The sequence below is a fragment of the Mycobacterium lehmannii genome (assembly GCF_002245535.1).
Taxonomy (GTDB): domain Bacteria; phylum Actinomycetota; class Actinomycetes; order Mycobacteriales; family Mycobacteriaceae; genus Mycobacterium; species Mycobacterium lehmannii.
Map to the genome: position 1 here is coordinate 1 of NZ_NKCN01000008.1, position 57,671 is coordinate 57,671.

Sequence of the window (57,671 nt, forward strand, 5' to 3'; positions counted from 1 at the left end):
AGAGGTGTAGAAGAGACAGACCCAAGCCGCCCAAGCCGCCGAAGAAGGGCGGCCCGGGCAATGGCAACGGACGGGGCAACGGCAACGGTAAAAAGGGTGACTGACGGGTTTGAGCTGGGCGCCGCGCGGCTACTCACCGTCGACGATTGAGCCGGCTGGCGTCCCCGCCGCACTGTTGCGGTCGGGCGGACCGCCACGGCGAGTGAGTTCGGAGCGATGGCGACAAGTCAACGACTGATTCCCGGCATGGCGATCGGGGGCCGTTACCGGCTGCTCGCCGCACACGGCAGCCGCCCGCTGCTGGATTTCTGGCAGGCGCTCGACATCGCCTCGGGGCAGCATGTCGCGCTGACCGTCGTCGACGCTGCAGAGGAATTGCCCGATGAGTTCGTCCACGAGATCCTTGCGCGCACGATCCGGCTTCGTGGCCTCGACACAGCTGGTATCGCGCCGGTGCTCGAGGTGATGCACACGGGAGCCTTCGGTGTCGTGGTGTCCGACTGGCTTCCCGGGCAGAGCCTCCGTGAGGTCGCTGACGAGGGGCAGGCGCCGGAGTCCGTCGCCGCCATGACGCGAGCGTTGGCCGCGGCCGCCGAGGCGGCACACCGTGCGGGCCTCGTGCTGTCGGTCGACGATCCCGCGCGGTTGCGGGTGGGTGCCGACGGACACGTGGCGCTGGCATTTCCCGCCATCCTTCCCGAGGCCACCGCGCAGACCGATCTCCGAGGGATCGGCTGCGTCCTGTACACGCTGCTGCTCGGCCAGTGGCCGGACGGTGCGGCCGAACCCGCGGAGCCGGCCGAAGCCGATCCCCGGATCCCCTTCCTGATCTCTACGACAGCCTCGGCGCTCCTGCGGGACAATGGTGGAATCAGTAGCGCCGCAACGCTTCTGACATTGCTGGAGCAGGCCGCGGCGTCCGATGCGGAGTCGACTCACCGAGTGATGCCGCCCCTGCCGACTGTCAAGTCCGGACGCTATGCCGAATTCCGCAACTTCGGACCCCAGGAGCAGAAGGAGGCGGCCCGCCGCACCGTCCTGCGCACGGGCCTCGGCGCCGCCGCGGCCATCGTTGCGGTGGGGATGCTGGCGCTGGGCTCCTCGCTCAACGGTCTGCTGGAGACCAACGACGACAATGTCGCGATGGACGCGGACAAGCTCGGGCTGGTGCCGACGACCGCGGCGCCCCCACCGCCCGAGCAGACCAAGACCGTGCGCGGACTGGCTCCCGGCGACCGCATCCCGTTGGAGGCGGCGACGGTCTTCTCCCCCGACGGATCTCCGGACAGCCCCGGCGATGCCGCATTGGCGATCGACGCCAAGCCCGAGACGGCATGGTCGACCGACCGCTACTACGACGCCGATCCGTTCCCGAAATTCAAACCCGGCGTGGGCTTGCTCCTCTCGTTGCGCGAACCCACGCCGATCACCGCGGTCACCGTCGACCAGAACAGCGCGGGCTCGCTGATCCAGGTACGCGGCACCGACAAGACCGAGGACCCGAAGGCGCTGAGCGACACCTTCGAGCTCACGCCCGCCACACCCGTGGAGCCCGGCGTGACGCGGATTCCCGTGACGGACCCGCGGCCCGTCGCGCGGGTGGTGGTGTGGATTACGAAGTTGGGCGCCGCAGACGGTCAGAACCGTGCGGCCATCGCCGAGATCGGCGTGCACGCGCCCGCAGCGCCCGCATGATCTCGTCCGCGGACCGTTACGATCAGCCGCGTGAGTGACAACACTGAACCCGTCGTACTTGTCGAACAGCGCGACCGCATCCTGATCATCACCATCAACCGCCCGCAGGCCCGCAACGCGGTGAACGCCGACGTCAGCCGCGGCCTTGCCGACGCCATGGACCGACTCGACGGCGATGCCGGCCTGTCGGTGGGCATCCTGACCGGAGCCGGCGGCTCGTTCAGCGCAGGCATGGACCTCAAGGCGTTCGCGCGCGGCGAGAACGTGGCCATCGAGGGCCGCGGACTGGGCTTCACCGAGCGCCCGCCCGCCAAGCCGCTCATCGCCGCGGTGGAGGGCTACTGTCTCGCCGGTGGCTGCGAGCTGGCGCTGGCCACCGACCTGATCGTGGCGTCAAAGGAATCCGCGTTCGGCATCCCCGAGGTCAAGCGCGGGCTGGTCGCCGGCGGCGGCGGACTGCTGCGGTTGCCGCAGCGGCTTCCCTACGGTCTCGCGATGGAACTGGCGTTGACCGGTGAGAGCCTGTCCGCGCAGCGCGCTCACGACCTCGGCATGGTCAACGTCCTCGCCGAACCGGGTCAGGCGTTGGAGGCGGCGATCGCCTTCGCAGAGAAGATCACCGCCAATGGTCCGCTCGCGGTGGCCGCGACCAAGCGGATCATCGTCGAGTCGCGCGACTGGAACTCCCAGGAGATGTGGAAGAAGCAGGTCGAAATCTTCGGACCGGTCTTCATGTCCAACGACGCCAAGGAAGGCGCGATCGCGTTCGCCGAGAAGCGGGCGCCGAAGTGGACGGGAACGTAACGGGTTTCATAACCGCCGCCCGGGGCAACCGTTAGACGTGGAAACGTTGTCCCGAGCGCGGAACGCGCAGAAGCGCATCTTCAAGGTGCAGCGACGAGTGTGGTTGGTGCAGGCCGCGATGTGGCCGACGCTGGCGCTCGCCGGTATCGGAGCGGTCGCCGCGGTGATCGCCCGCTATCGCGGACGCGCCGACGGGCCGGGGACAGCGATGCCCTCGCCGGCCGACGGCCTACCTCACCTGTAAGGAGACAGCGCATGGCGCAGAGCGACGACCTGCCGATCACCGACTACGACCAGCTGCCGCTAACCGAGTTGCGGCACCGCATCCGCGCGCTCGACGAGCCCGCGCTGCGCGCGGTGTTCGACCACGAGACCGCGCACGGCAACCGCATCCCGGTGCTCGAGGTGCTGCACGCGCGGCTCAAGGAGTTGACCCACGGTGCCGAGCCGTCGTCCGGTGACCCGAACAACGCGCCCGAGGTGAGCGGTACGGCGGGCGGTTCGCCCGTGCAGGAGTCGACGGCCGCGCAGGCCAACACCCCGCTTCGGCACGGCGTCGCCAACCAGACGCCGGCCCGCGGCAAGCCGTAGGTGCCCGCGCTGGCGCGCGTAGTCTCGCCGCCACGGGGCAATGGTTGACCTGAACGGCCGTTGAGGTCGCAAGATGTGGGCATGGCAACCGACGTGACGGCCGCGCTCGACGTGGCGGCCTACCTGGACCGGATCGGCTACACCGGCTCGACGGAACCGACGCTGTCCACCCTGCGCGCCCTGGTGGCGGCGCACAACCGGTCGATCCCGTTCGAGAACCTCGACCCGCTCCTGGGCATTCCCGTCGTCGATCTCAGTGCGGGCGCGCTGGCCCGCAAGCTCGTGCGCCGTCGCCGCGGCGGTTACTGCTACGAGCACAACGGCCTGATGGGTTACGTGCTCGAGGCGCTGGGCTACGGCGTGCAGCGGCTCGCGGGCCGGGTGGTGTGGATGAACCAGTCGGGCGCACTTCCCGCGCAGACGCATCAGGTGCTGTCGGTGCGTGTCCCGGCAGACGATGGACCGTGGTTGGTCGACGTCGGATTCGGCGGGCAGACGCTGACCTCGCCGATCCGGCTCGAAGCCGGGCCCGTGCAGGCGACGCGCCACGAGCCCTACCGGCTGCGTGAGCACGACGAGGGCTTCCTGTTGGAGGCCGAGATCCGCGGACAGTGGCAGCCGCTGTACACGTTCGAGACCCACCCGCGGCCGCAGATCGACCTGCAGGTCGGAAGTTGGTACGTGTCAACGTTTCCCGAGTCGGGATTCGTCACCGGTCTGTCGGTGGCGCTGGTCACCGATGACGCGCGGTGGAACCTGCGCGGTCGTAACCTGGCCATCCACAGCGGGGGAGACACCGAACGAGTGCGCCTCGACACCGCCGCCGACGTCCTCGCCGAACTGACCGGCCGCTTCGGGATCGACCTGACCGACCTCGGCGACCACCGCGACATCGAAGCCCGGGTCCACGAGGTTCTGGACAGCTGAACGCAGCAGGAATCGTCATGTTCTTACGCCCGCGGCGCGACCATACTCGGTGATCGTGACCACCGAATCGCGCCGCGACCGCCTGCGCGAACTGCTTGATGCGGTCGTCGCGGCCGACAACAGCGGTGTGGACCGCATGGCCCGTAGCACGCACGCCTCCGAATTCCACTTCTCGCGGGAAGTGCGCCGCCTGACCGGCGAGTCGCCCGCGGCGATGCGCCGCCGCATCATGCTCGAACGCGCAGCATGGCGACTGCAGCAGGGTGAGCGCGTGACTGCCGTCGCGGCCGACGAAGGATGGTCGTCGGTCGAGGTGTTCTCGCGCGCCTTCCGACGCACCTTCGGTGTGCCGCCGTCGAGGGCCGTCGACGTCGAGTTCCGGGTGACCGCGCCCAACGGCCTTCACTTCCACCCGCCGCACTCGCTGTGGCTCGACAACGCCGGGGATGCGAAGGAGCCCGACATCTCCCGACTGATGGTGGCGCACGACGTCGCCGACACCGCGTATCTGATCGACCGTGCGAGTGCCCTGACGAAAGAGCAATGGCGAGAGGAGATTTCGCCCGGCCAGGTGGTCCTCGACTGGGACGGTCCCGAACCCAGCGTCGGAGCGGTGCTCGGTGCGATCGTCTGGACCAAGCAGGTGTGGCTGGCCACGATCGAAGGACGCGACTTCCCGGACCGCTCGGCCACCCGAGGAGAAACCACCACCGCCGCGCAGCTGGCCCGACACCATGACGACATCGCAAAGCGCTGGACGACAATGGTTTCCGAGTACGCCGCCGACGGTCGGATGGGGGACATTGTCATCGACGCGCTGTGCGATCCGCCCGAATCGTTTCAGCTGTACGGCATCGTCGCCCACGTGTTGGAGTACGCAGCCCACCGGCGGGGGCTGGCCCGAACGATGCTGGCCCGCCACGGCATCGACGTCCGCATGGGCGATCCGTTGGAGTGGATGAGGGGCAACTGATTTGGCGACGGTCTATTACACGGCATCCAGTTTGGACGGGTTCATCGTCGACGAACACGAAAGCCTGGACTGGCTGACATCGCGCGACATCGACCGGAACGGACCGTTCCACTACGACGAGTTCATCGCCACGATCGGCGCCGTGGTGATGGGTTCGGCGACCTACGAATGGATCGTGCGCAACCATCCCGGTGACTGGATGTACGAGCAACCATCCTGGGTGTTGACGCGGCGATCGCACATCGTCGAGCGCGGACACGATGTGCACACGTTCGCCGGCGACGTCGCCGATCTGCATCCCGAACTGCTCGCCGCCGCGGCGGACCGGGACGTGTGGGTGGTCGGTGGCGGCGATGCCGCGCGACAGTTCGTCGAGGCGGATCTCATCGACGAGATGATCGTCAGCTACGCGCCGTGCTCGCTCGGCGCGGGTTCGCCGGTGCTGCCGATCCGTTCGGAATGGGAACTGGTCGACGCGGCGGTGAACAGAGACTTCGTCTGCGCGCGATGGCGCACGGCTCAGTTGCGGTCGGGCACGCCGTAGCGGCGGATGAAATCCCTTGACCTGATCAGGAATTCGACCTGCTGCGAGACATCGTGGAGCGGGTCGACCGAGCGGGTCGACCGGCACAGCACCACCGCGCCCTCCAGCGCCGCGATGCAGGTGATCGCAAGGGAGGCCGCGTCGGACTCGTCGAAACCGTCGGAGACGAACGCACGGGTCAGCGCGTCACGCCAGTGGCCGAAGATGCTGCCCGCCACGCTGGTCAACTGCGGTTCCTCGGTAGCCGAACCGATCGCCGCCGCCACCACCGGACAGCCGGCCACGAACTCGCTCTCGACGAGCAGTTCCTCCCAGAACGCCACGAAGTTGCGGACCAGATGCATTCCGCCCTTGGCGGCCGCTTCGTCGATCTCCTTGGTGATCGCGTCACCGGCGTAGCTCAGGGCCTCTCGCAGGATCTGGTTGCGGCCAGCGGGGAAGTGGTAGTACACCGACCCGCGTGGCGCGCCGCTGCGGGCGAGCACTTCGTCGATCGTGACGCCTGCCGCGCCGCGCTCCCGCAACACCTCGACCGCGGCGACCAGCATCTTGGTGCGCGTCGAACCGCGCTTGTTGGCGGTCTTCGTCCCGACGGAAGACAGGTCAACCTCCAATGGGGCGATCAGGCTGCGGGCGTGCGAGGCAGGTGCGCCGGACGCCAACCGAGCGTACGGGGGCCGAAACGGAAGACCCGGCGGTCGTGCATCCGATGGGTGAACCGGTATCCGGCGACGTTGACTTCAATGACCCACATCGGGTGCCTCCCTGGCTATGACGAACAGCATAAAACGGTCAACACCCAGGAGCAATCAATGTATTCCACATCACAGCTCTGGGATTAGATCGGCCCAGCTAGACAGGGTCGTCCAGCCGCGGCAGCCCAGCCGAGCCGCCAGGCGCGATTATGAGGTAGACCATAATTCGATCGGAGTCGGGCACCTGAGCTGAAGTGCAGGTCGCGGCGCCATCGGACGGCTACGCTCGGCTCCACGCGAACGAAAGGCGCTCGTGATGGGCCACTACAGAAGCAACGTGCGGGATCTCGAGTTCAACCTGTTCGAGGTGCTGGGTCTCGACAAGGCGCTGGCGACCGGCGAGTTCGGCGAGCTCGACGGCGATTCGGTGCGCCAGATGCTCGACGAAGCGGCCCGGCAGGCCGAGGGTCCGCTCGCCGAGTCGTTCGCCGAATCCGATCGGCGCCCGCCCACATTCGATACGGCCACCCATGAGGTGACGCTGCCCGAGCCGTTCAAGAAGTCGTTCAAGGCCTGGCAGCAAGGCGAGTGGTTCCGCGTCGGGATGGCCGAGGACATCGGCGGGGTCGCGGCACCGGCCGCCGTGGAGTGGGCGATCAACGAGTTCGTCCTCGGCGGCAATCCGGCGGTGTTCATCTACCAGGCCGGGTCGAAGATGGCGGACATCCTCTACGACATCGGCAACGAACAGCAGCGACACTGGGCCGGGCTGATGGTGGAGCGCGACTGGTGCGCGACGATGGTCCTCACAGAACCCGACGCCGGTTCTGACGTCGGCGCCGGCCGCACCAAGGCCGTTCAACAGCCCGACGGCACATGGCATCTCGATGGGGTGAAGAGGTTCATCACCAACGGCGACGCCGGCGACCTGTTCGAGAACATCGTGCATCTCGTGTTGGCCCGCCCCGAGGGCGCGGGACCTGGCACCAAGGGCCTCTCGCTGTTCTTCGTGCCGAAGTTCCACTTCGACCCCGAGACCGGTGAACTCGGCGAGCGCAACGGCGTTTTCGTCACCAACGTCGAGCACAAGATGGGGTTGAAGGTGTCGGCGACGTGCGAGCTGACCTTCGGTCAACACGGGGTGCCCGCCGTGGGCTGGCTGGTCAACGACTCGCACAACGGCATCGCCCAGATGTTCAAGGTCATCGAATACGCGCGAATGATGGTGGGCACCAAGGCGATCGCCACGTTGTCGACGGGTTATCTCAATGCGCTGGACTACGCCAAGACCCGGGTGCAGGGCGCGGACATGACCCAGATGACCGACAAGACCGCGCCGCGGGTGACGATCCTGCATCACCCGGATGTGCGCCGGGCGCTGCTGACGCAGAAGTCCTACGCCGAAGGGCTGCGCGCGCTCTACCTCTACACCGCCGCCCACCAGGATCCCCCCGTCGCGCAGATCGTCTCCGGAGCCGACGCCGAGATGGCAGGCCGCGTCAACGATCTATTGCTGCCGATCGTCAAAGGTGTGGGTTCGGAACGGGCATACCAGTGCCTGACCGAATCCCTACAGACGTTCGGCGGTTCGGGTTTCCTGCAGGACTATCCGATCGAGCAATACATCCGCGACGCCAAGATCGACTCCCTGTACGAGGGCACCACCGCCATCCAGGCGCAGGACTTCTTCTTCCGCAAGATCGCCCGCGACCAAGGTGCCGCGCTGGCGCACCTGGCCGGTCAGATCGAGGAGTTCGTCCGCAGTGACCTCGCGCGTGCAGAGCTCGCCGACGGTCGCGCCCGGCTGGCCACCGCGCTGCAGGACGTGCAGGCGATGGTCGCGGCCCTGACCGGATACCTGGTCTCGGCGCAGGAGAACCCGCGCGAGCTGTACCGCATCGGCCTGGCCTCGGTGCCGTTCCTGCTCGCCGTCGGCGACCTGGTGATCGGCTGGCTGTTGTTGCACCAGGCCGAGATCGCGTTGGCCGCGCTGGACGGCGACGTATCGGGCAGCGACCGCGCGTTCTACACCGGCAAGGTCGCAGCGGCGAACTTCTTCGCCGAGCACATGCTGCCGCTGTTGACCTCTGCGCGCGGCATCATCGAGACCATCGGCCTCGACGCGATGGACGTGCCCGAAGACGCGTTCTAGGTTCTAGTCCTCGGGGGTGTAGCCGAACGGCAGCAGCACGCTCTTGTGCTCGACGTATGCCTCGATGCCCTCCGGACCGTTCTCGCGGCCGATGCCGGAGTTCTTGTAGCCGCCGAACGGGGCGCCGGGATCGAACGCGTACATGTTGACCGCGTAGGTGCCGGTGCGGATCTTCGACGCGACCTCGAGCGCCTTCTTGTTGTCGGTGGTCCACACCGAGCCGGCCAAGCCGTACACCGAATCGTTGGCGATGCGGATCGCATCCTCTTCGGTCTCGTAGGGGATGACCGCCAGCACGGGTCCGAAGATCTCCTCCTGGGCGATCGTCATCGAGTTGTCGACGTCGGCGAACACGGTCGGCTCCACGAACCAGCCGTTGTCCAGACCCGCCGGGCGGCCACCGCCGGTGACGAGGCGCGCACCCTCGTCGACGCCCTTCTTGATGTAGGACTCGACGCGGTCGCGCTGCTTCTCAGAGATCAGCGGGCCGATTGCGGCGTTCGGGTCGTCGGGCAGGCCGACGGGCATCGCGCCGATGAAGTTGGCGATCTTTTCCACGACCTCGTCGTAGCGCGACCGGGGCGCCAGGATGCGCGTCTGCGCGACGCAGGCCTGCCCGCTGTTCATCACGCCCGAGAACCCGAGCATCGGCAGGGTGGAATCCAGGTCGGCGTCCTCGAGGATGATCGCGGCGGACTTACCGCCCAGCTCGAGCGTGCACGGCTTGAGCTTCTCGGCGGCGATCTTCGCGATCTCCTTGCCGACCGCGGAGCTACCGGTGAACGTGTACTTGTCGATCTGGTCGTTGGCGGTCAGCGCGCGACCGGTCTCGGGGCCACCGGGAACGATCGACAGCACCCCGTCGGGCAGACCGGCCTCGGCGAACATCTCGGCCATCGCGAACACCGACAGCGGCGTCTCGGCGGCCGGCTTGAGCACGACGGTGCAGCCGGCCAGCAGTGCGGGGCCGAGCTTGTTGGCGGCCAGGAAGAACGGCACGTTCCACGCGGTGACGGCGCCGACGACGCCGATCGGTTCGCGCACGACCATGGTCTGCCCATAGATGCCGTCGCGGATCTCCTTCCACGGGTACTTGTCGGCCGCGCCCGCGTAGTACTGGAACGACGACATCGCCGCGCCGTACTGCATCATGTCGACGATGGTCTGCGGCTGGCCGGTCTCGGCGGCCAGCAGGAACTTCAGCTCGTCGCCGCGTTCCTCCATCAGCTTGACCGCCGCCGCCAGCACCGCGGCCCGCTCCTGCGGCGACTTGTGCGGCCAAGGGCCCTCGTCGAACGCCTTGCGGGCGGCGGCGCAGGCCGCGTCGACATCGGCGGCCGACGCCAGCGGCACCTTGCCCACCAACTCGCCGGTGGCGGGCGAGTGCACCTCGATCACATCGGAGGTGGCCGGCTCGACCCACTTGCCGCCGATGAACAGCTGGTCCCATTCGGTGCGATACGCGGTGCTCTGTGTCATGACCGTCACACTACCTAGGAAGCCGCCGAAGTAGAACCTGTTGCAGTCGGCCGCTCACGGCGCCCGAAGAACCAGCACCAGGTTGCTCACCAGGAACTCCCTCACAACCGGTACCTTCGTCAGCGACCACGCCCATCTCGGGTGGTAGCGGGGGAAAGCGGCGACCAACGCACCCGTGCTCGCCGCCCACTGCAGGCCGTCGGCCGCCGACACCGCAAACAGTGACGAACCGTAGTTGTTCTTCGGCGGATGGCCCTGCCTGCGGGTGTATCGGCGCGCGGCGCGGGCGCCGCCGAGGTAGTGCCACAGCCCGGTCTCGTGCCCACCGAACGGGCCCAGCCACACCGTGTACGACAGCACCACCAGCCCGCCGGGCCGGGTCACCCGCAGCATCTCGGCGCCCATCCGCCACGGCTGCCGCACGTGCTCGGCCACGTTCGACGACAGGCAGATGTCGACGCTGGCGTCGGCGAACGGCAAAGCCGTCCCGGATGCTCGGACGTAGGTGCTCGCGGTCGCCGTCCCCGGGGCGGCATGCATCTCGGCCGGATCCGGTTCGACCCCTATATAGCGAAAACCCTTGTCGGCAAATGCTTCTGAGAAGTAACCGGGGCCGCCGCCGACGTCGAGCACCGTGCGCCCGGCCGGCGTCGATCCATCCGTGGCCAGCCATAGGTCGGAGACCATCTCGGCGGTGTCCTCGCCGAGAGCGCCGTAGAACCGTGCCGGGTCGCTCTGCTCGAAGCGGAACTGCGCGAGCAGGCGCAGCGACCGCGACAGTGTCGCCCGCTCGGCGAACCGGTCGGTGACTGGCATGGAACCGAAGACTACGCAGCACCGCGATCCGACTACGCTGTTGCCGATGTCTGCCCGTCCGCTCCGATCGGTGTTGCTGCTGTGCTGGCGCGACACCGGCCACCCACAGGGGGGCGGCAGCGAGGCCTACCTGCAGCGCATCGGCGCGCAGTTGGCCGCGTCGGGCATCGAGGTCACGCTGCGCACAGCGCGCTATCCGGGAGCCGCGCGTCGCGAAGTCGTCGACGGAGTCCGCGTTAGCCGCGGCGGCGGGCGCCACACCGTTTACATCTGGGCGGGGTTGGCGATGGTGTTGGCCCGCATCGGCCTCGGGCCGCTGCGGCGCGCGCGACCCGACGTGGTGATCGACACGCAGAACGGCATCCCGTTCATGGCGCGACTGGCCTACGGGCGGCGCGTCGCTGTGCTCGTGCACCACTGCCACCGCGAGCAGTGGCCGGTGGCCGGGCCGGTGAAGGGCCGGATCGGCTGGTTCGTCGAGTCGAGGCTCTCGCCGCGGGCGCACCGGCGCAACCAGTACGTCACGGTGTCGCTGCCGTCGTCGCGTGATTTGGCCGCGTTGGGCGTGCGTCCCGGACAGATCGCGGTGGTGCGCAACGGGCTCGACGAGGCGCCGGCCTCGACGTTGGCCCCCAGGCGCGCGCCGGCCCCGCGGGTCGTGGTGTTGTCACGTCTGGTGCCGCACAAGCAGATCGAGGACGCGCTGGAGGCCGTCGCTGCGCTGCGGCCGCGCTTGCCAGGGCTGACGCTCGACGTCGTGGGCGGCGGCTGGTGGGAGCAGCGGCTCGTCGAACACGCCGCCCTCCTCGGCATCTCCGATGCGGTGACGTTTCATGGCCACATCGATGACGAGGCCAAACACCGTGTGCTGCAAGAGGCGTGGGTGCACGTGCTGCCCTCGCGCAAAGAGGGCTGGGCGCTGGCGGTCATCGAGGCCGGTCAGCATTCGGTGCCCACGATCGGCTACCGGTCGTCCGGTGGGCTGACAGACTCCATCGTCGACGGCGTGACCGGCATGTTGGTCGACGACTTCGACGGTCTGGTCGACGGTTTGGCTGAACTGTTGTCCGATCATGTGCTGCGCGAGCAACTCGGAGCCAAGGCACATGTCCGCTGCGGTGAGTTCTCCTGGCAGCAGAGCGCCGAGGCGATGCGCACGTTGCTGGAAGCGGTGCACCGCGGCCAGTACGTCAGCGGCGTGGTCTAGCCTTCGCGACGCTCACCGTCATCGAACCGTGCCCCTCGGGTGCTAGAACGGTGGCGGATCGTCCAGCAGAACTCTCGGATCGGTCGGCGGACCCGTGCCCAGCGGGTAGAAGCTGCCGAAAGTCTGGGCGGCCGGCGCGGTGTTTTCCGCTCGGATCGTGGCGTTGAGAGCGCGTTCGCGTTGGATGCGCCGCTCGCGGTTCTGGCGGCGGGAGCGTCGGCGGGTGGGCATGCAGATCCCGCGTCCCGGTGTCGGTGCCGGCATCTCGGGCGGGTGAAGTGTGCCGGTGGAAGCGCCGAGTTGTGGAAACAGCATCGCTCCGAACGGAGTAGTGGTGTGTATGCGCCCGGTCGGGCTGGTGAATATGACGGCGCCGTCGGGTTGTTGGCGCACGATCCAGCCGCCGGGTCCGCAGTAGAACGTCTTCATCAGGTGGTGCAGCCGGCAGAAACAGGCGTTGTTGGACGGATGGGTGGGCCCGTGGGGCCAGGGCGCGGTGTGGTCGATGTCGGATCGCCAGGCGGGACGGTCGCAATTCATCCACCGGCAGGTCAGGTCGCGGGAGCGAACGAAATCGGCAAGCGCGGTCGAGGGACGGTACTGCGGTTCGGGTGCGGCGTCGTCGGGGATCTCAATGGGGCGCCGCTTGGCGTGGCGCGCCACCTCGGCGACGGTCGACGCCGGAACCGGACCCAATCCGGATACGTACCCCGGTGTCGTGCCGGCGCCTTCGACGGTGCCCCGCTCGGCGAGCATATGGACCAAAACGGTAGTTGCCGTCCTGCCTGCGGCGGGACAGTCAGGTCGTTCGCATAGGCACGCCATCGCGTCCTCATGGGCAAGCACCGCCGCGATCGCGTCCGCCCGGCGCTGGCGATGCGTTCGTGGATCCTCCCGGCAGACCGTGGCGGCCAGCGCGTCGAGTCGCTGACTCAAAGCCACCCCGTCGACCCCGCGTAGGCAGGCGACGATGTCGGCCATTCCGTACTGGCCAGGTATGACATCGAAATGGCGGTCGTCATCACGGGATTTGGCTCGGCGCACCGCGTCCGGGTCGATCTGAAGGACCAGCCAGTCGACGACCTCGACGAGCTTGTTGTACGACAGGTGGTTCCACTGGGCGGCCCGGTCGGCGAAGATCGCGTCGATCAGTGCGCAGGCGTCCTCGCTGACCATCAGGTCGGTGCGGTAGATCAGCATGTTGACCACCTGCCACTCGATCTCACCGGCCGCGAACACCTTCGCCACCTTGGGAAGCCGTTTGATCAGGGCCTGGCCCGAGCTCATCATGGAAGAGGCCCGTCCGCGGCTGATGCCGAGTTCGGCACCGATCTCGGCAGCCACGACCTCCCAGTCATCGACCACCTTGTCGTCGTTCTCGCCGTCGCATTCGGGAACGCGGCGCAGGCTGAAGTGCCCGATAGCCAACAGCTGACGCGCGATCTCGACCCGGCTGGCGCGCTGCGCCTGGCCCATCAGGTCGACCAACCCCGCGTCGCTCGCCGTATCGAACATATGTGCGAGTATGCCATCGCCCACCGACATTTCTGTTCCGCCGGCGACGGCGAGGTCATCGACGGTGAGGTGCTTTGACTCGCGGCGGCGACTTGCTCAACCGTCGCGCCACCAGGGCGCCCGCACCGCCGAGCAGCATCGCCAGCCAGGCACAATGTGCGGCCAGCACCAGGGTCCGACCGTCGGCCTGCGGCGACGATCCGCCAACCCGGTACAGGGTGAGGTTTTCGTCGGTGTAGGCCACGGGCAACGGCAAACGCTCTGTCGGAGCGCCGGATTCGACCACAACCCATCCGACGCCGGCGTCGGCGAGCAGGTCGCGATCGGCACTCTCGACGAGGATCTCCTGCACGTCGCGCGCGCGTTGCCCTTCCCCGTACACCGTCCGCTCGCCGATGTGCAGATCGCCGGTGGTCAACACGTCGGCACGCACCCACCGGGGCAGCGGGTCGAGCACCGGAGCCTCACCCGCCCACTCGAAGTGGCGCATGCTGCCCATCGGCATCACCGCGACCGTCCGCGGGTCGGCGTTGATGATCGCGGCCACCTTCGCCCATCCCGGCGGGTACTGCACGGCGGTGACGCGGCCACCCACGCCCCACGCCAAGTCCGGCAACGTCGCGATGAGCGCGACGCAGCAGAGTGCCGCGGTCGCCGCCGTCGGCAACCAGCGTCGGGCGAAGATCACCGCCGCCGCGCCGGCAACCACATAGCCCGGCATCGCCAACGCCACCCACTTCTGCGCGTCGCGGACCACCCCCAGGCCGGGCACGGCGCGGACGGCCGCCTCGACGAGGACGAGTCCGGGCCCGGTGGCCATCAGCGCGGGCACCACGACGGCGAACCCGGCCAGGACCATCAGCGGTACGGCCGTCGGTCGGCGCAGCGCGACCGGTAAGCCGAGAGCGACCACGCCGAGCAACACCGCCGTACCCACGATCGCCAAAAGCGTTGTGCGAGAGGGTGGTACGGCATCGGCATTCCAGATTCCGCCCAGCCCGGCCAGGCTGAGCAGTGTTCCGAGGCCCGGTTCGGCGCGCGCGGCGAACGCGAAGACGCCGTCGGCCTGCGACGACTCCAACGACCGCGACACCGTCGCCGCGACCAGCCACGGCAGCGCCGCGACGACCGTCATGGCCATCGTCACGCCCGCACACCGCCACCGGCCCCACCCTTCGCCGGGCGCGGCGACGCACACGAGCGCGACGGTCGCCGCGAGCATCAGCCCGGTGGGCGTCAACCCGGCCAGTGCCAACCAGAAGGCCAACGCCCACAACGGGGTCCACCGCGCCGACTCCCGCATCTGCAGCACCGTCGTGGCGACCCACGGCAGGCACCCGTAGCCAACGAGAAGGCTCCAGTGCCCTTGCAGCAGCCGCTCGGCGACGTACGGGTTCCATATCGCGACCGTCACCGCCACGCACTGACCGGCGAGCCCCGACTCGGGAACCACCGCGGCAGCCAACCGCGCCGCGCCCCAGCCCGCCAGCCACAGTCCCGCGACGAGCAGCGTCTTGGCCACCACCCCCCCGTCGACCACCGAGGACACGACGGCCATGAAGAAGTCCTGCGGAAGGGCCCGCGGTGCCGCCTCGGACAGCCCGAGCGCGGCATCGGACAGATACGAGCGCGGCGTGGACACCGCGTCGCGCAACAGCAGATACCCGGGTGCGAACAACGGCGCCGTCACCACGAGGGCGAGCACCAACGCGTAGGCCGGTCCCACGACCGACCGCCCGATCAGACCGGTCTGTCCGGGGGCAGGTCGGTCGGTCGAGATGTCGGGATCTTCTCGGTCTTGGCTTCGGCGCCCGGGACCTTGATGCCCTGGGTGTCGAAGAATCCGTGGTCGGCCTCGTCGAGACCGGGGTCGATCAGCGCGGACTCCGCGCGCAGGCTGAACGAGCCGAGCAGCGCGCCGCCGACCAGCAGCACCAGCCCCATCGCGGTGAAGGTGATCGGCAGGATGCGGCCCCACAGCGCGACCCGGTCGCGCTCGTTGCCCGCGCTGGCGACCTGGGACTCGACGGTCTCCTCGTTGAACGCGACCTTGTAGTCGACGAACGTGACCTCGGGCTTGAGCGGCTCGCGGGCGTAGTAGTGGTAGCCGTGCTCGTCCCTCTTGACGATCGTCCCCGACACAGGGTCGACCCAGAAGGTGCGCTGCGCGGCGTAGTACCGCGACATCGTGATCGGCTCGTCGGGCTCACCGGGCACACCCCACATCGCCGCGCGGGCGGTGACCTCGCTGTCGGCGTCGTCTTCGTAGAGCGAGGCGTACTTCACCGGCTCGACGAGCTTGCCGTCGGAGTCGTAGCCGACGTTCTGGGTGAACCGGTAGGTGGTCAGGCCGTTGACGTCTTCTTCGCCGTCGTAGTTGGCGTCGAACGCCTTCTGCGCGATCGGGTCGAAGACGGAGTAGGTCTTCTTCTCGGTGTCGAACGGGAACCGGTAGGCCAGGCCCTCGTGCGGCAGCGCGATGTTGGTCGGCGGCTTGTCGTCCTCCATGGCGCGCGGTTTCTGCACCGCACCGCCCGGATTGCTCTCGCTGGACACCGCCTCGGCGGTGCTGCGGTTGACGGTCACCGTGTCGACAAGCGCCAACAGCAGGCCGGCCTCCTGCTGTTTGTCGGTGCGGCGCAGCGTGGAGCCCACCTGAAGCGTCACCACGTCGGCGTTCGACGGGGACTCGACGGTGAGCTGCTCCTGCTGAACCATCGGCACGTCGCGGTCGACGACGAACCGTTCGCTGTTCAGCGATGCCGGGTCGAAGGCCGTGCCGCTGCCGTCGCTGATCAGCGTCGCATCGAGGTCCAGCGGGATCTTGGCGATCTTGCTGTGGGTGTAGGTGGACAGCAACAGCGCGGCGATCAACAGGGCGGCACCCAGCCCCAAGATCCCGCAAGCCGCAATCCGCAGCGCCACTGCGCGGTTCAAACCGTGCCTCCTTCACCTGCGGTATGCCCGCAGAAACCCGTTTGACCCTAACAGCACAATTTAAGGTCGGCGTCGCTCCAGACGCATCCGCCGACCCGTGGTCACCGTCCTCGGCTTCACCGGGCACACTGATTTCGTGGCAGTTGCGTTGGCCGGCGAGACGCGCGAGGAGCAGGTGGGCGGAACCCGCGGGTTCCTGCCTGCGGTGGAGGGCATGCGAGCCTGCGCCGCGGTCGGCGTCGTCGTCACCCACGTGGCGTTCCAGACCGGGCACACCGGCGGGATCAGCGGACGACTGTTCGGCCGGTTCGATCTCGCGGTGGCGCTCTTCTTCGCCCTCTCGGGTTTTCTGCTGTGGCGCGGGCACGCCGCGGCAGCGCGCGGGCTGCGGCCGACCCCACCGACCGGCCACTACCTGCGCTCCCGGATCGTGCGCATCATGCCCGGATACCTCGTGGCGGTCGTGGTGATCCTGTCGCTGCTGCCGGAGGCCAAAGCGGACCTGACCGTATGGTTGGCCAACCTCACCCTGACCCAGATCTATGTGCCGCTGACACTCACCGCGGGGCTGACGCAGATGTGGAGCCTGTCGGTCGAGGTCGCGTTCTACATGGCGTTGCCGTTCCTCGCGCTCCTGGTGCGACGCGTCCCGGTGCGGGCGCGCATTCCCGTCATCGCCGGCGCGGCGCTCGTCAGCCTCGGGTGGGCGGTCCTGCCGATCGCGACATCGGCCGGCGTCAACCACCTGAACTGGCCGCCGGCCTTCTTCTCCTGGTTTGCCGCGGGCATGCTGCTCGCCGAGTTGACCGTCACGCCGGTCGGATGGCCGCACCGACTGGCCCGGCGGCGCCTCCTGATGGCGGTCATCGCGGTCGCGGCGTTCCTGGTCGCCGCCTCCCCGATCGCCGGACCCGAGGGCCTCACGCCGGGCACGGTCACCCAGTTCGTCGTCAAGATCGCGATGGGCGCCGTGGTCGCCGGTGCGCTGCTCGCGCCGCTCGTGCTCGACCGCCCCGACACCTCGCACCGGGTGCTGGGCAGCACCACGATGGTGACGTTGGGGCGATGGTCCTACGGACTGTTCATCTGGCACCTCGCCGCGCTCGCGATGGTGTTCCCGGTCATCGGCGAGTTCGCGTTCAACGGCCACATGCCGGTGGTGCTGGTGCTGACGGTCGTGTTCGGGTTCGCGATCGCCGCGGTCAGCTATGCGCTGGTGGAGTCACCGTGCCGAACGGCGTTGCGGCGCTGGGAGTATCGCCATACCCGCCCGGTGCCGCCGTTGGACTCGTCGGTCAGCAGCGTGCCTGAGCCCGTCGCGAGATGACCTCGTCGCGGACCGCTGACCGGCGCGCTTTACCCGCGTCGTCGCGCAGCGGCTCATCGGTGAACTCGACTGTGCGGGGCACCTTGTAGCGTTCGAGTCGCTCGGACAGGAACGCGACGACGGCCGCCGCGTCGAGCCCACCCTCGGCATGCACCAGCGCATGCGGCACCTGACCGAGGTCGTCGTCGGGGACGCCGACCACCAGACACGACAGCACCGCCGGATGCTCGGACAGCGCCGACTCGATCTCGGCGGGATAGACGTTGCGGCCGCCGACGGTGAACATGTCCACCCGCCGGTCGCTGAGGTAGAGGAAGCCGTCGGCATCGAAGTACCCGAGGTCGCCCAACGAATCCCAGCCGTCGCGGGATTTCGCCGTCGCGCCGACGTAGCGGTAGGTGGGTCTGCTGCCCGGCGACGGCCGCATGTAGACCTCGCCGACCACCCCGGGCGGGCACTCGTTGCCGTCGTCGTCGAGCACCTTCATCTCGCCGGCGACGACGACACCGACCGACCCCGGATGGGCCAACCATTGACTTCCCGAGATGAACGTCAACGCCTGTAATTCGGTGCCGCCGTATAGTTCCCACAGCACATCCGGTTGCAGAATCTCGATCCAGGCGCGCTTGACCGCGGGTGGACACGGCGCCCCGACATGCCAGAACCGCCGGATCGAGGACAGGTCGTAGGCGTCGGGGTCGGCCCGGTAGACCGGAATCAGGCGCTGCATGATCGTCGGCACCGTGGTCAGGAACGTCACGCGATACTCCGTCACGAGCCGAAGGAACTCGTGCGGTTCGAACCGCGGCATGATCACCAGGTGATGGCCCTGCACAAGCCCGATCGCGAAGGTCGTGAAGCCGGTGTTGTGGCTCATCGGCACCGAGATCAGGTTGACGTCACCCTCTTGCGCCCCAAGGGGATAACCCACCATCGGCGGGTAGCGGCTGTCGTTGCCCGCCTCGATCAGCTTGGGCCTGCCGGTGCTGCCGCCCGATGCCATCGCCTTGAACACCGGCGACACCTTCTCGGGTAACGCTGCATCCGAGAGGCTTTCATCGGGCACGTAACCCGCTGGCACGCTTGCTATTCGGCCGGTGGGGTCGGCGCGGCCGACGACCAGGGCGCGGGGCCGCAGTTCGAGCAGCCCAGTCAGTTCGGCATCGGGAAGCCTTGGAGAGAGCGGCTGGGGGATCGCACCCAGCTTCCACGTCGCCAGTACCGCCTGCACCCACTCGATGGAGTTCGGCAACACCACGGTGACGTAATCACCTTCTCGCACACCAAGTTCGGCGTAGGCTCTGGCCAGCCGGTTGGTCGACGCGTCGAGCTCACCTCGGGTCAGGGTGACGCCTTCGCACGTGATGGCGGGCGCGTCGGGTTCGGCCTCGGCCAGCCGTGACACCTGCGTGCTGATCGGCGGAGTCTGTTCGGGCATGTCAGTAAGCGCCCCGGGTCTCGAATATTCGGCGCGGGTTGTCGACGAGCATCGTCGTGAGCTGTTCCTCGGAGACGCCTCGCTTCTTGAGGGCCGGGATCACGTCGTTGTGGATATGCAGGTAGTGCCAGTTGGGCATGGTCTGCGGGACGAGTCCTTCCGGAAGCCAGTCGATGAAACAGGACGCGTCGTGCGACAGCACCATCTTGTCGGCGTGGCCGCGCTCGCACATCCGCGCGACGGTGTCCACCCGCTCCTCGAAACCGAGGAACACGTCGACCCCGAACCGGTCCATCCCGATGTAGGACCCGTTGTCGATCAACTGTTCCAGGTAGTCCAGATCGGTGCTGTCACCGGAATGCCCGATGACGACGCGCGAGAGGTCCACGCCCTCCTCACTGAACACGCGCTGCTGATCCAGGCCGCGCTTGGTCGCGGCGTGCGTGTGCGTCGAGATCGGGACGCCCGTCTCCCGGTGCGCCTGGGCCACCGCGCGCAGCACCCGCTCGACCCCGGGTGTCAGGCCGGGTTCGTCGGTCGCGCACTTGAGGACCGCCGCCTTCACTCCGGTGCCCGCGATACCGGTGGTGATGTCGCGGACGAACATGTCGACCATCGGCTCACCGAGCGGGGTCTCCGGCCCGCTGAAATGGAAGAACATCGGGACGTCGTTGTACGTGTAGACGCCGGTGGCGACGATGATGTTGATGTCGGTTTGCGCGGCGATACGCTCGATACGCGGAATGTAGCGCCCCATTCCGATCACCGTGAGATCGACGATGCTGTCGACCCCGCGCGATTTGAGCTCGTTGAGGCGGACGACGGCGTCGCCCTCCCGTTGGGCCTCGTCGCCCCAGACCTCCGGATAGTTGGTCGAGATGTCGAGGGACTGGATGAAGACGTGTTCATGCATGAGCGTGACGCCCAGGTCGGTGGTGTCGATCGGTCCTCGGGCGGTGTTCAGTACCGGCACGCGGCCGATGCTACGAGATAGCGGTCGACCAATCGGGTACTTGAAACTCGATTCATAGCGAAAGGCCAGAACCGAATGGCGACATCGTCGAGCGTCCGCACCGCGCCGTCGGCGTGGGCGCCGCTGCGGTCGCCGATGTACCGGGCGCTGTGGATCGCGCAGCTAGTGTCGAACCTCGGGACCTGGATGCAGACGGTCGGCGCCCAGTGGATGCTGGTCGCCGATCCCGACGCCGCGGTGCTGGTGCCTCTGGTGCAGACCGCGACGACGTTGCCGGTGATGCTGTTGGCGCTGCCCTCCGGCGTGGTCGCCGATCTGGTCGACCGGCGACGCCTGCTGATCGCCACGCAGTCGGCGATGGCGGCCGGCGTCTCGATCCTGGCGATCTTGACCGGTGTCGGGTTGACGACGCCGGCGGTTTTGCTGATCCTGTTGTTCCTGATCGGCTGCGGACAGGCGCTGACGGCGCCGGCGTGGCAGGCCATCCAGCCCGAACTCGTTCCGCGCGAACAGATTCCCGCTGCGGCGGCGCTGACCAGCCTGGCCCTGAACAGCGCCAGGGCGGTCGGGCCCGCGATCGCCGGCCTGCTCGTGGCCTTGTCCGGGCCGACGACGGTGTTCGCACTGAACGCGGTCTCGTTCATCGGCATCGTCGTGGTGCTGTTCACCTGGCGGCGGCCGGTTGAGGAACGGTTGCTGCCGACCGAGCGGCCGTTGTCGGCGCTGAGCGCGGGCGGACGGTACATCCGCAGCTCGCCGGTGGTGCGGCGCATCCTGCTGCGGGCGCTGCTGTTCATCGCTCCCGGCAGCGCGCTGTGGGGGCTGCTTGCGGTGATCGCCGATCGACAACTGCACCTGTCGTCGGCGGGCTACGGCGTGCTGCTGGGCGCGCTGGGTGTCGGCGCGGTGTGCGGGGCGATGGTGTTGTCCCGGCTGCAGGTCCGGTTCGGGCGCAACGCCTTGTTGACGGTGGGCGCGGTCGGTTTCGCGCTCGCCACCGCGGTGCTGGCGCTGGTTCCGGTGCTTGCGGTGGTGATCGTCGCGATGATCGTCGGCGGACTGTCGTGGTTGCTGACCCTGTCGACCCTGAATGCGTCCATGCAGCTGAGCCTTCCGGCCTGGGTGCGGGCGCGCGGACTGTCGGTCTACCAGCTGGTGTTCATGGGTGGACAGGCGATCGGCTCGCTGGTCTGGGGGCTGGTGGCCGGCGCGACCAACAGCGTCACCGCGCTGCTGATCGCGGCCGGGTTGCTCGCCGCGTGCGCGGTATCGCTGCTGTGGTGGCGGCTGCATCCGGGCACCGGCAACCTCGACGTCGAACCGTCGGGGCACTGGCCGGAACCGGCGCTCGTGTTCGAACCCGCCCCGCCCGACGGCCCGGTCCTCGTGCTCAAGACATACCGGGTCGCATCGGAGAACGAGGCGGCGTTCGTCGCGGCGATGGACCGGGTGAAGCGTTCGCGGCAGCGTACCGGGGCCGTGCAATGGCGGTTGTTCCGTAGCGGTGAATTCCCCAACACATTCGTCGAAGCGTTCGTCGTGCGGTCGTGGTACGAGCACCTGCACCAGCACGTCATCCGGCAGACGGGCCAGGACCTGATCGCCGAGCAGGAGGTCGACAAGTACGTCGTCGGCGAACCCAAGCTCGAGCATCTGATCGCGGTCAGCTGAGCCGTTTCTCCGTCCGAATCGGCACGGTCGACGCCGCGACCGCGGCCACCGAGACCAACGCCAGTAGCTGAACACCCCACGAATGCCCGATGTAGCCGTCTACCGAGCGCCACGGATACTGACTCAACACCGCACCGGCCAGGATCAACCCACCGGCCGCGGTGCCGACCGTGACTGCCTCGCAGAGCTTTTCGCGGTGGCGCAGCAGCCAACGGACGCCGACCGCCAGACCGACCACCGCGACGCCCGCCACCCCCGAGATCGCCGCACCGACGGCCAGTACCGCGGCGCCGACGGCGACGGGGCGCGGTCGCCACACCGGCACCGGCTCGGCTTGCGCCGGGCGCCTGCGCATCGGCAGGAAAGCGAGCAGTGCGAGCACCGGCAGCAGCGCGAGCCCGCCGATCAGGCCGGCGCGGTAGGGCACATTCGTCGGGAAGCTCAGCGTGACCGGGCCCGCCGTACCCGGCGGCAGCACCCAGCCCTGCTGCCAGCCGTTCACCGTGATCGGCGTCAGCTGTGACCCGGCGCTGTCGTGGGCGACCCAGCCGGGGTTGATGCTTTCGGGTACCACGAGGACCCGGGACGCCGACGACGGTGCGACGGTCACCTCGCGGTGGTCTGCGCTCCATTGCCCGGTCTGCGCGGAAACGCTTGGCGCCTCGCGTATTTCAACGGCGCGCGGTCCGGCGAGCTGAGCGCCGTCGACGATGAACGCCGCGCCGGGGCTGATGACCAGCTCCTGTTGGCCCTTGGGCAGCAGGATCGGCTCGGCCCGGCACGGGCGTGCCGCCACGGGTTCACCGTCGAGGAGGGCGCCGACGGTCGTGCTGAGCGAGGTCTGCACGAACTCGCCGGCGACGCCGATGACCGGGCCCTTGCCGCACGGCATGTCGATGGTTCGGTTCCGGTTGGCCGCGGCGTCGGCCGCCGCGATCGGTTCGCCGCGGGTGTCGAGCGCGGTCACCTCGGCCAGGCCGGGTGGTTTGAGTTGGTCGAAACCGAGCGCCGTGCGGTCGATGACGTCGTCCCAGTCGAGAAGGGAGATCGTCACGGTGTCGGTGGCTTTCGGTTTGAGATCCAGGGTCTGGGCGCCGGCATCGCCGGCCACCGGACGGATTTGCGGACCGTCGCCGAGGTCGACGGCCACCAGCGTCGGACGTGCGGGCAACTCCGACGAACTCGGCGTCACCCGCAGGCCGGCAACTTCGGTCCGCTTCGGCAGTTTCAGCGTCAGTGTCGGCGGCGTCCCCTGCTGCACGACCCGCTGCGGGGCGGTCCAGGCGGTGCCCGCATCGCCGTCTGCGGCGGCGTAGGCCGAGCCGAGCACGTCGATCGGATCGGCTTCGCCCACCGCGCGGGCGGTACCGGGGGCGCTGATGAGGTCGGCCAACTGGGGACCCTGTCGGGCGCGCACCCATACCGTCGGAGTCACCGCGATCGGCGTCGGAACCGTCAGTGTCCGGCTCAAGTTCACCGGCTCCTCGGCCGACAGCGCCATCAACGCTGCGCACCGGTAGCCGGTCGGACTTTGCGCGCAGCCAGATCGCCCCAGCAACTCCGAACCCAGATCCCATTGCGCCACAGCAGAATCCGCGGGTGGACCGGGAACGGCCACGGTGTGGCGCAGGCTGACGGGGTGGGCGAAGCCGTTCGCGTCGTACTGGGTGACTGCGAGGTCGGTGATTCCGAACTGCACGCCGGGTGAGCCGTCGTCGGTGGCTACCGCGGTGAGCCGCACCCACGGCGACTCGCCGTAGGGCAGTGCTGCGGTGAGCGGTTTGCCTGCCTCATCGAACCGCAGGGTGCTGGTGCCGTTCACCGTCGAGATCTCGATGCGGCGGATCTGTGCGCCGACCGCGGTGGCGCTGGGCGTGACCGTGATGGTCGCGTTGGTCACGGGGTGATCGAAGTCGACCTGCATCCACTGGCCGATCGCCGACTGCAGCGAGTTGGAAACCCAACTGGTCGACGGGTCGGCGTCGACCGCCGCGGCCGGGCCCGCCGCCGGCGCGACGTGGGGGAGCGCGGTGGAGTCGGCGGCCGAACTCGACACCGACACCCGGCCACCGTTCCACTGCCCGTAGACCAGATCGGTTCCGGGAGAAGGGTAGTCGATGACCCGATTGTGGGTGTGCCGCGGATCGTCGGGAGTGCGGATCGCCGATGAGTGGTCGTCGACGCGACCGTAGTCGGTTTCCCGCGCGAGCGGGGTGTCGGTGACGGTGACCAGCGGGGTCGGCACGCCCGCGCGTTCGGCGTCGGCGGTCAAGAGCATCGGGCCCAGCGGCGGGCGGTCGAGCAGTCGGCGGCGCTCGTCGAGCCGTAGCAGCGCCTCGGGTGCGCCGTCGACGCGCGCCATGCGGTCGGTCTCGACGAGGTAAGGCGTCACCGGGGTTTCGGCGTTGACCCGGTATATCTCGACGGCTGGGTAGCGCGGGCGCAGACCGCTGTCGGAGACGAATCCGGCCAGGGTGCCCGCGCCGACCTGATCGCCGAACTCGGCGACCTTCTCCAGACCCGGTGAGCCGTCGATCGCGCGGTGCACAAGCAACGGCCGGGCCGACCGGGATGACTCCGGGTCCAGGTCGTTGCGCACCACGACATACGAAATACCCTGGCGGGCAAGGGTGTCAGCGAGACCCGCGGATGGGCGGCCTGCGGCGAACAACCGCTGCACGGAGTCGAGCGCGCGGATGGTCTGCGGCGGGGTCAGCGGGATCGAATCGCGTACCCCCCAGGCGCTTTCGCCGAGCACCTGCAGCGGTTCGTCGTGGCTGTTGCCCCACACCTGGGTGGCGAACGGAGCGCCGGGTGCCACCAGGACGCGGCCGCCGGTGTTGTTCTCGTCGAGCCAGTCGGCGGTGTCGTGCCAGTACTGGGGGATGGCGTCGAATGCGCCTGGCGGAGTGAGCCGTCCGGTCCATACCAGCGACGTGCCCGCCGCCAGTGCGACCAGGACCACCATTCCCACCGCGACACGCTTGTCGCGTTCGGGATGCGCCAGCGCGGTCGTCCACTCCGCGCGCGGCGCGCTGCCTGGCAGCGGGATGCGGCCGAGCAGATGCGCCAACCCCAGCGTCAAGGGCAGTCGCAGCAGGGGTTCGAGCTTGTGCAGATTGCGCAGCGGAGTCCCCGACGCGTCGAGGAACGCCTGAACCTGCAGCGCGACCGGGGACCCCAACCCGCCGGAGTAGCCGACGGCGAGCAGCGTGACACCGGTGAGCAGGATGACGATCAGACGACCGCGAGCGGGCATCGTCTTCAACGCCAGCCCCGCCAGGCCCGCGGCGGCGACCAGGGTGGTGGCCAGCACGGCGACCGAACCGGTCACCAGGGACGCGCCTGCCGTCGCGTTGGGCGCGACGAACGGGGTCCAGGCGTCGGTGCCGCGCAACATCTCGGTCAGCGACATCCACCGCGTGGTGACGCCGGATGATTCGATGAAGTCGAGGAACGGTGGGCTGACCCGGCCCAGCATCACCAGCGCGACCGCCCACCACAGCACCGCCAGCGTGATACCGAGCGCCCACCACGCCGTGAACCGCCGCCACAACTTGGTGGGCCGGTGACACGCCAGCCAGATGGCCGCGCACAGGCAGCCGGTGAGTGTGGCCACCGCGTTGACCGCACCCATCAACGCGATCGCCACCGCCGAGCGCATCGCCAGCACCCGTACCCGCGGATCGCCCCGCATGACCAAGATGACGGGCAGCAGCACCCACGGCGCCAGCATCATCGGAAGCGTCTCCGACGAGATCGCGCCGATTGTGGTCAGCGTCCGCGGCGAGAGCGCGTAGGCGACCGCGGCGATCACCCGCGACGTCGGGCTGCCGATACCGAGCGCCTCGGCCACCCGCAGCACACCCCAGAACCCGACGACCAGCAGCAATGCCCACCACAGCCGCTGGGTGACCCAGCCGGGCAGCCCGACGATGTCGCCGATCAGGAAGAAGGTGCCGTGTGGGAACAGGTACCCGTAGGCCTGGTTCTGGGCCTGGCCGAAGGGCAGCTCGCTGTTCCACAGGTTGAACGCGCGCGCGAGGAACCGCAGCGGATTGGCGGTCAGGTCGAGCTTGGTGTCGGGTGAGATCTGTCCGGGTGACTGGGCGAACGTCAGGACCAGCGCCGCCGCAGCGGCCACCCACAACCAGCGCCGGGAAAGCGGGGCCGTCTCAGTGGCGGCCCGGGATTCAGCTGCGGTCGCCGTACTCGACCCTGTTGAGCACCGAAGACGCCGGATCGCCCGCTTGCAGAGGAGGCTTGTTGTCCTGCTGCACCATCAGCGTCACACCGAAAACAGCCGCCGCACCCAACAGCAGACCGACCACGATGCTGGCGGCCGCGGGCACGAGGAACCGATCCATGCGGCAAAACTAGCATGCGGGCCATGTGCCCAGCTGAACCCATGTTCTGGCCGCACACGCCGACCACGAGATAGAACTGAGCCACCACAGCCGTTAGTGTCGAGGCCCATGGCCTTGCCCCGCGCATTGTGTGCCCTTGCCGCCGCTCCCGTATTGCTGATGGCGTGCTCGCCTGCCGCGCAGGAAGCCGCGCCGTCACCGACGTCCGCGCCCATCACCAAGGCGGCGACCGCCCTGCCCGCGGCCCCGGCCGCGCCGGCGCCGCCCGCGTGCGGAGCCGGTGAATCGCTGCTGTCGTCGATGTCGACGCGCGACAAGCTCGCCCAACTGCTGATGGTGGGCGTCTCCAATGCGGGTGACGCACGCGCGGTCGTCGACAACCACCACGTCGGCGGCATCTTCGTCGGCAGTTGGACCGACCTGTCGATGCTGTCCGACGGCTCGCTGGCAGCCATCGCTGGATCGGCGACCCCGCTACCGCTCGCGGTCAGCGTCGACGAGGAGGGCGGCCAGGTGTCGCGGCTGGCCGGGCTGATCGGCAGCCAACCGTCGCCCGCCTCGCTGGCGGCCAGCAGCACGCCCGACGAGGTGTACAACATTGCTCTGAAGCGGGGCCAGGCCATGCGCGGGCTTGGTATCACCGTCGACTTCGCGCCGGTCGTCGACGTCGATGGCGGCGGTTCTATCGGCGACCGGTCGTTCGGCTCCGATCCGGCCGTCGTCACCGACTTCGCCGGCGCGTATGCCCGCGGTCTGCGCGACGGCGGTGTGATGCCGGTGCTCAAACACTTCCCCGGCCATGGGCGCGCCTCGGGCGACTCGCACACGGGCGGGGTCACAACGCCACCGATCGGCGACCTGCAAACCACCGATCTGGTGCCGTACCGGACGCTGACCAGCCAGGCGCCCGTCGGAGTGATGGTCGGTCACCTACAGGTGCCCGGGCTGACCGGCAGCGATCCAGCCAGCCTGAGCCCGGCGGCCTACGCGCTGCTGCGGTCGGGCAACTACGGCGGCCAGCCGTTCAACGGCCCGGTGTTCACCGATGATCTGTCCGGTATGCGGGCCATCACCGACCGGTTCGGGGTGGCCGAGGCGGCGCTGCGGAGCCTCCAAGCGGGCGCCGACGTCGCGCTATGGCTGAGTACCGGTGAGGTGCCCGCCGTGCTCGACCGGCTGGAGAAGGCGTTGGATGCCGGTGAGCTGTCGATGTCCAGCGTCGATGCCTCGGTGCTGCGGCTGGCGGGAATGAAGGGGCCCAACCCGCGCTGCTGATTCCCGCCCACCGCCCGCTGCTGACGCCCTGTTGGCGCGCATTGCTTACCCTGGTGGAATGGCCGGAGGTACCAAGCGGTTGCCGCGCGCGGTGCGCGAGCAGCAGATGCTGGATGCCGCCGTGCAGATCTTCTCGGTGAACGGCTACCACGAGACGTCGATGGACGCGATCGCCGCCGAGGCTCAGATCTCCAAACCGATGCTGTACCTGTACTACGGCTCCAAGGAGGAGTTGTTCGCGGCGTGCCTGGATCGTGAGCTGGCGCGGTTCGTCGACGAGGTGCGCAGCCAGATCGATTTCAAGCAGAGCCCGAAAGACCTGTTGCGCAACGCGGTCCTGGCGTTCCTGAACTACATCGACGCGAACCGGGCGTCGTGGATGGTGCTCTACAGCCAGGCGACCAGTTCGCAGGCGTTCGCCCACACCGTGCGCGAAGGCCGCGAGCGCATCATCGACTTGGTTGGCAGACTGCTGCGCTCGGGCACCCGAAATCCCGAGCCCGACACCGACTTCGACATGATGGCCGTCGCCCTGGTCGGCGCCGGTGAGGCAGTGGCGTCGCGGGTCAGCACCGGCGACGCCGGCGTGGACGAGGCCGCCGAGTTGATGATCAACCTGTTCTGGCGCGGACTGAAGGGCACCCCGTCCGAACATTCGGACTCATCCGTTCACTCTGCGGCTGCGGCGCAATTGTCGGAGTAGCCGGCGCTCTCAGCGCAGAGTCACTCCGACTGCAGCGAGCGCACCGTTCCGAACAAGTGCGGCTCGCGTTTCTTCATGTCGCGCAACGTGAGATCCCACCCATCGGACACCCGGTCGACGTAGAGTCCGGCGTTCGCGGGCAGCACCACCGGCTTGGCGAACTTCACCGAATACTTGACCGCGTCCGGCAGCTGACCCTCGATGTTCGCCAGAACTGCTGCCGCGCTGAACATCCCGTGCGCGATGACCGTCGGGAAACCGAACAGCTTGGCCGCGACCGAGTTGGTGTGGATCGGGTTGTGGTCACCGCCCACCGAGGCGTAGTGCCGGATCTGCCCCGGAGTGATGCGCAGCATCGCATTCGGCGGGCCGAGTTTCGGCGGCTTCTGCGGCGGCGGCTTCGGCTCGTCGGACAGACTCGTCCGCTGCTGGTGCAGGAACGTCGTCACCTGGTGCCAGGCCCGCTCGTTGCCGACGTTGACATCGGTCACGATGTCGACCAGCAGACCACGCCGATGCTCACGCAGGTTCTCCGCGTGCACCTTCACCGAGACGGAGTCGGTGACCGCGATCGGACGGTATTGGGTGATGTGGTTCTCGATGTGCACCGAACCCATTGCCGCGAAAGGGAAGTCGAACCCGGTCACCAACGACATCAACGTCGGGAACGTCAGCGCGAACGGATACGTCAGCGGCACCGTGTCGCCGAACTGCAATCCGGTCACCGACGCGTAGGCCGCCACGTTCTCGGGGTCGATACTCAAGTCTTCGACGGTCAGCGTGCGATCGGGCAGCGTCTCGCCGCGCGGCACGAACGGCAGGGCGCCCGCCGCCGCGCGCGCCAGGTTCATCAGGCCCGACGGTTGGCTCATGTCACGCCCCCAGCCAGGCCTGGCCGCACACCCGCACCGTGTTGCCGGTGACGGCGTTGGATGCGGGGCTGGCGAAGTAGGCGATGGTCTCGGCGACATCGACAGGTTGGCCGCCCTGGTACAGCGAATTGAGCCGCCGGCCCACCTCGCGGGTGGCCAGTGGAATCGCCTCGGTCATCTTGGTCTCGATGAAGCCAGGCGCTACCGCGTTGACCGTGACGCCCTTGTCGGCGTACGCCTCCGACAGGCTGTCGGTCAGCCCGATCATGCCGGCTTTGGTCGCGGCGTAGTTGGTCTGGCCGCGGTTGCCCGCGATGCCGGCCATCGACGACAGGCCGACGATCCGGCCGCCCTGGCCCAGCACGCCGTTGTTCACCAGTCCCTCGGCAAGGGCAAGCGGCGCAACGAGATTCACCGCGACGACGGAATCCCATCGCCCTTCGTCCATGTTGGCCAGCAGTTTGTCGCGGGTGATGCCCGCGTTGTTGACCAGGATGTCGACGCGACCGTCGTAGTGCTCGCGCACATGCTCGGTGATGCGGTCGACCGCGTCCTCGGCGGTCACGTCCAGGGCCAGCGCGGTCCCCCCGACCTTCGTCGCCGTCACGCCGAGCGCTTCCTGTGCCCCCTCGACGTCGATGCAGATCACCTTGGCCCCGTCGCGCGAGAAGACCTCGGCGATCGTCGCGCCGATACCGCGGGCCGCGCCGGTCACGATCGCGACCTTGCCGTCCAGCGGACGGTCCCAGTCCGCGGGCGGCGCCGCGTCGTCGGGGCCGATCCGGAACACCTGTCCGTCGACGTAGGCGGACTTGCCCGACAGCAGGAACCGCATCGTCGACTCGAGACCCGTCGCGGCGGGCTTGGCGTCGGGGGAGACGTAGACGAGGTTCACCGTCGCGCCGCGGCGCATCTCCTTGCCCAGCGAGCGGGTGAAGCCCTCGAGCGCGCGCTGCGCGATGCGCTCATGCTCGCTGCCTGCTAGCTCAGGTGTGGTGCCGACGACGACGACGCGACCGGAGGGCCCGAGGTTGCGCAGCAGCGGGGTGAAGAACTCGTAGAGCCCCTTGAGGCCGGTCGGCTCGGTGATGCCGGTCGCGTCGTACACCAGCCCGCCGAACGAGTCGGCCCAGCGACCGCCCAGGTTGTCGGAGACGACGTCGTAGTCGTCGGCCAGCGCGGTGCGGAGCGGTTCGACGAGTCGGCCGCCGCCGGCTGAGCCGGCAATCGAGCCTGAGCCGCCGATCAGTAGCGTGCCCGCCAGCGGCGGATCACCCGGCTTGTAGCGGCGCAGCGTCTCGGGCTGGGGGATGCCCAGTTGCTTGGCGAGGAACGATCCGGGCGTCGAGTGGACGATTTGCGAGTACAGATCCGATGCCATGAGGACGAACTTACTCCAGAGTAAGAAGGGTGGGTACTATGGGTGCATGCCTAGTGATACCCGCCGACGCGTCGCCATCCTCGGTGGCAACAGAATTCCTTTCGCCCGCTCCGATGGCGCGTACGCCAATGCGTCGAACCAGGACATGTTCACCGCCGCGCTGGGCGGCCTGATCGAGCGCTTCAACCTCGACGGAGAGACGCTCGGCGCGGTGATCGGCGGTGCTGTGCTCAAGCACAGCCGCGACTTCAACCTGATCCGCGAATGCGTGCTCGGCAGCGCCCTCTCGTCCTACACGCCCGCGTTCGACATCCAGCAGGCGTGCGGCACGGGCCTGCAGGCGGCCATCTCCGCGGCCGACGGCATCGCCGCGGGTCGCTATGAGGTCGCGGCGGCCGGCGGCGTCGACACCGCTTCGGATGCGCCGATCGCGCTCGGCGACGACCTTCGCCGCACGCTGCTCGGTCTGCGCCGCGCGAAGTCGAACGTCGACCGGCTCAAGCTCGTGGGCAAGCTACCCGCCTCTGTGGGCATCCAGATCCCGGTCAACAGCGAGCCCCGTACGGGCATGTCGATGGGCGAGCACGCCGCCGTCACCGCCAAGGAGATGGGCATCAAGCGCGTCGACCAGGACGAGTTGGCCGCCGCCAGTCACCGCAACATGACCGCCGCCTACGACCGCGGCTTCTTCGACGACCTGGTCACGCCGTTCCTCGGCGTGTACCGCGACAACAACCTGCGCCCCGACTCGTCGGCCGAGAAGCTAGCCAAGCTCAAGCCGGTATTCGGTGTCCGAAACGGCGACGCGACGATGACGGCGGGCAACTCCACGCCGCTGACCGACGGCGCCTCGGTGGCGCTGCTGGCGACCGACGAGTGGGCCTCGGCGCACGGCATCGAACCGCTCGCTTACTTCGTGGACGCAGAGACCGCCGCTGTGGACTACGTCAACGGCAAGGACGGATTGCTGATGGCGCCGACCTATGCGGTGCCGCGGCTGCTGGCCCGCAACGGCCTGACCCTGCAGGACTTCGACTTCTACGAAATCCACGAGGCGTTCGCGTCGGTGGTGCTCGCGCACCTGCAGGCGTGGGAGTCCGAGGAGTACTGCAAGGAGCGCCTCGGGCTCGACGCGGCTCTCGGCTCGATCGACCGCTCGAAGCTGAACGTCAACGGGTCGTCGATCGCGGCCGGTCATCCGTTCGCCGCGACCGGCGGGCGGATCGTGTCGCAGTTGGCCAAGCAGCTGGCCGAGAAGAAGAAAGAGACCGGTCAATCGGTGCGCGGGCTGATTTCGATCTGCGCCGCCGGCGGGCAGGGTGTGGCGGCCATTCTGGAAGCCTGACCAGCCCGGCAGGACCGCCAAAAAATACTGACGGCAGCGTGTAACGCCCCCCGGAAACGCGCCGATACACCTGATAGCTCCGTGCTGCCGTCTGACCCCCCGACCCGACGGCAGTACGGGGCTCTTAACTTTTCGGGCCTCAAGCCGGCGGAGGATCCTTCTTCGCCTTGACCGGCCCGGCCGCCGCCGGCGCGAACAGCGCACCGCCGAAACTGCCGCCCATCGTGCGGACCGCGACCAGTGCCCACGTCCCCAGCAGACCGGTGTAGGCGATGGCGGCGGCGACGTGGAACGCGGGCAGCCCGGTGTGGTTCGCCAGTTGCGTCGTTCCGGTGACGAAGGTCCCGACCGGAAACGTCAGGCTCCACCACGTCAACGCGAACGGCATCCCACGGCGCATCGTGCGCACGGTCAGTTCGGTGGCCAGCACGATCCACAACACCGCGAAACCCCACACCGGTACGCCGAACAGCACTGCGAACACGTCCATGGCATCGGCCAGCTCAGTCGAGACCGATGCCCCGGCGTGCGCACCGAGCAGCCCGGCCGCGGTGATGCCCTGTCCGAGCGGGCCGAGCACGATCCACAGCGTCGGCACCCGCGCCGTGCCCGAGGTGCCGTACAGCGCCAGCCTGCTCCAGATCATCGTGATGATGATCAGCGCCGCGAACAACGACAGACCGAACATCGCGTAGCACCCGTAGAGCATCGTCGCCCGCCCGGTGCCCGGATCCATGTGCGGGATCAGCAGCGCACCGGAGGCGGCCGACACCATCGGCGGCACCACCGGCATCAACCAGCCACCGAACGCGGCGTCGGGCTCGACGTTGAGCTGCGTGAACATCAGAAACGGGATGGTCGCCGCGGTGAACAGCCCCCCGACGGTGCCAGCCGTCCACAGCACCCACGCCAGGTCGACGGCTGCCCGCTCGCCGATCAGATCCTTGCCGATCAGCAGGGCGCCCGAGCCCACGGTCAGCAACGCCATCGGCGCAGCACCGTAGAAGTGCGTCATCTGCGGATTGCGGACATGTCGACGCGCCGCCACCGGGTGCCGGATCCGTTGCACGCTGACCGCGATGCCGAGCACCACGAGCAGAAGCGCCGCGAAGACCCACACCACGCGCGAGAACACGTGCAGGCCGGGGACGTGCACGGGCAGCGTGGCGCCGGCGGTGGCGACGATGCCGGTGCCCATCACGGAGGCGAACCAGTTGGGTCCGAGGTGTTGTAGCCGCGCCAACTCGGTCGTCATGGCCCAGTATGTTCAGACCGCCTCCGGCACGCGGGAAGGCTCGCCGCCGGTCGTGCTTCGATGGTGGGGTGCAGATCAGTGTCGCCCTCACCGGACTCATCACCGACGCCGACGGCCGCTCGCCGCTCGACGGCGTCTTGACGAAGCTGACGTCGTTGCGCGACGAGGGATTCCGCCGGGTGTGGATGGCGCAGCTGCCCTACGACCCCGACCTGCTGACGATCCTGGCCGTCGCGTTTCGCGAAATCGAGACCATCGAGGTGGCCTCAGGGGTGATCCCGATCCAGGTGCAGCACCCCACCCAACTGGCGCAGCGCGCGCTGACGCTGAACGCCATCGCGGGCGGCCGCTTCACCCTGGGCATCGGGTTGAGCCATCGCATGGTGACCGAAGGGGTGTGGGGCATTTCGTACGACAAACCGGTGCGGCAGATGCGCGAGTACCTCGACGCGCTGCTGCCCCTGCTGGCCGGTGAGCCCGCCGACGCCTCCGGGCAGTTCTGGACGACCCGAGGCTCGTTGAAGGTGCCCGGCGCTCCGCGGCCCGACGTCTACCTCGCAGCACTCGGCCCGCAGATGCTGCGCCTGGCCGGTCGTCGCAGCGCCGGGACGATGACGTGGATGACGGGTCCCAGGACGCTGGCCGACCACGTCGTCCCGACCCTGCGCACGGCCGCAGTGGAGGCGGGCCGCGACGAGGACTCGGTTCGGGTGGTGGCGTCATTGCCGATCAGCGTCACCGACGACGTCGACGGCGCCCGGGCCACAGCCGCCGAGGAGTTCGCCATCTACGGACAGTTGCCGTCGTACCGCGCCATGCTCGATCGCGAGGGCTACGCAGAACCCGCCGACGCCGCGATCATCGGCGACGAGGAGTCGGTGTCGCAGCGGCTCGACGAACTGGGCGCTGCCGGTGTCGACGAGTTCGTCGCCAGCGTCTTCGACTCGGATCCTGAGGCGCGTGCGCGCACCCGGGCGCTGTTGCGGTCCAGGGACACCTGACCGGAAAAATTTGCACTGGTGTGATCGAGATCACGGGCGTACGATCGGTCGCACGACGGGTTCGGGAGTGACTTTTCCGAAGAGTCGGCAAGGGTTGAAAGCCGACCGCGCGAGACTGATGTGACGCACCTGGTGTCCTCCCGAACCCGCCCTAATGTGAACTTGATTCCGATGCAAAACGCCCCCGGGAAGAGACCGGGGGCGTTTTGTTTCTGCGAAGCGACTGAAGGCTCTTAGAAGGCCGCCTCGTCGAGTTCCATCACCTCGTTGTCGAGGTTCTCGATGATCTGACGCGTGCTGGTGAGCATCGGCAGGAAGTTCTTCGCGAAGAACGACGCCACTGCGACCTTGCCCTCGTAGAAGGCGCGGTCGTCACCGGCCACACCCGCGTCGAGCTTGTCGACGGCCACCGCGGCGTGCTGCTGCAGGAGCCAGCCGATGACCAGGTCACCGACGCTCATCAGGAAACGCACCGAACCCAGGCCGACCTTGTACAGCTCGGCCGAGTTCTCCTGCGCCGCCATCAGATAGCCGGTGAGCGAGGCCGCCATCGCCTGAACGTCCTCCAGCGCGGTCGCCAGCAGCGCGCGCTCGGCCTTGAGCCGGCCGTTGCCCGACTCGTTCTTGACGAACTGCTCGATCTGGCCGGCCACGTGAGCCAGCGCCACACCCTTGTCGCGGACGATCTTGCGGAAGAAGAAGTCCTGCGCCTGGATGGCCGTGGTGCCCTCGTAGAGCGAGTCGATCTTGGCGTCACGGATGTACTGCTCGATCGGGTAGTCCTGCAGGAAGCCCGATCCACCGAGGGTCTGCAGGCTCTCGGTCAGCTTGGCGTAGGCCTGCTCGGAGCCGACCCCCTTGACGATCGGCAGCATCAGGTCGTTGACCCGCGCGGCCAGCTCGGCGTCGATCTCGTGCACCGCCTTGGCCACCGCGGCGTCCTGGTAGGTCGCCGTGTAGAGGTACAGGGCGCGCAGACCTTCGGCGTAGGCCTTCTGGGTCATCAGCGAACGACGCACGTCGGGGTGGTGCGTGATGGTCACGCGCGGAGCCGTCTTGTCGGTCATCTGCGTCATGTCGGCGCCCTGCACACGCTCCTTGGCGTACTCGAGCGCGTTGAGGTAGCCGGTCGACAGCGTGGCGATGGCCTTGGTGCCCACCATCATTCGGGCCTGCTCGATGACGTCGAACATCTGCGCGATGCCGTCGTGCACCTCGCCGACCAGCCAGCCCACGGCCGGGGTGCCGTGCTGACCCAGGGACAGCTCACAGGTGGCCGAGACCTTCAGGCCCATCTTGTGCTCGACGTTGGTGACGAAGACACCGTTGCGCTCGCCGGGCTCACCGGTCTCGGGGTCGAAGTGGAACTTCGGGACGAAGAACAGCGAGAGGCCCTTGGTGCCCGGGCCTGCGCCCTCGGGGCGGGCCAGCACCAGGTGCATGATGTTCTCGAACAGGTCGTCGGAGTCGCCCGAAGTGATGAAGCGCTTGACCCCGTCGATGTGCCAGGTGCCGTCGGGCTGCTGCACGGCCTTGGTGCGGCCGGCGCCGACGTCGGAACCCGCATCGGGCTCGGTCAGCACCATCGTTGCGCCCCAGCCGCGTTCGGCGGCCAGCACGGCCCACTTCTTCTGCTCGTCGGTGCCGTTGTTGTAGAAGATCTCGCACATACCCGCGCCCATCGCGTACATGTAGGCCGCGGGATTGGCGCCGAGAATGTGCTCGATCAGCGCCCACTGCAGCGCGCGGGGCATCGGCATGCCGCCGAGCTCCTCGGAGAGACCGACCTTGTCCCAGCCACCCTCGAGCAGCGCGCGCATCGACTTCTTGAACGAGTCGGGCAGCGTCACCGAGTGGGTGTTGGGGTCGAAGGTCGGCGGGTTGCGGTCCGCGTCGGCGAACGACTCGGCGATCGGACCCTCAGCCAACCGGGCGATCTCGCCGAGCATCTCGCGGGCGGTGTCCACGTCCAGTTCGGCGTAGTCACCCTCGCCGAGCGCCTTGTCAACGCCGAAGACCTCGAACAGGTTGAATACCTGGTCACGAACGTTGCTCTTATAGTGGCTCACGATTCCTCCTCGGTGAGACGGCCACTGTTGGTTGGGTACTTCTTGCTTAAGTTACCCACCAGTAACTGCCCGAACTATACCCATCAGTAACTTCAACTCAAACCACCTCGAAACAATTTCCGGCACCTAACTAACCGCCCGGTTGGTCGGGGAACCGAAATCCGCAGTTGACAGGTGTCTGGCCAGGCGTTGATGCCCATTGTGAGAATGGTCACGCCGACCCGGATAGGGTGTTGCGATGCTTCGCATCGCGGTCTGGGGGACGGGCAACATGGGGGCGGCGGCCATCCGCTCAGCGGCGGCCTTTCCGGGCTTGACACTGGCCGGCGTCATCACCTCATCGCCGGACAAAGCGGGCAAGGACGCCGCCGCGTTCGCCGCACTCGACGGGTCGACCGGCGTCACTGCCACCACCGACGTCGACGCGGCGCTCACCGACTGTGATGCCGTGGCCTACATGGCTTCCGGCGACATTAGACCCGACGACGCCGTCTCAGACATCGAACGCTGCCTGCGGGCGGGCAGGCATGTGGTGACGCCGTCGCTGTACTCGCTCTACGACCCGCGTTCGGCGCCACCTGAATGGGTCGACCGGCTCACCCGCGCCGCCGAAGAAGGCAACTGCACGCTGCTCGTCAGCGGCGTCGACCCGGGCTGGGGCAACGACGCGCTCGCCGTGATCGCCGCCGGCCTGTGCACCAGGATCAACAGCATCCACTGCCAGGAGATCTTCGACTACTCCACCTACAACCAGCCGTTCGCGGTGAAGGTGTCGTGTGGTTTCGGGGGGTCGATGGACGAGACGCCGATGATGTTGCTTCCGTCGATCCCAACGATGGTGTGGGGCGGCAACATTCGGCTGGTGGGCCGCACCCTCGGGATGGAGATCGACGAGATCGCCGAGGAGGTCGAACGACGCCCGCTGGAGGAGCCCGTCGATACGGTGATGGGCCGGTTCGAGAAAGGCACCCAGGGCGCGTTCTGGTTGAAGGTGATCGGCAAGTCGGGCGGACGCGAACGCATCGTCATCGATCACATCACCCGCATCCACTCGTCGTGTGCGCCGGACTGGCCGTATCCCGATGAGGGCGTCGGCGACCACCGCGTGATCATCGACGGGGATCCACGATTGACCATCACCACGCGCGCCGACGTACCCGGCGGCACCCGCGCCGACGGCGGCAACACCACGGCCGCCAATCGGCTGCTCGGCGCGCTTGCCTGGCTCGTCGAACAGAAGCCGGGAATCTACGACGGGCTCGACGCGCCGCTGCAGACGACGTTGCCGCCCGAGGTGCAGGCACAGCGCTGGGCCCACTGACCCGCTCTTACCCTCGCGATTTCTGCGCCATGGTCGCAAAAAGTCGCCTGCAGCAGCCTTGCTGCAGAAATCGGCGACAGATGCGCTCGGCTACTGAGGTTCGGACGGCTCCGTCGACTCGGGTTGCGACCCTGGCGGTTCCGCACTCTCGGCATCCGGCAGCTGACCGACCAGGTACTCGGCCAGCCCGCCGATGGTCGGATAGTCGAACACCGCGGTCGCGTTGATGGTGAACGCGCCACCGAACTGACTGTGCAACCGGTTGCGCAGCTCGATCGCCATCAGCGAGTCGGTTCCGAGGTCCAGGAAGCGGCTGGTCGACGCGGGCGGCTGGGCCAACCGCAGGAAGCTCTGCACCTCGCGTTGCAGAAACTCGGTGACGAACGCCGCGCGTTGCGGCACCGGGATTTCCTGCAACTGGCGCAGTAGCTCGCTGTCGCCGGCGGTTTCACCTTCCGGACGAGGCAGCACGAGATCCAGGATCGGCGGCCGGGCAGCACCCAACAGCTTCGCCGCCCGCTGCCAGTTGGCCTTGACGACGGTCGCCTGGCCGGTGCCGTTCGCAATGACCTCGCTGAGCGCGGCGAGTGCCGCCGACGGGGGCAGCGGCGCCAAACCTTGGGCGTTGAGGTTGGCGCGCACGGCCTCCGACGACGCCATACCGCCCTCGGCCCACGGTCCGAAGTTGACGGCGGTGGCAGGCAAACCCTCGGCGCGGCGCCGCGCGACCAGACCGTCGAGCAGCGCATTGGCCGTCGCGTAGTTGGCCTGTCCGGGCGATCCGAAGATGCTGGAGACCGACGAGGAGACGATGAAGAAGTCCAGCTCGTCGGCTCGCGTCAACCGGTCCAGGTGGTAGGCACCGAAAGCCTTGGGCCGCATCGTCGTCCGGAATCGGTCGACATCCTGCTGGCTCAGCAGGGCATCATCGAGAACCCCCGCCAGGTGCGCCACCCCGGCCAGCGGCGGCAACTCCGCGCGGATCCGGTCGAGCAGCCCGACGACCTCGGCCTCCTCGCCGACGTCGGCCGCGAAGGTGTAAATGCGGCACTTGTAGCGTTCGGTGATCTCGTCGATCACGCGCTGCGCATCGGCGTCGGGTTCGCGACGGCTGGTCAGCACGATGTCGCCGGCCCCGAGTTGCGCCAGGTACGCCGCGGTGTGCAACCCGACCGCCCCGAGGCCGCCGGTGATCAGATAACTCCGATCGGGTCTCGGCTGCAGAGGATTCGGGATCTGCAGCACGATCTTGCCGATGTGGCGCGCCTGCTGCATGCGGCGGAACGCGGTCCTCGCCTCGGTCAACGGATAGAGCTCGGCGGGCAACGGTGTCCACTGCCCGCTGGCCAGCCCACGCGACACCTCGGTCAGCAGCGTGCGGATGTGCTCGGGCTCCTGGTAGGTGACGGTGTCGAGCGCGACGATCTCGTAGGCGATGTCCGGTCGAACCGCCGCCATCTGTTCATCGGTCCAGATGTCGCGCTTGGCGATCTCGGCGAAGCGGCCGTTGGGGGCGGTGGCCCGTACCGTCGCTTCGATGAAGCCCTCGTTGGTCAGGCTGTTGAGCACCACGTCGACGCCTGCACCTTCGGTGTCAGCCAAGATCTGGTCGGCGAAATCGGTTGTGCGCGAGTCGTAGACGTACTCGACGCCCATCTGTCGCAGCGTCGCACGCTTGTAGGTGCTGGCTGTCGCGAAGACGACGGCGCCGTGCTGCTGCGCCATCTGGATGGCGGCCAGGCCCACTCCGCCGCTGGCGGCGTGGATGAGCACGCGGTCGCCGGGCCGCAGCTTGGCCCAGTCGAATGCGAGCCGCGCCGTGAGCGCCGCGGCGGGGATGGTGGCCGCGGCGACGGGGTCCAGTCCGTCGGGAACAGCCGCCACCAGCTGGGCCGGGACGTTGAACCGAATGGCGAACGCCCCCTGCATGAAGCCGTAGACGCGTTGGCCCACCTGCAGGCCTGCGACGCCGTCGCCCAATTGCGTGATCACACCGGCGAAGTCGCCGCCGATGGGTCCGGGATCGCCGGGGTACAGGCCGAGAACGTTGAGCACGTCGCGGAAGTTCAGGCCCGCTGCCTCCACGCGGACCTGCACGAAACCCTCGGCTGGTGCCGGTACGTCGGCCTGGACCAGCCGCAGGTTGTCGATGGCGCCGCGCTCGGTCGGGGCCAGGACGTAATCGCTCGACCGCGGCACCGTGAGGTGACCGCTTCTCGACCATGGCAGCAGGCGGGACGCCAGCAACTTCCCCTGGCGCAGCGCCAGTTCCGGCTCACCGACGGGCGAGGCCAGCAGACCGGCGACCGCCCGCACAGCTTCGGGTGAGCCGTCGCAGTCGACCAGTGTGCACCGCAGCGCCGGTTCCTCGTTGATCGCGGTGCGGCCGAAGCCCCACAGCGCCGCCTGTACCGGGTCGACGGGTTCACCCGACTCGGTGGCCACGGCGCGTTCGGTGACGATCCACATTCCACCCGGCAGTTTCGCCTCATCGCGCTGCACGGTGTGCACCCCGTCGAGCAGATCGGCGACGTCGCGCTCGATTCGGGCGGCCGCATCGGCGCTCGACTCGTCGGGCGGTGCCGCGGTCGCGCGCCACACCACACCGGAGAATGGAAGTCCGCGCCCGTGCGCGTCGGCCAGCAGTCGGCCCAGCGGTTGCGCATCGGTCCGCCGGTCGTAGGCGATGCAACCCGGCACCGCCGCGGCCAGTTCGTCGAATCCCGCGACCAGCCACGTGCCTCCGGGGGCTGTCGCGTCGGTGTCCGGTAGCGGCACCTCATGCCAGCCGAGGGTGTACATCAGCCTGGTGGCATCGCCGCCGAGGCCGCGCAGCAACGCCTCACGAGGCGCACGTTTCACCGTGAACTCGCGAATCCCGCCGAGTGGGCGGCCGTCGCGACTGACGAAATCTAGGTCGAACACCTGTGTTTCGCTGTCGAGTTCACCGGTGTGCCAGCGGGCGCGGCAGTAGAACCGTCGCGGCATCTTCTCGTGCAGCGTCACCTGCCCGTAGCGCAGCGGCAGGAACAGGTCGTTGACGCCCTGTTCGGCCGCGAGCAGCGCTGGGAAGGCGGGGAACGCGACGCCGGTGCACAGGTCCATCAGCACCGGGTGCATCGGTTCGCTGCCCAGGTGCTCGGCCAGTTCGTCGCCGACGACGATGTCGCCGATGGCCTCACCGTCGCCGAGCCACAGCGACTTCAGGGAACCCGACCAGGTCGGCCCCCATGCCAGTTCCATGTCCGCGAAGGTCTCGAACAGGTCCTGCGGACGCATGCGGTTGCAGCGCTCGATCGCCTCGTCGATCGCGGCTTCGGACGGCGGGTGCTTGCCCGGGCCGCTCGCGACCGTGCCGTCGGCGTTCAACGACCATTCGGCGTCGCGCTCACCGTACGGCCGGCTGTGGACCTGGAATCGCCACTCGTCACCGCCTTCGCCTGAGCCTTCACCGGGCCGCAACGTCAGCTGAACCTCGCGAGAAGCCTTCTCGGGCAGGATGATCGGCTCGTAGAAGAAGACGTCGCGGACCTGTGCCGGGGCGCCGACCGCGGTCAGCGTCATCGCGGCGTACGTCGCGCCGGGCACGACGACGGTGCCGTAGATGACATGGTCGGACAACCACGGCTGCGAGCGCACCGACAACCTGCTCGTGTAGACGGTGTCGCCCGAGGCGAGATCTTTTGCACTGCCCAAGATTCCAGACGTGGCGGCGCTGCCCGCACCTTCGATCGCGCTGCCTGCTGTCTTGGGCCAGAACCGGCGGCGCTGGAACGGGTAGGTGGGCAGTTCCAGCCTGCGGCGGGCCCTGGGGTGCAGCGCGGCGAAATCGGGCCGAAGGCCGCCGACGTACGCCGCGGCCAGCGCGTCGGCGATCTGGCGGCGATCGCCGACGCCCTTGCGCAGCGAGACGATCGGGCGGGGGGCCGCCAGGTGCTCGGGCCACACCTGTACCGCCGCGCCGGTCAGCACCGGTTGCGGGCCGATCTCCATCAGCACCGAGCAGCCCAGCGCGGCCACGGTGCGTACGCTTTCGGCGAACTGGACCGGCTGGCGCGAGTGTCGCCGCCAGTACTGCGCGTCGAGGTTGGCGTGGCCCGTGAGCACGGCGCCGGTGCGGTTGCAGACCAGCGGCACCGTCGGCGGGGCGAACCCGAAACGCGCCGCGTACGACTGGAATTCGTCGAGGACGGGATCCAGCAGCTCGGAGTGGAAGGCGTGGCTGGTCTCCAGCGCGGTGCAGCGGATGCCGTCGTCGGTGAACCGGTCGACGATCTGCTCCACGTCCTCGCCGGGGCCCGACACCACGGTGTTGGGTCCGTTGTACGCGGCGACTGAAACCCGCGGGAACTCGCCGACCACTTCCTCGACGTGCTTGGCGTCGGCGAACACCGCGGCCATGCGCCCGCCGTCGGGCAGGCTGCCGAACAACCGGCCGCGCTCGGCGATCAGCCTGGCGCCGTCCTCGAGGCCGAACACTCCGGCCACGCAGGCCGCCGCGTACTGGCCCACGCTGTGCCCCAGCACCACATCGGGTTCGATGCCCCACGACTGCCACAACCGGGCCAGTCCCATCTCGACCGCGAAAAGTGCCGGCTGTGCGTATGACGTGTGCCGCAGGACAAGTCCGGTCTCCCGGTCCGCGGCGAACAGGACGTCGAGGAGCGGACGGGGCAGCATCCCGTCGACCGCTTCCGCGCAGCGTTTCACGGTGTCGGCGAAAACCGGTTCGGACTCGAACAATTCGCGCGCCATCCCCGGGTACTGGCTGCCCTGTCCGGTGAACAGCCACGCGGTGGTCGGCGAGGCGGTGCATTCACCGCGTACAACCCCCGGTCGGACACGATTCTCGCTCAGGTCGGTAAGGAGTTCACCGGCGCTCTGCACCGAGTCGACGACCAACGCACCGCGATGCTCGAAGTGCGAACGCCCGACGCCTGCGGTGTAACAGACGTGGGCGACATCGACCTTCGGATTTGCGTCGAGCCAATCGCGGTACCGCTGGGCCAGTGCGACCAGCGCGTCGGGCGAGCGGGCGGACAGCGGCAGCACGTTGAGCGACTGTCTGACATCGGCCGGTTCGACCGCAGCGCCTTCCGACGAATATTCGTCCTCGGTCGCCGACGGCGGCGCCTCCTCGACGATCACATGGGCGTTCGTTCCGGTGAAGCCGAAAGAGCTCACGCCCGCGCGCCGCGGCCTGCCGTTGGTCTGCCACGGCCTGGCCTCGTCGACGACCTGCACCGGCAGCGAGTCCCACGGGATGTGCGGAGAAGGGTCTTGGAAGTGCAGGCTCTTCGGGATCGCCTCGTGCTGAAGCGACAACACGACCTTGATCAAGCCCGCCGCTCCCGACGCCGACTCGAGGTGGCCGATGTTGGTCTTCACCGAGCCCATCAGCAGCGGACGGTCCAGGTCGCGCGAGGCACCGTAAACCGCCGCGGCCGCCTGCACCTCGATCGGATCACCCAACGGCGTGCCGGTCCCGTGTGCCTCGAGATAGTCGACGTCCCCGCCGGTCAGTCCCGCACGGGCCAACGCCGAACCGATAAGCCGTTGCTGCGCACCCCCGTTGGGCACCGTCAGACCGCTTGAGGCACCGTCCTGGTTGACCGCGCTGCTGGGGATGACCGCACAGATGCGGTCGCCTTCGCGTTCGGCGTCACTCAGCCTTTTGAGCACGAGGATGCCGCAGCCCTCGCTGCGCACATAACCGTCGGCGGAGGCGTCGAAGGTCTTGCACCGCCCGACGGGGGAGAGCATCCGCGCGCGAGATGCAGCGATCACGGTGACCGGGCTCAGCAGGACGTTCACCCCGCCGGCCAGTGCCATGTCGCAGTCGCCGGAGCGCAGCGCCTGCACGGCCTGATGAACGGCGACCAGCGCAGAACTGCATGCGGTGTCGACGGCCACCGCCGGTCCCTCGAGCCCGAGGGCGAAGGCGACGCGGCCGGAGATCGCGTTGAGCGCATTGCCCGTGATGAAGTACGGCTCGATCTTGTTCACCGACTCCGAGGACAGCAGATGGGCGTACTCGTTGGCGGCAACACCCGCGAAGACACCGGTCCGGCTGCCCCGCAGGCTGGCGGGGGCATACCCCGCTCGTTCGAGGCCCTCCCACACCGTTTCGAGCATCAGCCGCTGCTGCGGCTCGATCCAGAGAGCCTCGCGCGGTGAGATCCCGAAGAACTCGGGGTCGAATCCGTCGATCCCGTCGAGGAATCCGCCGAAGCGTGTGTACGTCTTGCCGGCGGCCTCGGGGTCGGGGTCGTAGAACTCGTCGATGTCGAACCGGTCCTCGGGGACCTCTCGGATCGCGTCGACCCCGCCGGAAAGCAGCTCCCAGAACGCTTCCGGGTTCGGTGCGCCGGGGAACCGGCACGACACCGCGACGATCGCGATCGAGTCGTCGGTGCGTGACGGCACGACCGACGCCGGTCTAGGCTCCGGACCGGCCTGTCGGCTCAAGGCGAGCACGTCACCGAGCAGGTAGTCGGCGGCGTCGGAGATCCGCGGGTGATCCATCACCAGCGTGACCGGAATCTCCTTGCCGACGCCCTGTTCGAGGCGGCGGCGCAGTTCGACGGCCATCAGCGAGTCCAGGCCCAGGTCGAAGAATCCCGCCTCCTCGCGGACCTCGGCGGCATCGACGCGCGTGACCTCCGCGACCGCGTGACGCAGGTAGTCGGTCAGCAGCCGCTTACGCTGCTGCACAGGCGCTTTGGTCAGCCGCTCGACCAGCTCGGTCGTACCCGACGACGGCACCGCCGGCCCCGCGGCGGGTGCCTCACTCTCCATCTCCGCGAGGAACCCGCGACGGCCGGCCTGCTGGTAGAGCGGCAGGAAACGGCCCCAGTCGATCCTGGCCACGACTCCCTGCGCCGAGGACGCCCCCACCACATCGGCCATGCCCGCCAGCGCCTCGGCAGGCGAAAGTGTGCGCACCCCACGCTGTTCCAGGCGCGCACGCGATTCCGCGTCGGCCATTCCCGCCGACCACGGGCCGAAGTTCACGCTGAACCCCGGGACACCCTGCTCGCGCAGCCGCCACGCCAGCCCGTCGAGGAACGCGTTGGCCGCGCCGTAGGCGGTCTGACCGAACCCGCCCCACACCGAGGCAATGGAGGAGGTGGTGATGAAGAAGTCAAGGCGCAGATCGACCGCTGCCTCACTCAGATACCAGGCGCCCCAGACCTTCCCAGCGAAGACGCGGTCGATCTCGGCATCGTCGAGGTCGGCCAGTGGCGTGGTGGCGATCTCACCTGCGGCGTGCACGATGCCCGCCAACGGCGGTAGTTCGGCGTCCAGGGTGGCCAACAGGCGTGCCACATCGTGCGCGTCGGCGACATCGGCGGCGATGACGCGGACATCGGCATCGTGTCGTGCGGCCAGTGTGTCGACGGTGTGCTGCGTGGCGTCGTCGGGTGTGCGGCGGCTGGTCAGCACCAGGTGCTTGGCGCCCTGCCCGGCGAGGTACGCGGCGACCTCCAGCCCGATCGCGCCCAGGCCGCCCGAGACGAGATACGTTGCATCAGAACGGATATGCGAAAACGCACCGCGTGCCGCGCATCGAGCCAGTCGCGGTACGTAGACCCCTGATTCGCGGATGGCAAGCTGATCGTCCCTGGCGCCGGAACCGGCGGACGCGGCGATGCGTTCCAGCAGCGTTGACCATTCGGCGGCCGTGCCTTCCGCCAGGTCGACCAAGCCGCCCCACACCTGCGGCAATTCCAGCGACGCGGCGCGTCCGAAGCCCCACAAACATGTCTGTTCGGGAGCCACCGTGTCGGCTTCGGCGACTCGTTGCGCCCCGCGGGTGACGATCCAGACCGACGGCCGCGGTTCAGCGACGGCCGCGGCGCGGAGGAGTCGCCGTGTCCCGCCGAGCACGCGGTGCTGTATGCGCAGCAGCGACCTCATGGACGGCGCCTTCGGCGAGCCCAGTGCGGCTATGTGCACGATGCGCAGCGCCGCGGCGTCGCGACTCGCGGCGCGCACCGTACCCGCGAATTCCGTCTCGTCGGCGTCGATCGTCGGCAGGCCGACGATCTGATGGCTCTCGCCGCGGCTCGTGAGGGCATCGACCAGCGGGCGGGCGGCGGCCGCGTCGTCGGTGACGACGATCCACGCGCACTCCTGGCGCTCGGAAGCCGACGGCGCAGCCGCTTGCTCCCAACGGATCTCGTAACGGTCTTCTGTGGGTTGGCCCACCGTGCGTTCCGGTGCCGCAGCCGGTCGTTCGTTCTTGTGGTGCCGGGCGACGGGTTGCCGGTCGTCTCGGAACCAGTACTCGCGGTGCTCGAAGGGATAGGTCGGCAGGTCGACCTTGCGCGCGTTCGGTTGCCGAAGCGCATCGAAGTCGGGCAGGTGGCCCGAGACGTAGGCGTCGGCGAGTGCTTCGGTGATCTGCCGCTGGTCGGCGGTGTTGGGCCGCAGCGACGCGATCACCCTCGGTGCGGTGGCGGCGTGGGGCCATGCCGCCAGAGCGGCGGCGGTGAGCACGGGCCGCGGTCCGATCTCGAGCAGCATCTTGCAGTTCAGCTCGGCGAGCGTGCGCACGCTCTTGGCGAACTCGACCGGTTGGCGTGCGTGCCTGCGCCAGTAGGCGCCGTCGAGCTGGACGCTCCTGCCGAGCGCGGCACCGGTCCGGTTGTCGATCAGGATCCGTTGCGGGGCAGCGAAAGTGAACCGCTGCGCATATGACTCGAACTCGTCGAGAATCGGATCCAGCAGCGCCGAGTGGAATGCATGGCTGGTGTCGAGCCAATCGCACCGGACCCCGTCGGTCGTCAGGCGGGCGACGGCTGATTCCAGGTCCGCTGCGGGCCCCGAGAGCACGGTGTTGGCGCCGTTGAAGGCCGCCACCGACAGGGCGGGGAAGTCGTCGGTCAGCTTCTCGACCCGCTCGGCCGCGGCGAACACCGCGACCATTCGGCCGCCCTCGGGCAGGCTGCCGAAGAGCCGTCCGCGTTCGGCCATCAGCCGCGCGCCGTCCTCGAGGCTGAACACACCCGCGACGCAGGCCGCCGCATACTGGCCGACGCTGTGGCCCAGCACGACGTCGGGCTCAAGACCCCACGACTGCCAGAGGCGGGCCAGACCCATCTCGACTGCGAACAACGCCGGCTGTGCGTACGACGTCTGGCGCAGCGTTTCGCCGGCCTGCGGGCTTTCGACATCGAAAATGACGTCCAGCAAAGGCTTTTCGAGCACATCGGCAACCGCCGCCGCGCACCGCCGCATCGTGTAGGCGAACACCGGTTCGGTGTCGTACAGCTCGCGTGCCATCCCGGGGTACTGGCTGCCCTGGCCGGTGAACAACCAAGCCGTCTTGGGCGCCTCGTGAGACTCTCCGCGAACCAGACCGGGCGCCGGGCGGTCCTCGGCGAGCGCCCCGAGAAGATCGGTGGCCGAGCCAGTCGAGTTGACCACCAGCGCGGCACGGTGCTCCAGGTGCGCGCGGGCCGTACCCGCCGTGAAGCACACGTCGGCCAGCGTGGCGTCGGGGTGCTCGTTCATCCAGGCGCGGGCGCGGTCGGCGGTCTGCCTGAGCGCGGCGGGAGTGCGCGCCGACAGCGGAAGGATGCCGAACCGCGGTGCGGTCGGTGCCTGCTGCTCCGGTGCGGCAGCGGGCATTTCGGGCGCCTCCTCGAGGATCACGTGCGCGTTGGTGCCCGCGAACCCGAACGAGCTCACCCCGGCGATCCGGGGCCTGTCGCCGCGTTGCCACGGGATGGTGTCGGTGACGACCTCCACCGGGAGCCGGTCCCACGGTATGTGCGGCGACGGGTTCTCGAAGTTGAGGTGCTTGGGCAGGGCCTCGTGCTCGAGGGCCAGGACGACCTTGAGCACGCCGGCGATCCCGGCGGCCGCCTCGAGGTGACCGATGTTGGTCTTGGCCGACCCGATCAGCAGCGGCCGCCCGGGTTCGCGCCCCTCGCCGAACGCCGCGCCCGCGGCTTGCGCCTCGATCGGGTCACCCAACGACGTCCCCGTGCCGTGCGCTTCCAGATATCCGACGTCGCCGGGCCGAAGGCCGGCACGTTTGAGCGCATCGGCGATGACCCGTTGCTGCGCGACACCGTTGGGCACCGTCAACCCGCCCGATGCGCCGTCCTGATTGACGGCGCTGCCGCGGATCACGGCCCGGATCCGGTCGCGGTCGCGCAGCGCGTCCTCGAGGCGCTTGACGACGATGACGCCGCAGCCCTCACCGCGCACGTAGCCATCGGCGGCCGCGTCGAAGGTTTTGCACCGGCCGTCGGGTGCGAGCATGCGGGCGTTGGAGAACGTGATCATGGTGGCCGGGGTCAGCAGCACGTTCGCCCCGCCGGCCAACGCGAGGTCGCATTCACCCAGGCGCAGCGCCTGACACGCCTGATGGATGGCCACCAGCGACGAACTGCACGCGGTGTCGACCGCGACGGCCGGACCCTGCAGGCCCAGCCGGTAGCTGATGCGGCCCGCGGCCGCGGCGCTCGACGTCCCGATTGCCATATAGGCCTCGATCTCGGGGTACGTCAGCTCGTCGGAGACCATGCCCAGGTAGTCGTGGGTGGCCAGGCCCACGAACACGCCCGTGTCGGTGTCGGCCAGCGTCGTAGGCGCGATACCCGAGTGCTCCACGGCGCGCCAGGCCGTCTCGAGCAGGAGCCGGTGCTGCGGGTCCACCATCCTGGCCTCGCGCGCGGACATCCCGAAGAAGGGCGCGTCGAAACCGGTCGCGTCGTCGAGGAATCCCGCGCGGCGGGTGACCACCTTGCCCGGCGACCCGGGCTCGGGGTCGAAGAAGTCGTCGGCGTCCCAGCGGTCGGCGGGCACGTCGGAGATCGCGTCACGGCCTTCGCGCAGCAGGTCCCAGTACTCGTCGGCGTCCCGCGCGCCGGGGAATCTCGCCGCGTACCCGATGATCGCAAAGCGGGGCGTCGGCTCGATTCGCGGTCCGGCGGGTCCCATACCGTCCTTCCTGCATCGACGGTCTCATTTACACTCTGCGCTGCATCTGTAGCGCCTCAAGATCGGCTTCGACGAACACTATTGCACGTGCAACTATTGCGTGCGGGTCTCGCTCCCGGGATCCCCAGGAGTGGTGCCGCCCGAAGTCGGCAGGCTGGGAGGAATACGGTTTGCGCATCGGCAAGATCACGGTTGGCGCACTCGATGAATGGTCGCTCAAACCCGGCACCGTCACCTCGTGGCGCCCGACCCCAGCGGCCGTCGAGACGGCGCGGCAAGCGCCGGTCAGCGCGGTGCCGGTCAGTTACATGCAGCGCCAGCACCTCCGGAACTACTGCGAGCGGACATCGGCAGGGCTCAACTTCTCCCGGCAGATCATCGCGAGCTGCGAGGTAGCAGGCCACTGCGACATCGCCGCCATGGATCAAGCGGTGAACGCCTACCTGCGCCGCCACGACACGTTCCGCAGCTGGTTCGAACACGCCCCTGGCGGCGAGTTCGTCCGCCATGCCCTCGACGATCCGGCCGTCATCGAGTTCGTGCCGATCGACCACGGCGCGATGACGGTCGACGACATCCGCGCTCACGTCGTCGACATACCGAGCCCGTTGGAATGGGCATGTTTCACCTTCGGGATCATCCAGCACGAAGACCACTTCACGTTTTTCGCGGCGATGGACCATATCCACGGCGACGCCACATTGATCGGCACGACGATGCTGGAAGCCAACGGAATGTATTCGGCGCTGAGCGGAGGCGGTGCGCCGCTGGCGTTGCCCGAGCCGGGGAGCTTCGACGAATTCTGCATCCGCGAGCGTGAGCGCACATCGGCATTGACCGTGGATTCACCCGAAGTGCGCGCATGGATCGAATTCGCAGAAAGCAACGACGGCGGGTTTCCCGAATTTCCGTTGCCGCTGGGCAATCCGCGGGAGGCCACCAGCAGCGACATGACGTCGGAAGTCCTGATGAACCCCGCGCAGACCGAACGTTTCGAAGCCGCATGCGCGTCGGCGGGCGCGCGCTTCGTCGGCGGGCTGTTCGCCTGCCTCGCCCAGGTCGAGCACGAGCTGACCGGTGCGCTGACCTACTACGGGCTCACCCCGCGGGACTCCCGCGCGGCCACCGACAACTTCATGACACAGGGCTGGTTCACCGGCCTGATCCCGATCACGGTGCCGGTTGGAGCTGCCTCGTTCGCCGAGGCCGCGTGGTCCGCGCAAGCCTCGTTCGATTCGAATCTAAACATGGCCAAGGTGCCGTTCTACCGCGTGCTGGAATTGGCGCCGTGGCTCAATTGGCCGCAGCCGAATTTCCCCGTCTCGAATTTCTTTCACGCCGGTGCCGCACCGCTGAATGCCGTTCTGGCGGCCGCGGATATGGGGCTCGCCAACAACATCGGGATTTACCCCGACGGCCGATTCTCCTATCAACTCACCGTCTACATATTCCGCTACGGCGAGGGCACGGTGATGGCGATCATGCATCCCGACAATGCCGTCGCCAAAAAATCCGTAACCCGGTACATGAACACGATGAGGTCGGTGTCCGCTCTGGTCGCCGACACCGGGCAGTGGGGGCGCGTCGCATAGCGTGGGGCGGGTCGAGATGAGGACAGTATGCGGCGGCTAGCCGATTTCGTGGTGCGGTGGCCCTGGATCGTCATCGGCGTCTGGGCCGCGATGGTGGTCGCGCTGCCGCTGACGGTCCCGTCGCTGGGCGAGATGGCCCAGAAGCATCCGCTGGCGATCCTGCCCGCCGACGCGCCGTCGGCCGTCACCGCCGCGAAAATGGCCGAGGCATTCGGTGAGACCGCCAACGACGACCTCCTGCTCGTGGCGCTCATCAACGAGAACGGGCTGACGCCCGCTGACGAAGCCACCTACCGCAAGCTCGTCGACGCGTTGCGCGACAACGTCACCGACGTCGTGTCGGTGCAGGACTTCGTCGCCACGCCACAGCTTCGGCCGTTCCTGACAAGTGAAGACAAGACGACGTGGGTGCTGCCGGTCAGCCTCGAGGGGGAGTTGGGTACGCCGCGGGCGTTCGACTCCTTCAACCGAGTGGCAGAGCTGATCGAGCAGAACGTCGCGGGCAGCGCCGTCACCGCGTACATCACCGGGCCGGCCGCCACCGTCGCCGACCTCACCGTCGCGGGCGAACAGGATCGCCTGCCGATCGAGATCGCGATCGCCGTCCTGGTTCTGGGCGTGCTGCTGCTGGTGTACCGCAACGTGGTCACGATGCTGCTGCCTTTGGTGACGATCGGATCGTCGCTGTTGCTCGCCCAAGCCGTCGTCGCGGGTTTCTCGGAGCTGACCGGGGCCGGCGTCTCCAACCAGTCCATCGTGTTCCTCAGCGCGATCATGGCGGGCGCCGGAACGGATTACGCGGTCTTCCTGATCAGCCGCTACCACGACTATCTGCGTTCGGGCGGCGACTACGAGCAGGCGGTCAGGGCGGCGATGGCCTCGATCGGCAAGGTCATCACGGCGTCTGCCGCGACGGTGGGCCTGACGTTTTTGATGCTGAGCTTCGCGCAGATGGGCGTCTTCAAAACCGTCGGAGCGTCGGCGGCGATCGGGATCGGCATCGCCTACCTCGCGGGGGTGACCCTGCTCCCGGCCATCCTCGTGCTGGCCGGGCCCCGCGGCTGGGTCAAGCCCCGGCGTGAACTGACCGCCCCGTTCTGGCGGCGCTCCGGTGTGCGCATCGTGCGCAGGCCGGTGCCCCACCTGGTCGCCAGCCTGCTCGTGCTGGGCCTGCTGGCAGGCATCGCGGTGTTCGCCGACTACAACTACGACGACCGCAAGGTGGTCCCCGCCTCGGCGCCGAGTTCGGTCGGGTACGCCGCGCTGGAACGCCATTTCCCGATCAACCAGTCCATCCCCGAATACATCCTGATCCAATCGCCACACGATCTTCGGTCGCCGCGGGCGCTTGCCGACCTCGAGCAGATGGCGTCGCGCATCGCGCAACTGCCCGACGTGGGGCTGGTCAGCGGTATCACCCGTCCGCTCGGTGAAGTCCCGATGGAGTTCCGGGCGACCTTCCAGGCGGGCATCGTGGGTGACCGGTTGGCGGACGGGTCCGCTCAGATCGGTCAGCGCTCCGGTGACCTCAACCGGCTCACCGACGGGGCCGACACGCTCGCCGACAGCCTGACCGACGTGCAAACACAGATCAACGCGGTCGCGCCGAGCATCCAGAACCTCGTCGACACGTTCTCCTCCGTGCGCACCGAGTACGGCGGCGACAAGTTGGTGCGCGACGTCGAAACCACGGCCAAGTTGGTCGCGAGCATCAACGCGCTCGGCAACTCCATGGGCGTGAACTTCCGGGCGGTCAAGGATCTGTTCGCCTGGATCGGACCGGTCCTGACCGCGCTGCAGGGCAACGCGGTGTGCGACGCCAACCCCTCCTGTGTCGACACCCGCATGCAGTTCCAACGGCTCGTCGCCGCGCGGGACAACGGAAGCCTCGACGAGATCAACGGCCTGGCCCAGGAACTCCAGGGTGTCGAGGACCGCCAGACGCTGAACGCGGCGGTCAGCAAGCTCAACGCCGCGATGGCCAACGTCGCCAAGGCAGTCAACACGATGGGGTTGGACCAACCCGGCGGCGCACAGCGCAGCATGACCGAACTGCAGCGCGGCGCGAACCGCCTCGCCGCCGGGAGCCGGGAAGTGGCGGGCGGCGTGGACGAACTCGTCAAACAGGTCAAGGTGATCGCCGCCGGACTGAACGAGGCGTCGACCTTTCTGTTGACGATGCGCAGCAACGCCGCGGACCCGTCACAGGCCGGGTTCAACATCCCGCCGGAAGTGCTGAACCTGCCCGACTTCAAAAAGGCAGCCGCGGCGTACATTTCGCCGGACGGACGCTCGGTGCGATACCTGGTGCAGACCGAGCTCAACCCGTTCAGTCCCGAGGCGATGGACCAGGTGAACCAGATCCATGACATCGCCCGCGGAGCCCAACCGAACACGGCGTTGGCCGACGCCACGATCTCGATGGGCGGATTTCCCGCCGCGCTGCGCGACACGCGCGACTACTACCAGCAGGACATCCGGTTCATCATCGCCGCGACCGTGATCGTCGTGCTGTTGACGTTGATGGTGTTGCTGCGCGCGGTCATCGCGCCGCTGTACCTGGTCGGGTCGGTGGTGGTGTCGTACTTCGCGGCGATCGGTATCGGGGTGCTCGCGTTCCAGGTGCTCCTCGGGCAGGAATTACATTGGAGCGTACCGCCGTTGGCGTTCGTGGTGCTGGTCGCGGTGGGCGCCGACTACAACATGCTGTTCGTGTCGCGGTTGCGTGACGAGTCGCCGAGCAGCGTGCGTTACGGCGTAATCCGGACCCTGGGTTCGACGGGCGGCGTCATCACCGCGGCCGGTTTGATCTTCGCCGCGTCGATGGCCGGCCTGCTGTTCTCCAGCATCGGCATCGTGATCCAAGGCGGATTCGTCATCGGGGTCGGAATCCTGCTGGACACCTTCGTGGTTCGCACCATCACCGTCCCGGCCATCGCCACACTGATAGGGCGGGCGAACTGGTGGCCCACACAACCGCCGCCGCCGCGCAGCCCCGCGTTGTCGTCCCACCGAGCTGATACGGATATCTCGTGACACCGTCCGATTCCTCGATCCTTTCGATGCTGCACGGGCGTGCGAGCCTGCGTCCCGACGACGTCGCCTTCACCTTCACCGAATACTCGCGCGACCCCGCGGGTGTGCGGGAGACCCTCACGTGGTCGCAACTGGCACGACGCACCGTGAACTTCGCGCACGAACTACGACGGCACGGGTCGGTCGGCGACAGAGCGGTGATCCTTGCCCCACAGGGCTTGGAGTACATCCTGGCGTTCCTGGGGTCGATGCAGGCGGGGTTCATCGCGGTCCCGCTGCCGCTGCCGCACCCCGGTTCGGGACATGACCGGGTGAGTGCGGTGCTCGCCGACACCGCGCCCGCCGTCGTCCTCACGACGTCGGTCGCTGCGAGCTATGTCGGCGATTTCATCGATGGATCGCCGCTGGACATGGTGCCGAAGCTGGTCGAGATCGACTCGCTGGACCTCGACGCCAAGGGGCGCAGCGGCCCCGAACCGGCTGAGCTACCGAACATCGCGTATCTGCAATACAGTTCGGGATCGACGAGATCGCCTACGGGAGCGGAGATCTCGCACCGCAACCTGACGGTCAACTTCGAGCAGCTGATGCGGGAGTTCTTCGCGCAGTCGCCCCTGCCGCCTGACGCCACATTTGTGTCGTGGCTGCCCTTTTACCACGACATGGGACTGATGCTGGGCGTCGGCTTGCCGATCCTCAGCGGCCGTTCCGCTGCATTGACGCACCCGACCGCGTTCCTCGAGAAGCCGGCCCGGTGGGTACGAGCGTTGGCCGAGAACCCGCACGCGTTCTCGGGGGCACCCAACTTCGCATTCGACCTGGCCGCCCGCAAGATCACCGATGACGACTTGGCGGGACTCGACCTCGGCGGGGTACTGGGCATCATCAACGGCGCCGAACGTGTCGAGCCGGCCACCTTGGAACGTTTCGTCGACCGGTTCGCGCACTTCAACTTTCGCGACCATATGCTGCGCCCGGCATACGGTTTGGCCGAGGCGACGGTCTTCGTCGCAGCGGGAACCTGGGACGAGTCGTTGGCTGCGGTCGGATTCGACGCCGAGGAACTGGGCGCCCGCCGCGTCCGGCCCTGCGCGGCCGGGAAGGGCGCGGAACTGGTCAGGTACCGGGTGCCGCAGTCGCCGTTGGTGCGCATCGTCGACAGCGACACCCGCCGAGAATGCGCGCCCGACGAGGTCGGCGAGATCTGGGTACACGGCGACAACGTCGCCGGCGGCTACTGGGGTAGGCCGCCGGACGAGCAGAGTTGTTTCGGCGCAATGCTTGTCGACCCGTCCGCGGGTACTCCGGAGGGGCCGTGGCTGGCCACCGGCGATCTCGGATTCGTCTACGGTGGCGAGCTGTTCATCGTCGGTCGCATCAAGGATCTGTTGATCATCCGAGGCCGTAACCACTACCCCGAGGACATCGAGGCGACGGTGCAGGAGATCACCCGCGGTCGGGTCGCGGCGATCGCGGTTTCGGCGGACGGTGGCGAGAGGCTGGTCACCGTCATCGAACTCAAGAAGCCGACCGATTCGGCCGAAGGTGTGGGGGAGCGGCTCGAGACGCTGAAAAGCGATGTCACGGCGGCGATTTCCAATGCGCACGGCCTCAGCGTCGAGGATGTGGTGTTGGTTTCAGCCGGTTCGATCCCCACGACGACGAGCGGCAAGATCCGGCGCGCCGCCTGCGTCGAGCGATATCAGCAGAATCGATTCGCGCGATTGGACGTGAGATGAAGAGGATTCTCGCCCTCGGCGCTGTACTGACAACCCTCAGCGCCGCAGGCTGTCTGGGACTCGGGATCGCGGCTGCCGACGAGCCGCCCCCGCCGCCCAGCCCGTCGGGCGACGGTCCACCGCCTCTGGGCACGCCCGGTCGCGCGTACGCGCTGGGTGGCGCACACGTGCTCGGCATTCCGTACGACGAATACATCATGCGTACCGGCGCGGACTGGTTCCCTGGATTGAACCGCCAGATCGTCGACTACCCCGCCGGACAGGTGCAGGGGCACACCCTGGAGCGGTTGTTCCCCGGTATCGGCGCGTTGGGGGATCGCTACGTGCCCGGACTCGGGCTCGACGGGCCCAGCGTCGGCGAATCGGTCGACGTCGGCGCGCCGAACCTCATCGACGCCATCAAGGCGGGCGGGCGCGGAACCGCGATCGGTCTGTCGGAGGGCGCGATGGTGCTCAACGACGTGCAGGCGCGGCTCGCATACGACCCCGCCGCCCCGCCGCCGAACGAGCTGAGCTTCGCGATGTACGGGGACCCGGTGGCTCGGCACGCCTTCGGCGAAAGCTTTCTGACCCAGATGTTCCCCGTCGGCAGCGTCGTGCCGTCGCTCGACTACCGCATCCCGCCGCCGGTCGAAAGCCAGTACGACACATATCAGTTTATTTCCGCGTACGACAGCATCGCCGACTGGCCCGATCGCCCGGACAACTGGATCTCCGTGGCCAACGCGATCGTGGGGCTGGCGACCGGTCACACCGCGGTCGCGTTCACCGATCCCAGCATGGTGCCGCCGCAGAACATCCGGACGACCGTCAACTCCCGCGGTGCGAAGACCACGACGTTCATGATTCCCGAGGAGCATCTGCCGCTCGTGCTGCCGTTCAAATATCTCGGGGTGCCCAAGGACACGTTGATCGAGCTCGACGCAGTGCTCAAGCCGTACGTCGACGCCGGCTACTCGCGAAACGACAACCCGCTGACCGCGCCGATCACCGTCGACCCCGTGAACGGTTATGACCCCGCCGAGGTCACCGCCCCTGCCACTCAGGCCGCGTTCGGTGGCGGCGCCGACCCGGTCTCGCAGCTGCTCTCCGGGCTGCAGTACGTGCTGAACAACCCTCCGCAAGGCTGACCGCGCCCGCCGCCTCAGAGACCGGCGAGCCCGACTCCGAGCAGTGCGCAGCCGATCACGGCGAGCAGTGCGCCAATCCCGCGACGGCCCTGTGACCGCAGCCAGTCGTACAGCGCCGACAATGCGGCGCGGGTGAAGTCCGGAGCCACCAGGTAGCACAGCAGCGGGATCTCGACGAGCGCGAATGCCACCAGGTTGAACAGCATCAGGGCGCCCAACTGGACCGCGGTGGCGGCGCCGGAGGCGACGATCAGCGCCAGCGCGGCGAGGTAGTCGACGGACGGCAGCGCGATGCCGAGACCGGCGACGCCGGCCGTCCACAGCGACCGGCCCTCGAGCACTCGGCGCGCCCGGCCGGCGAGCGGTCTGACCCTGGCCTCGGCAAGAGCCCCCACGTCGCGGCCGCGTGCCCACACACCCGTGACCACCAGCGCCGCGTTTAGCAGCAGGACCGCGCCGACCACGATCTGCACCATGGGCAAGGTGAAGCGAGCCGACCCCAGCGCGGGGCGCAGCACGAACAACACGACGACGCCCACGGCCGTGCCCATCGCGAAACCCCCGGTGAGGAAGGCCAGTAACTGGCGGGTCGGGTGCGGGCGGTTGAGCATCAGGACAGTCATGCCGACCCGAAACGGCTCCAGGCTGACCGCAACAGCCATCACCAGAAGCGGAATCCACATACGTTTCGTCGGTCCCCGGGCCTACCGGTCATCCGCGGGCGGCTCGAGCATGGGCGTCACGTTACCGGTTGTGTTCACGGCGATTCCGACCCTCAACGGGTGCCGCGTCCACGACGTCCGACGGTCCGGTCAGCGGGCCGGACGTGGCCGCCGCGTGCGGTCGCGTGTGAAGATGGACGGGATATGAGCGCAACTGATCTGAGCCCGGCGACGCTTCGCGAAGCGTTCGGGCACTTCCCGTCCGGTGTCATCGCGATCGCCGCGGAGTTGGAAGGCACCCGTATCGGACTCGCCGCGAGCACGTTCGTTCCGGTGTCGCTCGACCCGCCGCTGGTGTCGTTCTGCGTCCAGAACTCCTCGGAGACCTGGCCCAGGCTCAGGGCAGTCCCGTCACTGGGGATCAGCGTGCTCGGCGAGGCACACGACGAAGCCGCGCGGACGCTGGCCGCCAAGACCGGTGATCGTTTCGCCGGCCTGCACACCGTGTCGCGAGAATCCGGCGCGGTCTTCATCGACGGCACCGCGGTATGGCTGGAAAGCGTGATTGAGCAACTCGTCCCTGCCGGCGATCACACGATCGTGATTCTTCGGGTCTGCGATATTACGGTGCATGCCGACGTCGCGCCGATCGTATTCCACCGCAGTACGTTCCGTCGCCTCGGCAACGGCTGATCTGGGGGCGCTACCGGTCGCTCAGCGATCGGTGATGCACCAAAGCCGTCGTATCAGGGCCGCGCGCTGAGCTCCTCGCGATACCCGGCCACCCGTCGCTCCAGCTCGTCGGCGTCGGCGACTCGGCCTTCCTTGCGGGCGAGGACCGCGCGGGTGCTGAGCTCGCGAATCGCAGTGCGAATGTCGTTGATGCTATGCGGGTGTCGAAGTGCCACGATGCAACCTTTCGTCGTTGATTGGCCGCTACCCGCAGGGTACCTGCGGAATCGTGCCCGTCAACGGCTCCTACCGTCGCCGGCTCACGGCGGAGAGCCTTAACGGGTTGATCGCAAGTACCTCGTGCATGCGATCAACCCGTTAGTGAAGTTCCGCTCCTACCGTCGCCGGCTCTAGCTGTTTGTTCCGGCTCCTACCGTCGCCGGCTCTAGCTGTTTGTTCCGGCTCCTACCGTCGCCGGCTCTAGCTGTTTGTTCCGGCTCCTACCGTCGCCGGCTCTAGCTGTTTGTTCCGGCTCCTACCGTCGCCGGAAG

Annotated in this window: 39 protein-coding genes (1 of these 39 running past the window's edge); 21 read left to right on the forward strand and 18 right to left on the reverse strand. The window is 68.2% G+C overall.

From position 1 onward, the window contains the following. Window positions 1–216: 216 nt before the first annotated feature. The 7 genes from CEX87_RS11005 to CEX87_RS11035 all read left to right on the forward strand — a co-directional run bounded on the left by CEX87_RS11005 (window position 217) and on the right by CEX87_RS11035 (window position 5,534). Window positions 217–1,695 carry a protein kinase family protein gene (locus tag CEX87_RS11005; RefSeq protein WP_142301084.1) on the forward strand — a complete coding sequence of 493 codons (1,479 nt, stop codon included), beginning with the start codon at window positions 217–219 and terminating at the stop codon, window positions 1,693–1,695. Window positions 1,696–1,716: 21 nt separating this feature from the next. Further along, a complete protein-coding gene (locus CEX87_RS11010) occupies window positions 1,717–2,499 on the forward strand; it encodes a crotonase/enoyl-CoA hydratase family protein (RefSeq protein ID WP_064399987.1) in 783 nt (260 codons plus the stop codon). A 46-nt stretch (window positions 2,500–2,545) separates the two neighbouring features. Next, the gene (locus tag CEX87_RS11015) at window positions 2,546–2,743 is read left to right on the forward strand and encodes a hypothetical protein (protein ID WP_131805075.1); all 198 of its coding nucleotides are present in this window, start codon (window positions 2,546–2,548) and stop codon (window positions 2,741–2,743) included. A gap of 11 nt (window positions 2,744–2,754) precedes the next feature. After that, window positions 2,755–3,090, forward strand: a complete 336-nt coding sequence (locus CEX87_RS11020) for a hypothetical protein (protein ID WP_064399985.1) — start codon at window positions 2,755–2,757, stop codon at window positions 3,088–3,090. Between the two features lie 81 nt (window positions 3,091–3,171). Then, complete coding sequence (locus CEX87_RS11025) at window positions 3,172–4,017, forward strand: arylamine N-acetyltransferase family protein (RefSeq protein ID WP_066810845.1); 846 nt, start codon at window positions 3,172–3,174, stop codon at window positions 4,015–4,017. Window positions 4,018–4,069: 52 nt separating this feature from the next. Continuing rightward, window positions 4,070–4,990 carry a helix-turn-helix domain-containing protein gene (locus CEX87_RS11030; RefSeq protein ID WP_416171905.1) on the forward strand — a complete coding sequence of 307 codons (921 nt, stop codon included), beginning with the start codon at window positions 4,070–4,072 and terminating at the stop codon, window positions 4,988–4,990. Window position 4,991: 1 nt separating this feature from the next. Next, window positions 4,992–5,534 carry a dihydrofolate reductase family protein gene (locus tag CEX87_RS11035; protein ID WP_064417991.1) on the forward strand — a complete coding sequence of 181 codons (543 nt, stop codon included), beginning with the start codon at window positions 4,992–4,994 and terminating at the stop codon, window positions 5,532–5,534. Here the strand turns inward: CEX87_RS11035 and CEX87_RS11040 are convergent. Next, window positions 5,510–6,082: a TetR/AcrR family transcriptional regulator gene (locus tag CEX87_RS11040; RefSeq protein ID WP_064424925.1), complete on the reverse strand. Its 573-nt coding sequence runs from the start codon at window positions 6,080–6,082 to the stop codon at window positions 5,510–5,512. The genes CEX87_RS11035 and CEX87_RS11040 overlap by 25 nt on opposite strands. Before the next feature lie 463 nt (window positions 6,083–6,545). Here CEX87_RS11040 and CEX87_RS11045 point away from each other — a divergent pair, with 463 nt between their 5' ends. Next, a complete protein-coding gene (locus CEX87_RS11045; protein WP_094287114.1) occupies window positions 6,546–8,381 on the forward strand; it encodes an acyl-CoA dehydrogenase in 1,836 nt (611 codons plus the stop codon). 3 nt (window positions 8,382–8,384) lie between these two features. Here CEX87_RS11045 and CEX87_RS11050 read toward each other — a convergent pair whose 3' ends face one another. Together CEX87_RS11050 and CEX87_RS11055 are read right to left on the reverse strand one after the other, a co-directional pair. Further along, window positions 8,385–9,860, reverse strand: coding sequence for an aldehyde dehydrogenase (locus CEX87_RS11050; protein WP_094287257.1), 1,476 nt, complete (start codon window positions 9,858–9,860; stop codon window positions 8,385–8,387). A 54-nt stretch (window positions 9,861–9,914) separates the two neighbouring features. Further along, complete coding sequence (locus tag CEX87_RS11055) at window positions 9,915–10,676, reverse strand: class I SAM-dependent methyltransferase (RefSeq protein ID WP_064417993.1); 762 nt, start codon at window positions 10,674–10,676, stop codon at window positions 9,915–9,917. Window positions 10,677–10,722: 46 nt separating this feature from the next. On the opposite strand from CEX87_RS11055, the gene CEX87_RS11060 reads away from it, so the two are divergent. Further along, window positions 10,723–11,883, forward strand: a complete 1,161-nt coding sequence (locus CEX87_RS11060; protein WP_094287259.1) for a glycosyltransferase family 4 protein — start codon at window positions 10,723–10,725, stop codon at window positions 11,881–11,883. Between the two features lie 42 nt (window positions 11,884–11,925). Here the strand turns inward: CEX87_RS11060 and CEX87_RS11065 are convergent, their stop codons facing one another. Genes CEX87_RS11065 through pgfA form a run of 3 tightly spaced genes read right to left on the reverse strand, consistent with a single transcriptional unit; the run spans window position 11,926 to window position 16,335 of the window. Continuing rightward, the gene (locus tag CEX87_RS11065; protein ID WP_094287261.1) at window positions 11,926–13,398 is read right to left on the reverse strand and encodes a DUF222 domain-containing protein; all 1,473 of its coding nucleotides are present in this window, start codon (window positions 13,396–13,398) and stop codon (window positions 11,926–11,928) included. A 55-nt stretch (window positions 13,399–13,453) separates the two neighbouring features. Continuing rightward, a complete protein-coding gene (locus tag CEX87_RS11070) occupies window positions 13,454–15,124 on the reverse strand; it encodes an MmpA family trehalose lipid delivery protein (protein WP_094287116.1) in 1,671 nt (556 codons plus the stop codon). Between the two features lie 14 nt (window positions 15,125–15,138). Next, window positions 15,139–16,335, reverse strand: coding sequence for a cell envelope lipid trafficking protein PgfA (gene pgfA, locus CEX87_RS11075; RefSeq protein WP_064399979.1), 1,197 nt, complete (start codon window positions 16,333–16,335; stop codon window positions 15,139–15,141). A gap of 214 nt (window positions 16,336–16,549) precedes the next feature. On the opposite strand from pgfA, the gene CEX87_RS11080 reads away from it, so the two are divergent. After that, window positions 16,550–17,662: an acyltransferase family protein gene (locus tag CEX87_RS11080; RefSeq protein ID WP_094287263.1), complete on the forward strand. Its 1,113-nt coding sequence runs from the start codon at window positions 16,550–16,552 to the stop codon at window positions 17,660–17,662. Here the strand turns inward: CEX87_RS11080 and CEX87_RS11085 are convergent. Then, window positions 17,631–19,100: an AMP-binding protein gene (locus CEX87_RS11085; RefSeq protein WP_064428104.1), complete on the reverse strand. Its 1,470-nt coding sequence runs from the start codon at window positions 19,098–19,100 to the stop codon at window positions 17,631–17,633. The two genes, CEX87_RS11080 and CEX87_RS11085, sit on opposite strands and share 32 nt — an antisense overlap. Before the next feature lies 1 nt (window position 19,101). Beyond that, window positions 19,102–20,073 carry a phosphotriesterase family protein gene (locus CEX87_RS11090; RefSeq protein WP_064399977.1) on the reverse strand — a complete coding sequence of 324 codons (972 nt, stop codon included), beginning with the start codon at window positions 20,071–20,073 and terminating at the stop codon, window positions 19,102–19,104. Window positions 20,074–20,148: 75 nt separating this feature from the next. Between CEX87_RS11090 and CEX87_RS11095 the strand changes: the two genes are divergently transcribed. Then, window positions 20,149–21,744 carry an MFS transporter gene (locus tag CEX87_RS11095; protein ID WP_064417995.1) on the forward strand — a complete coding sequence of 532 codons (1,596 nt, stop codon included), beginning with the start codon at window positions 20,149–20,151 and terminating at the stop codon, window positions 21,742–21,744. Here the strand turns inward: CEX87_RS11095 and CEX87_RS11100 are convergent. Then, complete coding sequence (locus CEX87_RS11100) at window positions 21,737–25,894, reverse strand: DUF3367 domain-containing protein (RefSeq protein ID WP_416171902.1); 4,158 nt, start codon at window positions 25,892–25,894, stop codon at window positions 21,737–21,739. The two genes, CEX87_RS11095 and CEX87_RS11100, sit on opposite strands and share 8 nt — an antisense overlap. Window positions 25,895–25,937: 43 nt before the next feature. Continuing rightward, the gene (locus CEX87_RS11105; RefSeq protein WP_066810839.1) at window positions 25,938–26,111 is read right to left on the reverse strand and encodes a DUF2613 domain-containing protein; all 174 of its coding nucleotides are present in this window, start codon (window positions 26,109–26,111) and stop codon (window positions 25,938–25,940) included. A gap of 108 nt (window positions 26,112–26,219) precedes the next feature. On the opposite strand from CEX87_RS11105, the gene CEX87_RS11110 reads away from it, so the two are divergent. Further along, window positions 26,220–27,386 (forward strand): glycoside hydrolase family 3 N-terminal domain-containing protein, encoded by a 1,167-nt coding sequence (locus CEX87_RS11110; RefSeq protein ID WP_198957204.1) that lies wholly within the window; start codon window positions 26,220–26,222, stop codon window positions 27,384–27,386. 58 nt (window positions 27,387–27,444) lie between these two features. Continuing rightward, window positions 27,445–28,089 (forward strand): TetR/AcrR family transcriptional regulator, encoded by a 645-nt coding sequence (locus CEX87_RS11115; protein ID WP_064399973.1) that lies wholly within the window; start codon window positions 27,445–27,447, stop codon window positions 28,087–28,089. Between the two features lie 20 nt (window positions 28,090–28,109). Here CEX87_RS11115 and CEX87_RS11120 read toward each other — a convergent pair whose 3' ends face one another. Together CEX87_RS11120 and CEX87_RS11125 are read right to left on the reverse strand one after the other, a co-directional pair. Next, window positions 28,110–28,961: a MaoC/PaaZ C-terminal domain-containing protein gene (locus CEX87_RS11120; RefSeq protein ID WP_094287123.1), complete on the reverse strand. Its 852-nt coding sequence runs from the start codon at window positions 28,959–28,961 to the stop codon at window positions 28,110–28,112. A gap of 1 nt (window position 28,962) precedes the next feature. Then, on the reverse strand, window positions 28,963–30,342 hold the full coding sequence (locus tag CEX87_RS11125; RefSeq protein ID WP_094287125.1) for a 3-oxoacyl-ACP reductase: 1,380 nt from the start codon (window positions 30,340–30,342) through the stop codon (window positions 28,963–28,965). 46 nt (window positions 30,343–30,388) lie between these two features. Here CEX87_RS11125 and CEX87_RS11130 point away from each other — a divergent pair, with 46 nt between their 5' ends. Continuing rightward, the gene (locus tag CEX87_RS11130; RefSeq protein ID WP_064399970.1) at window positions 30,389–31,687 is read left to right on the forward strand and encodes an acetyl-CoA C-acetyltransferase; all 1,299 of its coding nucleotides are present in this window, start codon (window positions 30,389–30,391) and stop codon (window positions 31,685–31,687) included. A gap of 139 nt (window positions 31,688–31,826) precedes the next feature. Here the strand turns inward: CEX87_RS11130 and CEX87_RS11135 are convergent, their stop codons facing one another. Beyond that, window positions 31,827–32,942 (reverse strand): TDT family transporter, encoded by a 1,116-nt coding sequence (locus CEX87_RS11135; protein ID WP_064399969.1) that lies wholly within the window; start codon window positions 32,940–32,942, stop codon window positions 31,827–31,829. Window positions 32,943–33,010: 68 nt separating this feature from the next. On the opposite strand from CEX87_RS11135, the gene CEX87_RS11140 reads away from it, so the two are divergent. Next, window positions 33,011–33,943, forward strand: a complete 933-nt coding sequence (locus CEX87_RS11140) for a TIGR03564 family F420-dependent LLM class oxidoreductase (protein ID WP_233151345.1) — start codon at window positions 33,011–33,013, stop codon at window positions 33,941–33,943. Between the two features lie 233 nt (window positions 33,944–34,176). Here CEX87_RS11140 and CEX87_RS11145 read toward each other — a convergent pair whose 3' ends face one another. After that, window positions 34,177–36,012: an acyl-CoA dehydrogenase gene (locus CEX87_RS11145; protein WP_094287129.1), complete on the reverse strand. Its 1,836-nt coding sequence runs from the start codon at window positions 36,010–36,012 to the stop codon at window positions 34,177–34,179. 238 nt (window positions 36,013–36,250) lie between these two features. Here CEX87_RS11145 and CEX87_RS11150 point away from each other — a divergent pair, with 238 nt between their 5' ends. Continuing rightward, window positions 36,251–37,333: an NAD(P)H-dependent amine dehydrogenase family protein gene (locus CEX87_RS11150; RefSeq protein WP_064418006.1), complete on the forward strand. Its 1,083-nt coding sequence runs from the start codon at window positions 36,251–36,253 to the stop codon at window positions 37,331–37,333. Window positions 37,334–37,423: 90 nt separating this feature from the next. Here CEX87_RS11150 and CEX87_RS11155 read toward each other — a convergent pair whose 3' ends face one another. Next, window positions 37,424–48,289, reverse strand: a complete 10,866-nt coding sequence (locus tag CEX87_RS11155) for a type I polyketide synthase (RefSeq protein ID WP_094287131.1) — start codon at window positions 48,287–48,289, stop codon at window positions 37,424–37,426. A gap of 170 nt (window positions 48,290–48,459) precedes the next feature. Between CEX87_RS11155 and CEX87_RS11160 the strand changes: the two genes are divergently transcribed. Genes CEX87_RS11160 through pe form a run of 4 tightly spaced genes read left to right on the forward strand, consistent with a single transcriptional unit; the run spans window position 48,460 to window position 55,786 of the window. Then, a complete protein-coding gene (locus tag CEX87_RS11160) occupies window positions 48,460–49,881 on the forward strand; it encodes a condensation domain-containing protein (RefSeq protein WP_094287133.1) in 1,422 nt (473 codons plus the stop codon). A gap of 27 nt (window positions 49,882–49,908) precedes the next feature. Beyond that, window positions 49,909–52,917: an MMPL/RND family transporter gene (locus CEX87_RS11165; protein ID WP_094287135.1), complete on the forward strand. Its 3,009-nt coding sequence runs from the start codon at window positions 49,909–49,911 to the stop codon at window positions 52,915–52,917. Window positions 52,918–52,943: 26 nt separating this feature from the next. After that, entirely contained in the window at window positions 52,944–54,656 is a 1,713-nt protein-coding gene (locus CEX87_RS11170) for an AMP-binding protein (RefSeq protein ID WP_233151352.1), read from the forward strand. Further along, on the forward strand, window positions 54,653–55,786 hold the full coding sequence (pe, locus tag CEX87_RS11175) for an acyltransferase PE (RefSeq protein WP_094287139.1): 1,134 nt from the start codon (window positions 54,653–54,655) through the stop codon (window positions 55,784–55,786). The genes CEX87_RS11170 and pe overlap by 4 nt, the downstream gene beginning before the upstream one ends. Window positions 55,787–55,800: 14 nt before the next feature. Here the strand turns inward: pe and CEX87_RS11180 are convergent, their stop codons facing one another. Continuing rightward, window positions 55,801–56,469 (reverse strand): GAP family protein, encoded by a 669-nt coding sequence (locus tag CEX87_RS11180; protein WP_094287141.1) that lies wholly within the window; start codon window positions 56,467–56,469, stop codon window positions 55,801–55,803. Window positions 56,470–56,652: 183 nt separating this feature from the next. Here CEX87_RS11180 and CEX87_RS11185 point away from each other — a divergent pair, with 183 nt between their 5' ends. Next, window positions 56,653–57,141 carry a flavin reductase family protein gene (locus tag CEX87_RS11185; RefSeq protein WP_064399960.1) on the forward strand — a complete coding sequence of 163 codons (489 nt, stop codon included), beginning with the start codon at window positions 56,653–56,655 and terminating at the stop codon, window positions 57,139–57,141. Between the two features lie 53 nt (window positions 57,142–57,194). On the opposite strand, the gene CEX87_RS27365 is transcribed toward CEX87_RS11185, so the two are convergent. Together CEX87_RS27365 and CEX87_RS11195 are read right to left on the reverse strand one after the other, a co-directional pair. Beyond that, window positions 57,195–57,356: a hypothetical protein gene (locus CEX87_RS27365; RefSeq protein WP_090344556.1), complete on the reverse strand. Its 162-nt coding sequence runs from the start codon at window positions 57,354–57,356 to the stop codon at window positions 57,195–57,197. Window positions 57,357–57,655: 299 nt separating this feature from the next. Beyond that, a protein-coding gene (locus CEX87_RS11195) for a succinate dehydrogenase/fumarate reductase iron-sulfur subunit (RefSeq protein ID WP_064399959.1) crosses the window boundary here: on the reverse strand, window positions 57,656–57,671 show its 3' portion. Its footprint extends 737 nt past the window's final position; 16 of the gene's 753 nt are visible here — the last part of the coding sequence; its start codon lies beyond the right edge, outside the window — the gene reads right to left on this strand; it ends in the stop codon at window positions 57,656–57,658.

What these genes read in the sequence shown, in the direction of transcription:
- CEX87_RS11005 (WP_142301084.1), top strand. Translation starts at nt 217, where the DNA reads ATGGCGACAAGTCAACGACTGATTCCCGGCATGGCGATCGGGGGCCGT.
- CEX87_RS11020 (WP_064399985.1), top strand. Translation starts at nt 2,755, where the DNA reads ATGGCGCAGAGCGACGACCTGCCGATCACCGACTACGACCAGCTGCCG.
- CEX87_RS11025 (WP_066810845.1), top strand. Translation starts at nt 3,172, where the DNA reads ATGGCAACCGACGTGACGGCCGCGCTCGACGTGGCGGCCTACCTGGAC.
- CEX87_RS11040 (WP_064424925.1), bottom strand. Translation starts at nt 6,082, where the DNA reads ATGCTGGTCGCCGCGGTCGAGGTGTTGCGGGAGCGCGGCGCGGCAGGC.
- CEX87_RS11045 (WP_094287114.1), top strand. Translation starts at nt 6,546, where the DNA reads ATGGGCCACTACAGAAGCAACGTGCGGGATCTCGAGTTCAACCTGTTC.
- CEX87_RS11050 (WP_094287257.1), bottom strand. Translation starts at nt 9,860, where the DNA reads ATGACACAGAGCACCGCGTATCGCACCGAATGGGACCAGCTGTTCATC.
- CEX87_RS11055 (WP_064417993.1), bottom strand. Translation starts at nt 10,676, where the DNA reads ATGCCAGTCACCGACCGGTTCGCCGAGCGGGCGACACTGTCGCGGTCG.
- CEX87_RS11060 (WP_094287259.1), top strand. Translation starts at nt 10,723, where the DNA reads ATGTCTGCCCGTCCGCTCCGATCGGTGTTGCTGCTGTGCTGGCGCGAC.
- CEX87_RS11065 (WP_094287261.1), bottom strand. Translation starts at nt 13,398, where the DNA reads ATGTTCGATACGGCGAGCGACGCGGGGTTGGTCGACCTGATGGGCCAG.
- CEX87_RS11080 (WP_094287263.1), top strand. Translation starts at nt 16,550, where the DNA reads ATGCGAGCCTGCGCCGCGGTCGGCGTCGTCGTCACCCACGTGGCGTTC.
- CEX87_RS11085 (WP_064428104.1), bottom strand. Translation starts at nt 19,100, where the DNA reads ATGCCCGAACAGACTCCGCCGATCAGCACGCAGGTGTCACGGCTGGCC.
- CEX87_RS11095 (WP_064417995.1), top strand. Translation starts at nt 20,149, where the DNA reads ATGGCGACATCGTCGAGCGTCCGCACCGCGCCGTCGGCGTGGGCGCCG.
- CEX87_RS11105 (WP_066810839.1), bottom strand. Translation starts at nt 26,111, where the DNA reads ATGGATCGGTTCCTCGTGCCCGCGGCCGCCAGCATCGTGGTCGGTCTG.
- CEX87_RS11110 (WP_198957204.1), top strand. Translation starts at nt 26,220, where the DNA reads ATGGCCTTGCCCCGCGCATTGTGTGCCCTTGCCGCCGCTCCCGTATTG.
- CEX87_RS11115 (WP_064399973.1), top strand. Translation starts at nt 27,445, where the DNA reads ATGGCCGGAGGTACCAAGCGGTTGCCGCGCGCGGTGCGCGAGCAGCAG.
- CEX87_RS11120 (WP_094287123.1), bottom strand. Translation starts at nt 28,961, where the DNA reads ATGAGCCAACCGTCGGGCCTGATGAACCTGGCGCGCGCGGCGGCGGGC.
- CEX87_RS11125 (WP_094287125.1), bottom strand. Translation starts at nt 30,342, where the DNA reads ATGGCATCGGATCTGTACTCGCAAATCGTCCACTCGACGCCCGGATCG.
- CEX87_RS11130 (WP_064399970.1), top strand. Translation starts at nt 30,389, where the DNA reads ATGCCTAGTGATACCCGCCGACGCGTCGCCATCCTCGGTGGCAACAGA.
- CEX87_RS11135 (WP_064399969.1), bottom strand. Translation starts at nt 32,942, where the DNA reads ATGACGACCGAGTTGGCGCGGCTACAACACCTCGGACCCAACTGGTTC.
- CEX87_RS11150 (WP_064418006.1), top strand. Translation starts at nt 36,251, where the DNA reads ATGCTTCGCATCGCGGTCTGGGGGACGGGCAACATGGGGGCGGCGGCC.
- CEX87_RS11155 (WP_094287131.1), bottom strand. Translation starts at nt 48,289, where the DNA reads ATGGGACCCGCCGGACCGCGAATCGAGCCGACGCCCCGCTTTGCGATC.
- CEX87_RS11165 (WP_094287135.1), top strand. Translation starts at nt 49,909, where the DNA reads ATGCGGCGGCTAGCCGATTTCGTGGTGCGGTGGCCCTGGATCGTCATC.
- CEX87_RS11170 (WP_233151352.1), top strand. Translation starts at nt 52,944, where the DNA reads ATGCTGCACGGGCGTGCGAGCCTGCGTCCCGACGACGTCGCCTTCACC.
- pe (WP_094287139.1), top strand. Translation starts at nt 54,653, where the DNA reads ATGAAGAGGATTCTCGCCCTCGGCGCTGTACTGACAACCCTCAGCGCC.
- CEX87_RS11180 (WP_094287141.1), bottom strand. Translation starts at nt 56,469, where the DNA reads ATGTGGATTCCGCTTCTGGTGATGGCTGTTGCGGTCAGCCTGGAGCCG.
- CEX87_RS11185 (WP_064399960.1), top strand. Translation starts at nt 56,653, where the DNA reads ATGAGCGCAACTGATCTGAGCCCGGCGACGCTTCGCGAAGCGTTCGGG.